Below are 57,671 nucleotides of genomic sequence, written 5' to 3'. Positions count from 1 at the left end.
AACGCAACCTGCCCCCGGCACCCAAAAACCTGACCGGGCGCGTCATTGCCGGGGACATGGTCAGGATCCCCGTGCCGTTGAACGCCATTGACCCCGAGGGCGATTCCGTGCAGCTGGTCGGAATCGACAAGGGCCCGGCCCTGGGCACCGCCGAGACCGGAAACGGCTACATCTTCTACACGGCCGGCGGCAGCTCCGCCGGCACGGATTCCTTCACCTACCGGGTGCGGGACAGGCTCGGCGCCGAGGCCGTGGCACGCGTGGACGTGGGCATCGCGCCGCCGCTGGCCGTGAACCACCCGCCCGTGACCGAAGACGACTACATCACCATGCGCCCCGGCCGCAAGGTTGCCCTTGACGTGCTGCTCAACGACTCCGACCCCGACGGCGGCCTGCTGGGCCTGGTCAAGGACGGATTCGACGGCCCCGAGGAAATGCTGCCCAGCGTCACCGACAAGGGCAAGGTCCTGGTGACGTCACCCATGGAGCCGGGCATCGCCACCATGCTGTACACAGTGGCCGACAAGTTCGGCGCCCGCGCCACCGGCAACATCCGCATGACTGTCACCCCGGACGCCCCGCTGAAGGCGCCCATCGCCCGCGACGACAGGGTCACCGTTAAGCAGATGCTGGGCAAGAACACCGTGGATGTGCCCGTGCTGGAGAATGACGCCGACCCCGACGGCGTCACGGAGGAACTCAAGCTCAGCATCGAAGCCGTCAACGGAACCAAGACTGACAATGCCTCGGTCACCGGCAACGGTGCCGTGCGCGTGGTCCTGGCCCCGCAGGACCAGATGATCCCGTACACAGTCACCGACCAGGACGGCCTGAAATCCACGGCCGTCATCTGGGTGCCGGGCCTGGACAAGCAGTACCCCGTGCTCAAGAGCAACGAGGTCATCCGCCTGACCGCCGGTGAAAGCGCCGTCATGAAGCTCGCCGACTATGTCCAGGTCCGCGAGGGCCGCAAGCCGCGCCTGACCGAAGCCTCAAAGATCTCCCTCGTGGGGGCCGGGCGGGACAAGGTGATCGTTGGCGACGGCGAGGGCGTCAACTACGCCGCCACCATCACCTTCTACGGCCCCGGCTCCATCACCTTCGAGGTCACCGACGGCTCCGGCCCCGACGACCCCAACGGGCTGAAGTCCACCCTCACTGTCATGACCCTTGTGGATCCCGCCCCCGCGGGCTCCAAGCCGAAGAAGGACGGCGAGAAGAAGCCCGAGGAAAAGAAGAACACCCCTCCCACCTTCACGGGCTCATCCCTTGACGTGCCCCAGCAGGAGTCGGTGACGCTCGACGTCGGCCCGCTCGCCTTTGACATCGACCCCGGCGACAAGGACAAGTTCAAGTACGCCCTGGCCGGGGACAGGCCCGCCAACTTTGACGTTGACTTCTCCGGCACCGTGCTGAAGGTGCGGCAGAAGGACGGCACCAAGGTGGGCGAGAGCGCCACGGTGCAGCTCACCGTCACCGACGGGAGCAACGCCCCGGTGACGGCGGATGTGGTGCTGCGCGCCACGTCGTCGTCGCTTCCCTTGCCCGTGGCCAACGAGGACATTGTTCTTGACGCCCATGCCGGCCGTGCCGAGGTGGTGGATGTCCTGAAGAACGACGTCAACCCCTACCCCGACACGCAGCTGCGCGTGGTGGACACCATGACGGAAACGGGCAGTGCAGGCGTGAGCGTTTCACACACCGACGGTGCCGTGACGGTCAACAGCGAGCCCGACTACAAGGGCACGGTGGTGGTGCGCTATGTGGTCCAGGACAAGACCAAGGACGAGGCGCGCAACGCCACGGGGCGCATCAAGATCACCATCAAGGGCCACCCCGACGCCCCGGCCAAGCCGCAGGTCATGGAGGAAAAGGACCAGGCCGTGCTGCTCACCTGGGATCCGCCGGCGGACAACGGCTCGCCCATCACCAAGTACACGGTGGCCTGGGCCGGCGGCACGCAGGACTGCGACACCAACACCTGCACCATCACGGGCTTGACGAACGCCACCACGTACAAGTTCAAGGTCACGGCCACCAACGCTGTGGGTGCCTCCCCGGCATCGCCGGAGTCCGTGGAGGCCACCCCGGACACCATGCCGGATGCCCCTGCCGCCCCCACCACGGAATACGGTGACAAGTCCGTGACCGTGCGGTGGGTGACTCCTGTGGGCAAGTTCTCCGCGGTGACCAAGTTCAATGTGGAGATTTCCCCGGCCCCGGCCGGCCAAAACGCCCAGAAGGCGGACTACGTGGGCAACTCGGTGACGTGGACCGGCCTGGACAACGGGACCGAGTACCAGTTCCGGGTGCAGGCCATCAACAATGCCCCTGACCCCTCGGAGTGGAGCCCCTATTCGGCCTCGGTGGTGCCGGCCGGCCTGCCGTCTGCCCCCAATGCACCCACGGTGCAGCTGCTCGACAGCGTGGGCAACCAGAACCAGATTTCGGTGCAGTGGAACGAGCCGTACAACAACGGCGCCGCCATCACCAGCTACACCTTGACGCAGTCCGGCGGAGGTGCAGCCACCCAGGCGATTCCCGTGTCCGGGACCAGCCACACCGTCACGGTTGGCACGTCCACCAGCCCGTACACGTACTCCGTGACGGCCACCAACAAGGCAGGGGAGGGTGCGGCCAGCCCCAACTCGGCACCCCAACGTGCCGTGGGCAAGGTGGGGACCATGGCCGCCCCGGGGATCAGCATCCAGGACCAGAACGGTGCGGGCGGATCCGTTGCTGTGACGTACCAGCCGCTGTCCGCGGCGCAGCTCAACGGCTACGCAGCCAACGAGGTCACGTACTGCGTAAAGCTGTCCACCACGGGTGAACGCTGCGGCGTGGGCTCCGGGGTGAAACTGCCGTCACCCAATGGCGCCAATGTTTACGCCACTGTCTACGCCCGGGCCTCGGCAGGGGCCGCTGGGTCGGTTGGCGACGCTTCGGGCGCCTCCGCCACGGTGTCGCCCTACGGCATTCCTCTGCAGAATTCGGTGTCGGGAAGCCGGTCCGGGCAGGGGGACAAGACCGTGCGCTGGACGTGGTCCGCGGCCAACAACAACGGCAGTGCCATCACCCGCTATGAGAGCAGCCTCAACGGCGCCGGCTGGGAAGGCCGGGGCATGAACATGAGCTACTCCACCGGAACTGCCGGCTTCGGGGACGCGGCAAACCTGCGCGTCAGGGCCTGCAACGCCGGCGGCTGCGGCCCGGCATCGGCGCCGGCCACGTCATGGGCCGGTTCGGCCCCGCCGCCGCCGGACCCGCCGGCCACCTATGTTCGCGTCGAAGCCGGCACCTGGCATTCCTGCACCATGGGTCCCAACGGCGGTGGCGTGTTCCAAAGCAACCCCGCCCGCTGCGATGGGGCGGTCTCACCGGGTGGCAACGTCAACCTGGGCGGGAACTGGCTTGACTACGCGGACGGCTGGATCAAGGTGTCCGGCTGCCGCAGCAATTGGTACGTCATGGCCGATGGTCCCGTTGCCGGCCGGTGGGTGCGCAGCGACACCGTCGACGTCCGCGATGAGCACGGCGGCAACATCCGCTGCTAGCCAGCTTGGCAGCCGGCCGTGGGGAGCCTCCTTCAGGGGAGTGCTCCCCATTGCCGTTCCCGGCCACATCGGGAACACTGGCAGTTGGTGCACCTGGGCAAGCAGTTTGCAGGCAGCACCAGGGGTTTCATCCAGCCGGTCACTATCCGCCGGCTGAGCTAAGGGTTTTTCATGGCTTTGAACGTTTTTGCAAACAGGTCCTCACGCAAGCGGTTTTACTCCGTTGGCGCGGCAACGCTGGTCTCCGGCGCCGTCGTGGCGGGGGCCTTGGTGTACCCGGGCTTCAGCACGGCCGACGTTGACCTCAACGACGGCAGCGTGTGGGTGACCAACCGCAGCCTGAACATGGTGGGCCACCTCAACGTCCCCTCCAAGGTCCTGGACGGCGGCTTCACTGCCACCTCAACCGGCTTTGATGTGCTCCAGGACGCCGGCACGGTCTTCATGGACAACGATTCCGGCACCCTCCTGAACCAGGTTGACGTCCCGGCCATGGCCCTGACCCAGGACACCCCGCTGGGCGGCAGCAAGTCCATCTCGCTGGGCCCGGCCATCACAGTGGTTGCCGATTCCGCCGCCGGCAAGGTCTGGGCCCTGCCCACATCGGCGGCTGGATCGTTCGATGAGAAGACCAGCAAGCCCATCCTGACGAAACTGGCCAACGCCAAGGCCGCCGTCGCCCTTAAGACGGACGACGGCGCGAGCCGGGTTTTCGCGCTCAACACCCGTGACGCCGTGCTCACCGAAGCGCGCGTGACGGCCGACGGCAAGGTCGCCGAAAGCAAGGAAAGCAAGATTGAGGGGCTGCCGGATTCGGGCAAGCTGCTGCTGACCACCGTGGGGGACAAGCCCGTGGTGTTCGACCCCGACACCGGGACCCTGTTCCTGCCCGGAAACAAGCGCGCCACGGTGCCCGAGGCGAAGGGTGCGGCGCTGCAGCAGCGCAGCGAATCGGGCGACTTTGTGGCGCTGGAGACTGGGAACGCCCTGGTGCTGCAGCCGCTCAACGGTGGTGATTCAACTTCTGTTGACGCCGGTTCGGTGGGCCGGCCCATCGCACCCGTGCAGCAGGGCGGCTGCGTCCATGCGGCGTGGAACGGCTCCAACCAGTACCTGTTCCATTGCTCCGGCGGCGACTCAAAGCCCGTCAGCATCCCCAAGGCCACGGCCGCCTCGCAGCTCGTGTTCCGCAAGAACCGCGACAACGTGGTGCTCAACGACGTGGCCGGCGGGGACGTGTGGCTCGTCAACCAGAACCTCTTGCTGGTGAACAACTGGGACGACCTCACGACGGACACGAAGAACGCCGAGGACGCGGACAAGGACTCCACCGACCCCAACGTGGTCAACACGCTGCCGGACCGCACCAAGCCCAATCGGCCGCCCGTTGCCGAGCCCGATTCCTTCGGCGTGCGCGCAGGCTCCACCGCCCTGCTGCCTGTGCTCTACAACGACTCCGACCCCGACGGCGACGTTCTCACCGTGCGTGACAGCGCCACCGAAATCAACGCAGGCACCTTGCAGGCCGTCTACGGCGGCACGGGCCTGCAAATTGCCGTGCCAGCCGATGCGCCCGGCGGCACGGAATCCTTCAGCTACACGGCCGACGACGGACGCGGCGGCACCGACGAGGGGACGGTCAGCGTGCGCGTTGTGCCGGAGGCCGAAAACTCCAAGCCCGTCTCGATGCGGCCCACCACCATGGTGGTGGCACAGGGCCAGACCATCACACAGAACGTGCTGGCGGACATGATCGACCCCGACGGCGACAGCATCTACCTCGTGGGCGCCACCTCCGGGGAAGACACAGGCCAGGTGAAGTTCACGCCCGACGGCGAGCTCAGCTACACCGACGACGGCTCCTCCAACGGCCTGCGCACCGTGACGGTCAAGGTCTCCGACACCCGCGAGGTGGCGGAGAAACAAATCAAGGTCAACGTGAAACCGGCCGGGGGAGTGCCGCCCGTTGCCAACGCCGACTACATGCGCGTGGTGGTGGGGCAGGACGCCATCATCGCCCCGCTGAAGAACGACCAGGACCCCCTGGGCGGCCAGCTCCGGCTGGCCAGCGTGGACAAGCCTGCCACGGGCACCGCATCCTCCATTGCCGACAACGGCACCTTCACCTTCACGTCCCAGACCGTTGGCGCCAGCTACCTGACGTACCAGGTGACCAACGGGCCGCAGAGCGCCACGGGGCTCATCCGCATTGACGTGGTGCCGGCCGCGGAGGAGCTGGCCCCCATCGCGGTCAAGGACATGGCGCTGCTGCCCCTGGGCGGCACCATCCTGGCGGACGTGCTGGGCAATGACAGCGACCCCGCCGGCGGCGTCCTGGTGGTGCGCGGCGTGGACGTGTCCGAGGATTCAGGCGTCTCGGTCACCGTGCTGGAGCACAACATTGTCAAGATCAGCGACATCCGCGACCCCGGCCGCCCTGTCGCCATCCAGTACACAGTCTCAAACGCCCAGGGCAGCGCCAAGGGGAGCATCGCCGTCGTCCGCATTCCGGCAGCCTCCACGCTGCAGCCGCCCACGGCGCGCCCCGACACTGTGGATGTCCGGGTGGGCGACGTGGCCCGCATCCCGGTGCTGGCCAACGACTACGACCCCAACGGCGACGTCCTCAAGCACCCCGAGATCACCACGGCCCCCGATGCGGCCAGCGGGAAACTCTGGGTTGACCAGGACTCGCTGCGCTTCCTGGCCCGGGACACCCCCGGCACGGTGACGGCCATCTACAAGGTCACCAACGATTCCGGGCAGCCGGATTCCGCCTCCGTGACCATCAACATCATTGCCGCGGACCCGGAACGCAACCTGCCGCCGGCGCCCAAGAATATTGAGGGCAGGGTCATCGCCGGCGGGCAGACCAAGATCCAGGTGCCGCTGGACGGCATTGACCCGGACGGCGACTCCGTGCGACTGGCGGGCGTGGACATTCCGCCCAGCCTTGGCACCGCCGTGGCCGGCAACGGCTTCATCCTGTACACGGCGGCCGGCAACTCCGCCGGCACCGACAAATTTACCTACCGCGTGCGGGACCGCCTGGGCGCAGAGGCCGTGGGCTCGGTCCATGTGGGCATCGCCCCCGAGGACTCCGTGAACCGGCCCCCGGCGGCATCCGATGACTTCATCGCGATGCGCCCCGGCCGCCAGGTGGCCCTGGACGTGGCGCTGAATGACAGCGACCCGGACGCCGACAAGCTGTTCGTTGACAAGAACGGCTTCGCGGGACCTGAAGAAATGAAGCCCTCCGTCACGGACCTGGGCCGCGTGCTGCTCACCAGCCCCGCCGCGGCGGGCACGGCCACCATGGGCTACACCATCAGCGACCCCTCGGGTGCCACCGCAACTGCCAACATCCGCATGACCGTCAGCCCCGATGCCCCGCTGCGGGCGCCCATCGCCCGCGACGACGAGGTCACTGCCCGGGAGGCGCTGGGCAAGAATACCGTCAGCGTGCCAGTCCTGAAGAACGACGAGGACCCCGACGGTGTCGCCGAGCAGCTGAACGTGACCCTCGTGGACACGGGCTCCGCCACGCCGTCGGGCGCGTCGGTGAAGTCCGACGGCAGCCTGCAGATACCCCTGGCGCCTGCCCCGCAGATGGTGCCCTACACAGTGACGGACCGGGACGGGCTCGCCTCGACCGCCGTCGTGTGGGTGCCCGGGCTGGACGCCCAGTACCCCGTGTTGTCCAACAACGAACCCATCAAGCTCCAGGCGGGAGAATCGGCCACGGCCAAGCTGGCCGACTACGTCAAGGTCCGCGACGGGCACACGCCGCGCATCACCCAGGCCGACAAGGTCCAAATGATTGGCGCCCCGGCCCTGAATGCGGTGACCAAGGATGGCGCCGGGCTCGTTTACAAGTCCAATGTTGACTTCTACGGCCCCGGCTCCATCACCTTTGAGGTCACCGACGGCAGCGGCCCCGACGATCCCGCGGGCTTGAAGTCGACCCTGACCATCATGACCGAGGTGGCCCCGGCGCCGGCAAAGAACCTGCCGCCCACGTTGCAGGGCACCTCGTTGACCGTGGCACAGCTGGAATCCTCCACCACCAAGCTGTCCTTGTTGGCCAGCGATCCGGAGAAGGACGCGCTCAAGTTCTCCGTGAAGGACCCCGGGGTGCCGGGCCTGAAGGCAAAGCTCGACGGCGCCAACCTCACCCTTGAGGCGGGCAAGGAGGCTGCCCTTGGCTCCGTGCAGTCGGTGGGCATCTCCGTCGAGGACGGGCACAACCCGGCAGTGACGGCCGAGATCACGGTGACGCTGACGTCCTCAACCAAGCCCAAGGCTGTGGCGAACGCCGATTCCGTGCCGGACGCACACGCCGGACGACTGGAAACCGTTCCTGTGCTGGACAACGACGTGAACCCGTTCCCGGACACCCCGCTGGACATTGTTGACGTCAAGGTGACCACGGGTGCGCCCGGCACGCAGGTGGCCGTGGCCGGAGGCAAGGTCACCGTGCAGGCACCGGAGGACTTCACCGGAAACGTCGTCGTGGTCTACACAGTGGCGGACAAGACCAACGACAAGGCCCGCTGGGTGGACGGCCGCATCACCCTGAACGTCAAGGGCAAGCCGGCCGTGCCTTCCGTGCCGCTGGTGCAGGAGGTCAAGAGCAAGGCGGTTCTGCTGAAGTGGACCACTCCCGTCGACAACGGCTCCCCGATCACCGCATACACCGTCAAGAGGAACGACGGCGGCACACAGGAGTGCGCCACCAACACCTGCCTCATCACCGGGCTGGTGAACGCCAAGCCGTACACGTTCACCGTGAGCGCCAAGAATGCCGTGGGGGAGTCGGCCTTCTCGAAGGCCTCGGCCTCCGCAACGCCCGACCAGCAACCGGACAAGCCGGCCCCGCCGACCATCGTGCGCGGTGACACGCAGCTGGAGGTCAGCTGGGTGACGCCTGTGGGTGAATACTCGGCCGTGAAGTCCTTCAACATTGAGATTTCACCCGTGCCTGCCGGGCAGAATCCGCAGAGGACATCCGCGGGCAACAAGATCACGTGGCCGGGCCTGGTCAACGGCACGGAATACACCTTCCGCGTCCAGGCGGTCAACAACTCACCCAAGCCGTCCGACTGGAGCGGGTACTCGCCCAGGCCGGTCAAGCCTGCGGGGAAGCCGTTTACGCCGGCGGCTCCGACCATCACGCTCCTGGACACCTTGGGAAACCAGAACCAGGTGCGCGTGGACTGGGCCCAGCCCAACCTCAACGGCGGCGAGTTGCAGTCCTACACCTTGACCACCTATCTTGACGGGGCGGCGCAGAAGTCCACCACAACCACGGCGCCCACGGCCACCGTAAGCCTGCCCAACGGCACAGGGAGCTACACCTTCCGGGTGGTTGTCGCCACGGAAGTTGCCCCGTCAGACCCCAGCGACCCCTCGGCCGGCAGGCGGTCCGTGAGCAGGCCGGGAACCGTCGGTGTTGTGAGCATTGCCCCGGCCAACACCGGCGCCGCGGGCGGGCAGGTCACCGTCAACTTCACGGCGCTCAGCGGCGCCGAGATGGGTGGCTCGAGCGAGGGCGAGATCAGCTATTACGCCAATGTCTCCACGGGGGCCTCCAATGTCCCCGTGGCTCCGGGCCAGGCGGTGGCGGCCGCCAACGGCCAGAACACCACTGTGACTGTCTATGCGAAGTCATCGGCCTTCGCCACGGCCGGCAATGCCTCGGCACCCTCCAACGCCGTGAAGCCCTTCGGGAATCCGGGAACGGCTGGCCTCAGCGGCAGCAACGGCGCGCAGGACAGCCAGAATGTTTCCTACTCGTGGAGCTTCCCGGGCGGGGCAACTGACACCGCCAGCGTCCAAGTGCGCATCAACGGCGGCGGCTGGTCCACAAAGAACGGCAACGGCAGTGCCTCATTCGACACCGGCGGCTACAGCACCACGGCCACCATCGATGCCCGGGCCATCAACTCGGTTGGCACGCCGGGCCCGGTGCAGACGGTGACGCCCAGGAGCGGGGCCAAAACGCCGCCTGCCCCGCAGGATTTCGTGCAGGTCAAGGGCATCTATGTCAATAGCTGCACCGAATCAACTGGTGGCGCGTACTCGGACGGACCACCCAAGTCCTGTGCGGGAACCAACTCCACGGGCGGGCCGAACCAGGGTGGTGCTTGGGCCAGCACCTCCGACGGCAACATTCCGGTCACCGGCTGCGGCAACCCCTGGGGCGGCGGCGGCTGGTACAAGATTGCCGGCAGCGCACGTCCAGGCATCGCCGGGCGCTGGGTCAAGGGCACCAACGTGACTGTGACCTCCGGCAACGTCCACTGCTAGGCATGCCCGGCCATCATTCGGTGGCCGGGCCTGTCCAAGCCACTACCGACGCCGCATCACTTAATGCTGGTTTTTTGCCAACGCTGCATCACCTTTGACGCCGGGCCTGTGCCCGGTGGTCGAGCCTGTCGAGACCCCCGGTGCGACCCGTCCCCGTCATGGGAAAATATCTCTGAGAACTTGTCCACAACCATGTCACTACTAGTCTATTTGATCTATAATTGATGTATGGGCGGTTCGGTGAATTTCCCGGCTGATCGGGAAGGTTCCTCCACCACAGGTGCTGTGGCGGAACTGCTGGATGCCTTCACCTTTCCCACCATCATTCCCCTGGCCACCGACATCGCCGCCCTGGAGGGTTTGCCGGATTATCCCGAGCCACTGCACCCCGGCCACCCGGACAACGAGGTCCCGGATTCCCGCCTGGGCGGGCTCCGTGCCCTTCAGGACAGCACCGCAACAGCCCTGTCAGCCCTGTCCCGGCACCAAAACCAGGCCACCGCGTTGAAAGCCGTGTTGGTGGAACGGATGGTCTCCGCGGCCGAGGCCGAAGCCACCGTGTTGGAGTTGGATCCGTGGCAGCGAGAAACGTCCCGGGCCGGGGTGCGGGCCGAGATCGCCGCGCTGTTCACCATCACCGAAGGCTACGCGGGGGCGTTGATGATCGATGCGGCCACCCTGGTCCGCCACCTCCCCGCCACCATGGAGCAGCTCTCAGCGGGGGTGTTGGGGTGGGAGCATGCGGTCATCATCGCCGAAGAAACCAGCCTGCTCCGCGCCGCCCACCTACCCCAGAACGTGATTGACGCCTTCGAGGAAGTCTTGCTGGGCAAGGCGGAGCACGCCACGCTGCACAGCTTCCGGGAGAAGGCCCGCCGCGCCCGGGAACGCGCCTACCCGGAAACCCTGGTCCCCAAAACAAGGCAGGCCTATGAGCGCCGGCAACTGGGGATCAGCCGGTCCCGGGACGGGATGGCCTGGCTCAACCTCTACGGCCCCTCACCGACCATCGAGGCGATCTGGACCCAATGCACCGCCACCGCCCAGGCGGCCCAAGGCCCCCACGAAAACCGCACCCTGACCCAACTAAGGGCCGACATCGCCGCCGCCCTCCTCCTCTGCCAAACCCTCGAGACCAACAACATCCACGCACCAGCACCCGCCGGTGACAGCGGCGGCAGCGGTTCCGACAGCCTCGCAGGGCCAGGTTCGTGGTTCAGTCGGGTGGAGCAGGAACCGGATCCCTGCCAGGGCGGGGCGTTCCCTGACCCCGACCGCCTCGGCCCCCGCTTCCACCCCTGGCAAGTCCCCGTCTTTGACGACCCCGACTACCAGGACCCAGGCTTCAAGGAGCCAGACCCGCGGAACCTGCCCGACTGGCAGGTGCCCGGCCAACCACCACACCTCACACCTGTTGGAATCGTGGGCGCAGCCGGGCCCGGAACCAGCCAGAACGGGACTGGTGTGACCGGATTCGGGTGTGGGGTGTGGCCGCCCCTGCCACAGGTCACCCCGATCCTGTTGGTGCCGGCGTTGTCGTTGCTCGGGTTCACGGACGAGCCGGCCTGGATGCCAGGAGCAGGCCCGATCAGCATCGAGGTCGCCAAGTACCTCACCGCCAACGCACCCAGTTTCTACCGGGTCCTGGTGGACCCCATCAGCAACCAGCCCCTGGACGCGGCACCGGACATCCACCGGGTGACGAAGGCCATGCAGACCAGGCTACTGATGCGCGATGAGTACTGCGTGTTCCCGGGCTGCACCGCCCGGGCCGTGAACTGCGAAACCGACCACCTCCACGCCTTCGCCACGGGCGGGCCCACCACCTACGACAACCTCGAATCGTTGTGCCGGTTGCATCACCGGCTCAAGCACCACAAGGACGACAGAACCCGCAACGGCCATGTGCGCACCGAGCAGTCCTTTGCACGTCAGTCGGTCCACCCCCGCGCCTGGAGCCCCCGCAAAACCGAAGAGGGCATCGAATGGACCAGCCCCACCGGCCACCAACACCCACCCGAGCAGCCGGACACCCAGCCACCGGTCTACAACGAAACCCTCAAAACCCTCATCGACGCCACCCTGAAGGCACTCCAACAACGCCAGGGAACCACCAAGGACGGCGACCCCGACGCCCACCCCAAAGCGGCCTGAACGTTGCCGCCAAGAAGGGTGGCCCAAATCTCCCAGACGTACGGGCACCCTAGGTTGCCATGACGTGGAGTTTCCTGAACAATTCGATGGGCTAATTATTAGATAAGGGAAGTGCATTTCTTTGGCGTCATTGTCTACAAGGGCTCTCCGAAACAAGCGACTTTTGAGCTCGGTGGGCCTGTTGGGCGTCGTCGCCGCCGTCGTGGCCGGGGCAGTTGTCTACCCGGGGTTCGCAACAGCCGACGTCGACCTGAACGACGGCAGCGTATGGGTGACAAACCGCAGCCTGAACATGGTGGCGCACTTAAACTCGGAATCGAAGGAACTCGACGGCGGGTTCGCCGCCTCTTCCGACAATTTCGACGTACTTCAAAACGCGGCCACCGTTTTTATGGACAACGACGCCGGAACCCTCATGAACCAGGTGGACGTGCCAGCCATGGCCCTGACCCAGGACACCGTCATGTCGGGCGCGAAGTCGCTGTCCCTTGGCTCTTCACTCGTTGCCATCTCCGATCCCGTCGCGGGCAAGGTATGGGTCATGCAGCCAGGAGCCGTCAGCTCCTTCAGCGACAAGACCACGGCCGCAACGCTCTCTGCCATGCCCAATGCGAAGGCCGTGGTTGCCCAGTCAGGCAAAGGCGAGGTCAGCACGGTTCTTGCACTGAACCCCGAAACCGCCCAGCTGACAACGCTGAGCGTTGAGCCGGGCGGCCATGTGGTGGACAAGAAGACGGATGTGGTGGCCGGGCTGCCGGATTCCGCCGACCTCGAACTCAGCAGTGTGGGCGGCAATGCCGTGGTCCTTGACCCCGCCACAGGCACCCTTTTCCTGCCCGGCAACAAAAAGGTTGCCTTGGCAGGCGGCAAGGGCGCCCGCCTCCAACATCCCAGCGTGGACGCAGACGCCGTGGCCATTGAGACGTCAGCTGGCATGGTGCTCCAACCCCTGGACGGGCAGGCAGCCACTGAAGTTCCCATGAAAACGGCCGGCCAGCCCATTGCCCCCATCCAGCAAGGCGGGTGCATTCACGCGGCATGGGGCGGCTCCAACCAATACCTCTTCCATTGCGCCGGGCAGGACCCCGCATTCCAGACCATACCGGGCGCCAGCGCGGCCTCACGCCTGGCCTTCCGGCAGAACCGCGACGTGGTGGTGCTCAACGACACGGCAGGCGGGAATGTCTGGCTGGTCAATGACAACCTCAGGCTCGTCAACAACTGGGACGACCTGAAGGCCGACATGAACAAGTCCGACAATCCGGAAAAGGACTCGGCAGATCCCAATGTGGTCAACACGCTGCCCGACCGGACCAAGCCCAACAGGCCACCGCTTGCAGTTCTGGACAGCTTTGGGGTCCGCCCCGGGGCAACTTCCATCCTGCCGGTCCTCTACAACGATTCCGATCCCGACGGCGACGTCCTCACCGTCCGCGGGGCCGAGGGCAAGCTCCAGAGCGGCGAGATTGAAACCATCTACGGAGGCACGGGTCTCCAGCTTGTGGTGCCGGCAAGCGCTCCGGCAATTTCAGAAACGTTTGTCTACACCGCCAATGACGGGCGCGGCGGCGTCGGCCAGGCCAATGTCACAGTCCGTGTGGTTCCCCAGGATGAGAATTCCGCGCCAGTGTCCCTGCGCCCCACCACCATGGTGGTCGCCCAGGGGGCGTCCATCAGCCAAAACGTCCTCACCGACATGATCGACCCCGACGGCGATGACATCTTTCTGGTGAAAGCCGTCGCCGGTGACGACAGTGCCGAGGTGAAATTCACCCCGGACGGCCAATTGAGCTACCTCGACAATGGCAAGGACAGCGGACCCAAGAAGGTGACCGTCACGGTGTCGGACAACCGGACCACGGTGGAAAAGACGATTGCCGTCTCGGTCAAGCCCGCCGGCTCGGTCCCGCCCGTGGCTAACGCCGACTACGTGCGCGTGGTGTCAGGCCAGTCGGCCGTCGTCGCGCCGCTGAAGAACGACCAGGACCCGGCCGGGGGAGAGTTGCGCCTGGCCAGCGTGGACAAGGCAACGGCCGGAACCGTGTCCACAATCTCCGACAACAACACCTTCAGCTACACGGCCACGACTGTGGGTTCGGTCTACTTGACCTACCAAGTCACCAATGGGCCGCAGAGTTCCACCGGCCTGATCCGCATCGAGGTGGTCGCCCCGGATGAAGCGCTGGCCCCCGTTGCCGTGAAGGACATCGCCATGCTGCCCACGGGCGGCACAGCCCTGGTGGATGTCCTGGAGAACGACTCCGACCCTGCCGGCGGGATCCTGGTGGTGCGCTCCGTGGACGTGCCGGAAGATTCGGGGCTGTCTGTCACCGTCCTGGACCACCAAATTGTCAAGGTCACCGACCTGCGCAGCAACGGCCAGCCCGTGGCCATCAAGTACTCGATCTCCAACGGCCACGCCAGCTCCTCCGGCAGCATCTCCGTGGTGCAGATCCCCGCACCCGCCACCGTGCAGCCGCCGGTGGCCAAGGAGGATTCGGCCGTGGTGCGGGCCGGCGACGTGGTCCGCATCCCCGTCCTGGCCAACGACCTGGACCCCAACGGGGAAGTTCTCAAGAACCCCGAGATCACCCAGGCACCCGAAGAATCAATGGGGAAGCTGTGGGTGGATGAAAACAGCCTCCGCTTCCTGGCCGGACCCACACCGGGGACAGTGTCGGCCGTCTACAAGATCAGCAACAGCTCCGGCCAGTCCAGCTCCGCCCAGGTCAGCATCACGGTGGTCCCGGAGGACCCCGAGCGCAACCTGCCGCCGGCACCGAAGAACATCCACGGCCGCGTCATCGCCGGATCAAGCACACGCGTGCAGGTCCCGCTGGACGGGATCGACCCCGACGGCGACTCCGTCCAGCTCGTGGGCATCGACCTTGCCCCGGCCCTCGGCACGGCAACGGTGGGCAACGGTTTCATCAGTTACACGGCTGCGGGCAACTCTGCGGGCACGGACTCCTTTAGCTACAAAGTCAGGGACCGCCTCGGCGCCGAAGCCGTGGGCCAGGTGCGGATCGGCATCGCCCCCGCTGAGGAAAGCAACCACCCACCCAAGACTCAGGACGATTTCATCACCATCAGGCCCGGGCGCCATGTGGCCCTGGACCTGCTGCTCAACGACGCAGACCCCGACGGCGACCCGCTGGCCGTGGTTGCCGACGGTTTTGCCGGCCCGGAAGAGATGCAGCCGTCCGTCACCAAGCAGGGCCGGGTGCTTGTCACCTCGCCGCAGGAGGCCGGCGTCGCCACCTTGAGCTACACCGTGGCCGATCCCTCGGGGGCAACTGCCCGCGGAACCCTCCGCATGAGCGTCACCCCTGACGCCCCGCTGCGTGCCCCCATTGCCCGGGACGACACCGTCACTGTGCAGGAGGCCCTGGGCAAGAACACAGTCGACGTCCCCGTCTTGAAAAATGATGAAGACCCCGACGGCGTTGCCGAGGACATGCAGGTCTCACTGGCCCGGCCCACGGAAAACGCCTCCGTCGGGGCGGACGGCACACTGCGCGTCCAGCTTGCGGCCACGGCGCAGATGATCCCGTACACGGTCACGGACCAGGACATGCTCGAGGCCACCGCCGTGGTCTGGGTGCCCGGCACAGGACAGCAGTACCCGGTCCTGAAGAAGAGTGATCCGATCAAGGTCCAGGCGGGCAATTCAGCAACGCTCGACCTCAACGACTACGTCAAGGTCAGGGACGGGCGGACCCCGCGCATCACGCAGGCGGACAAGATCAAGCTCATCGGGGCCGCGCCGGCCGGTGCCGTCAATTCCGCCGGCACCGGCATCAAGTACGCTGCCAACACGGACTTCTTCGGCCCCGGGTCCATCACCTTTGAAGTCACCGACGGCACGGGCCCCGATGACATGGAGGGCCTGAAGTCGACGCTGACGGTCATGACCGAGGTGGCGCCGTCGCCGGCCAAGAACCTGGCCCCCACCCTCAACGGCACCCAGCTCGACGTGGCCCAGCTTGGGTCAGCCACCCTTGACCTGTCCAAGCTGGCCTCGGACCCCGAAGGGGACCCGCTGGCCTTCAAGCTCGCAGGCACCCGTCCCGCCGGGGTGTCAGCCTCCGTGGACGGCGCGCGCTTGAAGGTCGAGGCGTCCAAGGATGCAGCACTGGGCAAGACGCTCGAGCTTGGCATCGAGGCCAGCGACGGCAGCAACGGGCCGGTCGCCGCCACCGTGACACTGCGGGTCACCTCCTCCACCAAGCCGTTGGCAGTGGCCAACGAGGACAGGGTCCCGGACGCCCATGCCGGGCGCCTGGAAACCGTGGACGTCCTCAGCAATGACACCAACCCATTCCCCGACACGCCCCTGAAATTGGTCGACGTCAAGCTCATCACCGGCGCCGCGGGCACCGCCGTGGCCAAGAACGGTGGGTCCGTGGCCGTCACCGCGCCGGAAAACTTTACCGGCAACGTGGTGGTCGGGTACACGGTTGAGGACAAGACCGCAGACAGGAACCGCTGGGTGGACGGCAAGATCACCCTCAACGTCAAGGGTCGCCCCGCCGCCCCCGCCGCGCCACGCATCCAGGAGGTCAAGAGCAAGCAGGTGATGCTGCAGTGGACCACCCCGGCCGACAACGGCGCCACACTGACGGGGTACACAGTCAGCAAGAGCGACGGCGGCACCCAGGAATGTGCCACCAACACCTGCCTCATCACGGGGCTCAAGAACGGCGCGGCCTACACCTTCACGGTCAAGGCCACCAACAGCGTGGGCAGCTCGGAGTTCTCCCGGGCATCGGCCAAGGCCACCCCCGACGCCGCGCCGGACACCCCCGCGGCCCCCGTGGTCAAGCGGGGGGACCAGCAATTGGACGTCAGCTGGGAAACGCCCACGGGGGAGTACTCGGCGGTGAAGAGCTTCAATGTGGAGATCTCCCCGGCCCCTGCCGGGCAGAACCCGCAGCAGAGCGTCACGGCCGGCAACAAGCTGAGCTGGACAGGCCTGAGCAACGGCACCGAATACGCCTTCAGGGTCCAGGCCGTGAACAATGCGCCGGAACCATCGGCGTGGAGCCGCTACTCCGCCCTGGGCAAGCCGGCAGGCAAGCCGTTCACGCCGGGCGCACCGACCCTGACGGTCCTGGACACGCTCGGCAGCCAGAACCAGGTGCAGTTGGATTGGGTGCAACCCGATCTCAACGGCGGAGGCCTGAAAAACTACACCGTGACAAGGTTCCTTGACGGGGCCGTGCAAGGCACGCTTGCGGCAGGCGGCACCAGCACAGTTGTGTCGCTGCCCAACGGGGCCGGCAACTACACCTTCGCCGTGTCCGTCTCCACCGAGGTGGACATCTCCGACCTGGGGGCGCAGTCCGCGCCGCGCCGCTCGGTCAGCAAGCCCGGGCCGGTCACGGGGCTGCGGATCACCGAGGCCAACACGGGAGCTGCCGGACGGCAGATCCTGGTGGACTTCACCCCGCCGCAGGGTGCAGCGCTGGGCGGTTCCGCGCCCGGCGAGCTCAGCTACACGGCCACCGTCAACGGAGGCATCGGCGGCACTAGCATCATCACGCCCGGCATGTACCTCCCGGCCACCAACGGGGCAGGGACCACCGTCACCATTGTGGTGTCCTCCAGTGCCACCACCGAGAAGAGCGGGCCGGCCACCTCCAATGCAGCCACGCCCTATGGGGTTCCCGGGACACCCGGCATTGCAGCCGGCGGAAGCGGCACCGGCGACACGCGCGCCTACTACTCGTGGGATGCACCCGGGGCCAACACCGACTCGGTGGCCGTGCGCATCAACGACGGCGGCGGTTTCGGTGCCGAGATTCCGGCCAAGAACGGCAGCGGGTCAGTGGACCTGGGCGGCCCCAACCGGAGCCGGGACATTCAAATCCAGTCCAGGAACTCACGCGGCGACTGGGGCCCCATTGCCACGGCGACGGCCCGAAGCGGCCCGCCCAGGCCAACCACGGCACGGACGGATCCCGGGATTGGCGGCAACAGCTGCACCGTCCCGCTGGTCGGCGGTGACTTCCACTGGCGCCCCTCGGCCAACCCCGAGGAATGCAACAAGGTCCAGAACACCTCGGCGGACCCCGGCGGGCAGTGGCTTTCCTATGGTGACGGTGAGGTGCAGATAGACAGCTGCGCCAACGTCTGGCCTAGTTCCGGGAACTGGTACCGCATCAGCAGCGGCCGCCTCACGGGTTACTACGTGCTGCCCAGCAGCGTCAACGTCACCGGTCCGCCGCCCTGTTGAGCGGAATCCGGCCCCTAATGGCGAGTAACGCCAATTAGTGGATAAACTGTGGCAGGTTTTTGCTGCAGACAGTGCATGAACAAACACGATCGAAAGAAGAATGACTATGTCCATGACGCCGGAACAGGCCACGTGGTTTGCAGGTACCTTTGAAAAGCTTGTCGCCAATGTAGGCCAGGCCATCCTGGGCAAGTCCCAGGTCATCAGCCTGACGCTGGCGGCCATGCTCGCGGAAGGTCACGTCCTGTTCGAGGATGCACCCGGAACCGGCAAGACCATGCTGGCCCGCGCCCTCTCGGCAACCGTCAAGGGCACGCACTCGCGCATCCAGTTCACACCTGACCTGCTGCCCTCCGACGTCACCGGCGTCATGATCTACGACCAGAAGGTCCAGGAATTCGAATTCCACAAGGGCCCCATCTTCGCCACCATTGTGCTGGCCGATGAAATCAACCGCGCCTCCCCGAAGACCCAGTCAGCCCTGCTGGAGGTCATGGAGGAGTCCCGCGTGACCATGGACGGCACCACCTACGAAACGGGCCGCCCGTTCATGGTGCTGGCAACCCAGAACCCCATTGAGCAGGCCGGAACGTACCGCCTCCCCGAAGCCCAGCTGGACCGCTTCCTGGTCAAGACTTCCATTGGCTACCCGGACCACGCCTCCACAGTGCAGCTGCTCTCGGGCTCCAGCCAGCGCGACCGCACCTCCACGCTGCAGGCCATCATCACCCCGCAGGCCGTCTCCGAGATGGCAGACCTGGCCTCGACCACCCACGCCGACGCAGCCGTGCTGGAATACATCTCCCGCCTGTGCGAAGAGACCCGCAACGCGCCCGAGACCCGACTGGGCGTCTCCGTCCGTGGCGCCATCGCCATGGTCCGCATCGCCAAGGTCTGGGCTGCAGCCAAGGGCCGCAACTATGTGCTGCCCGACGACATCAAGGAACTGGCGCCCTACGTGTGGACGCACCGTTTTGTCATGGACCCGGAAGCGGAATTCGCCGGCGCCACCCCCGAGGTGGTCCTCAGCCGCGTCCTGGCCGAGGTTGCCGCACCCCAGCAGCGCGCATCCGCCTAAGCCTGCGCCCCCCAGCTTCAGCACTTTCAGCAAAAGGTAAATCATGAGCATCAAATCCAGAGCACGGAAGGCCGGGGAGTTCCTCACCCGGCCCTTCCGCCGCGACGGGGCACCCACCAGGCTGCACCCCACGTCCCTGTGGCGTGAGGCGGCCAAGGTGGCCAACATCTACGTTGGCCCCGTCTGGTCAAAGGTCGCCGCATGGACCCGCCGCTGGGTGGTGCCGGCGCTGGCTAGCATCAGCACCCTGGGCATCGTGGTCATTTCCGCGGCCCTGGTGCTGTGGATCCTCGGCGCCAGCTTCGGCTGGCAGGAGGCCAAGGTGGCGGCCCTCCTGGCCCTGGTGCTGCTGCTCATCGCCGTCGGATTCATCCTGGGCACGTCCATGTACGCGGTGAAGCTGGATTTGGCACGCACCCGCGTGGCCGTGGGCGACAACGCCGTGGGCAGCATTGCCGTGGCCAACACGTCCTCGCGCACAGTGCTGCCGGCAGCCCTGGAACTGCCCGTGGGCCAGGCCACCGCGCTGTTCCACCTGCCACGCATGAAGCCCTCGCAGGTCCACGAGGACCTGTTCACCATCCCCACCTCACGCCGCGCCGTCATCACCGTGGGCCCCGTGCGCTCCGTGCGCGCGGACCCGCTGCAACTGCTGCGCCGCCAGGTGCTGTGGACCGAACCCACCGACCTCTACGTGCACCCGCGCACCACCTCGCTCGACGGCCCGGCCGCCGGCTTCCTCAAGGACCTTGAGGGACTCACCACACGGGACCTGTCGACGTCGGACATCGCCTTCCACGCACTGCGCGACTACGTGCCGGGCGACGACCGCCGGCACATCCACTGGAAGACCACGGCCCGCACGGGCAAGCTCATGGTCCGCCAGTTTGAGGAAACGCGCCGCTCGCACATGGCCGTGGCCCTGTCGGTCAACACCGACGAGTACGAGTCGGATGACGACTTTGAGATGGCCATCTCCGCCGCGGCGTCTCTGGGCCGGCAGGCCATCAAGGAAAACCGGGAACTGAGCGTCATCACCCAGCGCGGCCCCATCCGCTGCGAAACGGGCAAAAACCTGCTCGATGACATGACCCGGCTGGAGGGCCACAGCCGCCGCGGCACCTCAGTGGACTTGGCCCGCACACTCTCCGACGCCGTGCCCAACGCCTCCGTCGTGTTCTTCGTGGTGGGTTCGAAGGTGACGCCCGCCCAGCTGCGCAGCGCGGCCGCCTCCGTGCCGCCGGGCGTGCGCGCCTTTGCCGTGCGCTGCTTCACGGGCGCACAGTCCGCCCGCGCCAACATTGCCGATCTCACCGTCCTGACCCTGGGCGAGCTGAACGATCTGGCCATAGTCCTTCGAAAGGCCGTCGCGTGAGCGCCCGCAGAAGCGCGGCAGGGCAACCGCCGCACAACCAGCCCGCCAGCCGTGCCGCCAACCGCGCGGCAAACCGCGCCGGCGGCGCCCCCGCCAGGAAGCGTTCGGCGTTCTCCGGCGGCCGCCCCTGGTGGCACTTTGCGCTCGACGGCGGCGTGCTGGCCGTGCTGCTCGGCATCGCCGTGCTCGGCTTCGGCCCCACGTTCGGCCACGACCCCGCCTACCTGCTGGCAGGCTTTGGCGCCATCATCCTGGGCCTGGGGGTGGCCGCGCTCGGTGCGCACTGGCGCCTGGGCCTGGTCACCATCTCCGGGCTGTCGCTGCTGGTGTACATGCTCTTTGGCAGCGCCCTGGCCGCCCGCGACGAGGCGGTCCTGGGGTTCCTGCCCAGCCTGGCATCGCTGCGCGGGCTGCTGTTGGGCATCATGCTCTCCTGGAAGCAATTGCTGACGCTGGCCGCACCCGTAGGCAGCAGCGTTGACGTCATGGTGGTGCCGTACCTGGCGACCTTTGTCACGGCCATTGCGGCGGGCACCCTGGCCTGGCGGGTGCGCAACGCCTACTGGGCCATGCTGCCCGTGCTGGTCCTGTTCGTCACGGCCATCATGTTCGGCACGGCCGAGCTTTTCCTGCCCGTGCTGCGCGGCTCGCTGATCACCGTCGGTGCCGTTGCCTGGCTCGCCTACCGGCATGAACTGCTGCGACGCGAAATGGCCGGTTCCATCTCCGCCAACCAGCCCGTCCAGGACAAGGCCGGTGCCCGCACCTCACTGCTGCGCCGCATCGGCATGGCCGCCGGCGTCATTGTGGTGGCCGGAGCGCTCACCATGGCCGCCGCCCCGGCACTGACCGGCAGCAACAGCCGCGAGGTGCTGCGCGACACCGTGGTCCCGCCGCCGGACCTGCACGAGCTGCCGTCGCCGCTGACCAAGTTCCGTGACTACGTCAAGAACCAGAAGGACACTGTCCTGTTCGATGCGGAAGGGCTGCCGAAGAACGGCCGGGTCCGCATCGCCGCCATGGACAACTACGACGGCGTGGTCTTCAACGTGGACCCCAACAGCTCCGCATCCTTTGCCCCCATCGGCGACCCCAAGTCGCTGGGCCACGGAGGCACCGCAGGCGGCTCCGCCGTCGGGCTTTCCATCGACGGGTACGGCGGCGTCTGGATCCCCACCGTCCAGTCACCCCAGAGCCTGAGCTACAACAGCGCCGGGGGCCAGACCCCCACGCTGTACCTGAACAAGGAATCCGGAACCGCCCTGAACCTCTCCGGCGTCGGGAAGGGCGACTCCTACTCACTGGACGTGCAGTTCCCCAACATCGACGGGAACAAGCTGGCCGGCTCCGACTTCGGCTCCGTGCGCCTGCCCAAGCTGGAAAACGTCCCGGCCGTGGTGGGCACCAAGGCCAATGACATTGTGGGCGAGGCCGACACCCCGCTGAAAAAGGTGCAGGCACTCGAGGGCGCCCTGCAGCGCGAAGGCAAGTTCAGCAACGGGCTGGAGGGGCAGGCGCCGTCCACCTCCGGCCACAGCGCCGCGCGCATCACCAAGCTGCTCAGCGGCAAGGAAATGGTGGGCGACGACGAACAGTACGCCACGGCCATGGTCCTCATGGCCCGCCACATGGGCATACCGGCACGCGTCGTCATGGGTTTCTACCTCGATGAGAAGGACCCCAACAACGGCGCCGCCAAGGTGCAGCTCAAGGGTGCCGACGTGCACGCCTGGGTGGAAGTCAACTTCGCCGGCCTGGGCTGGGTCCCCTTCAACCCGACGCCGGACAAGGACAACGTGCCCAACCCGCCGGAGCCGCAGAACGCCTCCAAGCCCAAGCCGCAGGTGCTCCAGCCCCCGCCCCCGCCGCAGGAACCGGCCGACCTTCCCCCGGACAGCGCCCCCGACGCGCTGGACACCGACGGCAAGAAGGACAAGATTGCCGGCATCCTCGGCGCAATCCTGATGATCGTGGGCGTCGCCGCCATCCCGATCCTGGTCATTGCCATCCCGCTGATCCTGGTTGTGGTGCTCAAGGCACGACGGCGCAAGCGGCGCCTGACAGCCGGGCAGCCCACCGACCGGGTGGGCGGCGGCTGGTCTGAAGTCATCAGCCTGGCCACCGACCTTGGGGCCGGCATCGACACAAACGGCACCCGCCGCGAGAGTGCCGTGGCCCTCTACGGCGCCTTCCCCGAGAGCCAGGCCACCACGGCACTGCTGGCCGAGAGGGCCGACGCCGCCATCTTCGGGCCGGGCCAGCCCACGGAGGAGGAAGTCGCCTTCTACTGGCAACACGTGGAACATTCCGTCACCGGCATGACCGGCTCGGTAGGATTCTGGAAGCGGCAGCGGGCAAAGTTCTCCCCGAGGTCGCTGCTGGCGGACGCGAAGGCGCACGCCAGGGACAAGGCACGCGGGCGCAGCCTGCGTGCCGGCGGCGAAGACAACGGCCAGGGCGGGGCGCGCATGCGCTCCCTCCTGGAGAAGTTCAAGAAGAAGTCCTAAGAAGGGTACACAAGCACATGGCGCAAAAAGCGGCCGATCCCTGCCGGAACTGCGGGGCGGCACTGGCCCCAGGGGCGGCCTTCTGCACCCTGTGCGGAACCTCGGTGGCCAACCGGGCGGCTTCCCCTGCGCCATCGACGGTGCCCCTCGGCGGGTCTGGCGGACAGGGCGGAGCAGCCGGAGCTGGCGGCTTTGCGGCGCCCGTGGCCGGCGTTCCCGGGATCATCCCGGTGGCGGCCTCTCCTGCCGCCGCGGTGCTGCCCCCCGTCCAGGTAGGCGTGGACCCGCGCATTGCCGCGGCCACGGCACTGGTGCCAGGCGGCGCGGGCCGCAGGCTTGCCGCCTGGGTCATTGACGGCCTTGTGCCCGGCATCATCCTGGGCGTTGCCGGGGGAGTGGGCGCCGCCCTCATCAAGGTGACCCCGTCCGGCAACTCACAGGTGCTGGACTTGACCTGGCTGCTGGTCCTGCTGGGGATCGGCGCGGTCCTGTCGCTGGGCTGGGCCATTTTCCAGTGGCTGTGGGAAGCCAAGACGGGCAAGACCGTGGGCAACCTGCTGCTGGGGCTGCGCACCACCAGCATGGAGGGCACCCCCGCCGGCGTGCTGGCCATCTTCCTGCGCAACTTGATCGTCTACGTCAGCTCCATTGTGCCCACCATTGGCCCGCTGCTCGTTGTGCTCTCCAACGCCTGGGACTCCAACGGCAAGGCGCAGGGCTGGCACGACAAGGTGGCACACACGCTTGTCTTCAACGTCCGCACCGGCCGCGACCCGCTGGAAACCGGCGGCATCGCCGAGCGCGCCAACTTTGTTCCGGCCGGCATGCCCGCCGTTTCACAGGTCTCCTCGCCCATGGCCCGCCCGGCCCAGGGCGCTGCCTAGGTCCCGGCACCGGCCCCGGCCCAGCCGCAGTGGGCACAGCCGGACCAGACCGTCCAGCCCGTGCAGTGGAACCAGCCGGTGCCTCCCGCGCCGGCCGCACCGGAGGCCCCTGCCCGCGGCAGCCGCCGCCGGAAGAAGGCCGAGCAGGTGGATCCCTTCGCGCCGCCGGCCGTGCAGTTCCACAACCAGCCCATCCAGTCGGGCCAGTTCAGCCCCGCCCAGCCCGGCAACGGCTTTGCCCCGCCGCCCGCCGCACCCGCGGCCCAGCCTGTTATGCAGCAGGGCCCCATCACCTCCGTGCCCGGCGTGACCCAGCCGACCCTGCCCGAACCTCCGCGTGAATTCCAGCCCCCGGCACCGGAGACGCTCGCGGCCGCGGCCCAGGCCGACGACGACGCCGGGGAAACCCGGGTCCGTCCCGTGGGCGCCCCGGTCCAGCCGCTGCGCCTGGTCTTTGACGACGGCCGCAGCGAGGACGTCGGCGCCCTGGCGCTGATCGGGCGCAACCCCGCCGGATACGATGGGGAGATGATTTCGCGCCTCATTTCCGTCCACGACACCAGCCGGTCCGTGTCCAAGACACACCTGCTGGTCCGCGCCAGCGCCGAGGGGCTGTGGGTGACCGACAGGAACTCAACCAACGGCAGCGCCATCACCAGCCCGGCAGGCGGGCGGACCGCGCTTTCCGGCGGCAGCCCGGCCCTGGCCGAGGTTGGCTCACGCGTTCACTTTGGCGACCGCTCCTTCGTGGTGGGCCGGGCATGAGCGCGGCGCAAGATTCCACGGCGTCCACAGGGGTGCGGCTGAGCTTCGGCTTCGGCACCGACCGGGGCCTGCGACGTGAACTGAACGAGGACGCCTTCCTGGCGGCTGACCCGCTGTTCGCCGTGGCCGACGGCATGGGCGGGCACGAGGCCGGCGAGGTTGCCAGCCGCGAATGCATCAAGACGCTCAGCAGCCAGGGCGTCCTGACCGCCGGCTCCCGAGCGGCCACGGCCGCCGAACTGGACCACGCCCTGCGCGAGGCAGACACACGAATCCGCGAACTGACCAACGCCCGCGCCGGCACCACCGTCAGTGGCGTGGTGCTCGTGGAGGAGCGCGGCGTGCCGTACTGGCTCGTCTTCAACGTGGGCGATTCCCGCACCTACCGCCTCAGCCAGGGAAGCTTTTCCCAGGTCAGCGTGGACCACTCCGAGGTCCAGGAACTTGTTGACGCCGGCTTCATCACGCCCGCGGAGGCCCTGACCCACCCGCGTCGCCATGTGGTCACCCGGGCCCTGGGCACCGGCTCCGACACGGAGGCCGACTTCTGGCTGGTCCCCGTCGAGGAGGGGGACCGCATCCTGGTCTGCTCCGACGGGCTCTCCGGTGAGATCAGCGACGAGCAGATCCACCGCGCACTGGGCACGCTGCGCCACCCGCAGGACGCCGTGGACTCCCTGATCCAGACGGCCCTGCGCTCCGGCGGCCGCGACAACATCACGGTTGTGGTGGTCGACGCCAGCAACGTCCACGGCAACAACAGCGGTGAAACGCTCAACACGGCGCAAATGCCCCGCGCCGGCGCCGAGGACACCCTGCCGCGCATGGATCCGGCCACGGAGCCGGTTCCCGCACAGCCCCAGGCGCCCATCCCCGTAGAGGTGCTGGAATCCATCCCGGAATCCGTCCTCAGTCCCGCAGCCACGCTGCCCGAAACGTCACCCGCGGCGCACGCCGCAGCAGCAGAGTCCCTGCACGAGGAGAATCATGGTTAGCAGCACCTACAGCACCGGTTCATGGATTGGCATTGTCCGCTCCGGCTCGGTCATCGCACTGGACGGGCGCACCGACCCGGCCATTGTCAACCACCTCTGGGACTTCCTCGGGCAGACCCCCACCATCCACGGCGTCCTGAACGAGCTGACGGAGAGCTTCGGCACCGGCCTGACCGGCATGCCCGATTTTGCGATCCTGGTCCGCAGCGACCGCCTGCACGCAATCCTGCGCGGGGACATCAGCCTCGTGGCGGCCTCGGCCGACGGCACCGACACCGTCTCCGGCCGCGACGTCACCACCTGGAGCGAGCGCTCACTGCCCCTGCCGGACTCCCTGGTCCTGACCCTGGCCGAGCCCGGCGGCAGCGCATCCCCGCGGATCCTGCCCCTTTCCGAGGCCGTGGTGTGCCTGCAGTCCCTGTCCATGGGCGCCCCCGCCGTGCCCGTCGCCATGCACGACGCCGTCACCCCCGCCGCTGCCCCCGTCACGTTCGCGGCGGAGCAGGAGCCAGATGGTCCCCTGGCCCAGGAAACGGGCCAGGACACCGAGGTGGACGGCGAAACCGGGGAACCCATTGACGACGGGCAGGACGAGGACGCCTACGCAGTGTTTGCCATGGCCGCCGAGGCAGCCGACGCCGAGTGGAACGCCCAGCTGGCACCCGTGGCCCTCCCGCAGGACGATGCCGAGGAAGACTTCGAGGAATTCACCGAACCGGAAGGCCTGGATGCCGGGGCCGAATCGGACTTGAACCTCACCATCCGCCCCTTCGAGGAGGAAGAGTCCGACGCCGGCATTGCAGCGCACGAAGCAGCCCAGGACGCATCCGCCGATGCCTCCGCGGAGCCGGACCCGGAAGGGAACGCCTTCGACGACGACCAGGAGGCAGACGCTGCAGCTGGGCAGGACGGCGTCGTCGGCACGGGTGAGGCCGCGCCGTCGGCCGAGGACGCCGCCGACAACGGCTTCACGATCAACTACGACTACTTGTTTGGCGCAACAGTGGCGCAAAGCGTCGAGTCCGCCGCCGTGCGCCTTGACGGGGAGGGCCAGCCGGAGGAGCAGGCAGCGGCGGAAGCCGCCCTGCCGCCGCTGCCCCCCATGCCGCCGGCAGCCGGGGCCGCACCCGTTGACACAGCAGCCCAGGATGAAGCCGCAGGGGAAGCGGCAGCCCAGCCGCAGGACAGCGACGGTGAATCCCTCATGATTGACTCCGTGCCGTGGGCCCGGCACGAGACCGAGCCCGGCGCGCAGACCCCGGTTGCCGGCCTTCCGGCCAGCGACGCCGTGGGCACCCAGGCTGACGCGCCGCTGGACGCACAGCCGGATGCGCCGTCGGACGCCCCCTGGGACCCCGACCACGACGGCCAGACCATCATGCGCAGCGAGCTCGACACGGACCAGCAGGCCGCCGCCGCCCATGTGGAACCTCGCCCGCCCACGGGCCCCATGGTTTTGGCACGCATGTGCCCCAACGGCCATGCCAACCCGCCCAGCCGTGCCGTGTGCTCGGACTGCGGTGCCGCCATCAACTCCGAGCCGCGTGAAGTGGGCCGCCCGCGCCTGGGCACCATGCACATTTCCAGCGGCGAGGTGGTGGAGCTGGACCATTCGCTCATCATTGGCCGCCAGCCCTCCGTCTCCCGGGTCATGGGCGGGGCCATGCCGCGCCTGGTCCAGGTCCAGAGCGGCAACGGCGACATCTCCCGCTCCCACGTGGAGGTCCGCCTCGACGGCTGGGACGTGCTCCTGGTTGACCTGAAGGCCACCAACGGCACCGTCCTGGTGCGCGAGGGCCAGCCCCCGCGCCGCCTGAGCCAGGGCGAGGAGGCAATCCTGCTCAACGGCGACATCGCCGAACTCGGCGACGGCGTGTCCCTGCTCTTTGACGGGCTGCTGTGAGCAGCAGGCGTGCACCGGCGGCGCCCCCCGCGCTGCCGGGCTACCGTTTTGTCTCCGTCCTGGGCTCGGGCGGATTCTCCGATGTGTACCTGTACGAGCAGGACCGGCCCCGGCGCAAGGTTGCCGTCAAGGTCCTCACTGCCGACCTGAAAACCGAGGGCGCCCGGGCCAGCTTTGAGTCCGAGGCCAACCTCATGGCCCAGCTCTCGGCACACCCGTACATTGTGACCATCTACGAGGCCGAAATCACCGATTCCGGCCACTCCTACCTGGCCATGGAGTACTGCTCCCGCCCCAGCCTGGACATGCAGTACCGGCAGGGCCGCTTCAGCGCCGACAGGGCACTGGAAATCGGCATCCAGGTGGCCTCGGCCGTGGAAACCGCGCACCGGGCCGGGATCGCCCACCGCGACATCAAGCCCGCCAACATCCTCATCACCGACTACAACCGCCCCGCCCTGACCGACTTTGGCATCTCGGGGACCATGGACGCCGTGCAGGAGGAAGGCGGCGGCATGTCCATCCCGTGGTCGCCCCCGGAGTCCTTCGGCACGGGTGCAACCGACGGCGTCAAGGTGGACATTTGGTCGCTCGGCGCCACCATCTACTCGCTCCTGGCCGGCCACTCACCCTTCGTGATCCCCGGTGCCGACAATTCCCAGCGCGAGCTCGTGGCCCGCATCAACGCCGCGCCCCTGCCCCGGCTGGGACGCGCCGACATCCCCGAGGCACTGGAACTGGTCCTGGCCACGGCCATGGCCAAGTCACCCAGCTCGCGCTACAGCACGGCCAAGGACTTTGCCCGTGCCCTCATGCGCATCCAGGCCGACCTGAACCTCTCCGTCACGCCCTTTGAGGTGCAGCAGGAGGTGGCAACCGCGGAGGCCCGTCCCGAGGAGCACGCCGAGGCCACCCGGGTCCGCAGCATCGTCTCGATCGACCCCGACGCCTCCACCTCCAATCCCAGCTTCCCCACGCACCGGGGCACCGTGCCCGGAACCACCGGCTCCACAGGAAACACCACGGGTCTTGTCCGCAACGGCCAGACGGTCCCCTCCCAGGCACCGGCGACGGAATCGTCAGCGCCCCAGGCAGACGGCGACACAGTGGGCGGGCCCACTGTCCGCAGCCGATTCTCCAACGTCGCCTCGCCCACCCAGTGGAACGACGCACCCGCGCCCGGCAGCCCCGCGCTGCCGTCGCCCGCGCTGGCGCCCCACGTCCTTGACACCACGCTCCAGCGCAGCGACCTCATGCCGGCCCCGCCAGCCGGATCGGTGGAAACCCACACCGGGGAAGCACAGCCGGCCCCTGCCGGCCGCAAAGGCCTGTGGCTGGGACTGGGCTCGGGGCTGGTGCTTGTGGCCGCCGTCGTGGTGGGCATTGTGGTGTTCACCAACACGGGGGCACCCAAGAACCCGGACGCGCTGCAAACCCAGGCCACCACGCCGCCGCCGGCCCTGGTCATTGGCGCGGACGTGTCCGTGCCGGCCGTGACGGATTTGACCGCCACGCCCAAGAACGGCGGCGCCGAATGGAGCTGGAGCAACCCGGACCCGCAGGAGGGCGACAAGTACCTGTGGGCCCCGGTCAGCGCCGTGGACTCGGGCGAGTTCAAGCCCACCACCGACACCAGGGTCTTTGTGGTCAACGGACCCAACGACGAGTCATGCATTGCCGTGCAGCTGGTGCGCAAGAACGGGCACACCTCGGAGGCGAGCAAGAAGTGTTCCTAGAGGCACCGACCGCCAACCGCACCACAACCGCAACACCAACAGGGGGACGCCATCATGGCTGAATTGACCATTGATTTTTGCGGCGAATGGTACGAGCCATCACCCGATGCAGTCTTCAGTATCGGCCGCGAGGGCGACATTGAGGTGGACGACAACCCGTACCTGCACAGGAAGTTCCTGGAGGTCAGCAAGTACGACGGCATCTGGTGGCTCACCAACGCCGGCACCATGCTCTCGGCCACGATTGCCGATGCCGCCGGCGGCATGCAGGCGTGGATGGCTCCGGGCGCGCGCATCCCGCTCGTGTTCAGCCAGACCAACGTGATTTTCACGGCAGGGCCCACCACCTACGAGCTGTCGGTGCACCTGGACGCGCCGTCGTTCATGTCGCAGAGCCGCGAGGAGGACGCCGCCGGGTCCACCACGATTGGCCCGGTCGTGTTCACGGCCTCGCAGAAGGCCCTCATCGTGGCCCTCGCCGAGCCCATGCTGCGGCGCGGCGGCACAGGCTTCAGCTCCATCCCGTCCTCGGCGCAGGCCGCCAAGCGGCTGGGCTGGGCGCTGACCCGCTTCAACCGCAAGCTGGACAATGTGTGCGACAAGCTGGACCGCGTGGGCGTGGTGGGCCTGCGCGGCGGCGGCGGCAAGCTGGCCACCAACCGGCGGGCGCGGCTCGTGGAGCACGCCGTCACCTCCCACCTGGTCACCCCGGATGACCTGCCCCTGCTGGACACGCAACGCGGAACGGATGATGAATGAGGATCAGGCTGACGCTGCGGCGCGGACCCCAGGCAGAGACGAACCTGGCCGTCACTGTTGACGGACTCGCCTCGGTGGGGGACATCGCCACGGAACTGTACCTGGCCGACCCCGCACGCAAGGGGGCGGCCGCGCCGCAAAACCTGTCCCTGCTCGTGGAGGAATCCATGGTGGGCGGTGTGCGCGGGCGGACCCTGCCGCCCGAGGCCAACCTGCTCGAATCCGGGCTGCGCCCGGGCGCCACGGTGTCCCTGACCCAGGTCTCCGAAAGCTTCACACTGGCCAAGGCCGAGCGCGGGCCGGCCGTTGCCACGCTGCGGGTCTTGGCCGGCCCGGACACGGGCAAGGAGTTTGCCCTGCCGGCAGGCACCAGCTACCTTGGCCGCGACTTCGACGCCGATGTGCGCCTCAGCGACCCCATGACCTCCAAGCGGCACGCCCGCATCACGGTGGGGGACACCGTGGAAATTGTGGACACCGGCTCCGCCAACGGGCTCATGATGGAGGGAACCCAGATTTCCCGTGCAGTCCTGGGCTCCTACGACGAGGTGACGCTGGGCGAAACCACCATCTCCGTCGTTGCCCTTGGCCGCGGCGCGCAGTCCGGCCCCACCGGGCCCCTCGTGGAGTTCAACCGTTCCCCGCGCGTGGTGCCGCACTTCAAGGTGGAGGAGCAGGTGGTGCCCGCCGGCCCGCAGCGGCCGCGCCGCCAGCCCTTCCCCATTGTCATGCTGATGGCCCCGATCCTGATGGGCGCCATCATGTTCGGCGTCACCAAGAGCCTGTTCAGCCTGATCTTCATGGCCATGATGCCTGTCATGATGATTGGCAGCTGGGTGGACCAGAACATGAACGTCAAGCGGGAGCTGCGGGACTCGATTGAGCAGTTCCGCGGCGCCGCGGCCGAATTCCGCCGGCAAATGACCGCCCGCCAGCAGGTGGAGCGGGCCGTGCGCCTGGCCGAAAGCCCGTCCACCGCCGAGACAGTGGACGCCATCTACAAGCTGGGCCCGCTCATGTGGACCCACCGCCCCGAGCACAGGGCGTTTTTGTCGATGCGCCTGGGCATCGGCCGCCAGCCGTCCCGCACACCCGTCAAGGCACCCAGCGACAACAACACCCTGCCCGAATACATGGCCGAGATTCAGGACCTCAAGGCCGAGTTCGAGGATATTGACGCCGTTCCCGTGGTGGCCCAGCTGCGCAACAGCGGCGCCCTGGGCGTGGCCGGACCGCGCGGCGTGGTGGACGACGTGGCCCGTGCCCTGGTGCTCCAGGCCGCCGGGCTGCACTCCCCGGCGGAGCTCGCTGTGGCCGCCATGACCTCCACCGAATCCAAGGAACGCTGGGAATGGCTGCAGTGGCTGCCGCATGTGGGCTCAGTGCACTCGCCCCTGGCAGGCGAACACCTGGCCTCGGGCCACGGCGCCGCCGGCGTGCTGCTGGCCGCCCTGGAGGACCTGCTGGTGACACGCGGGGCCAACATGAACGCCCACGGCGCCGCCCACCGCGGACCCCAGGACCCCAAGAAGGGGGAAGTGCCCCCGCCGGCCACCCCCGCCCTGCTGGTCATCATCGAGGACGACGTCAAGGCGGACCGCGCCCGGCTCACCCGCCTCGTGGAGCACGGAGCCGACGTCGGCGTGCACATCCTGTGGGTGGCCACCTCCGTGGAGGCCCTGCCCGCACCGTGCCGCGACTTTGTGCACGTTGCCGAAACCGCCACCACGGGCCAGGTCCGGCTGGGCCAGCTCACGTACCCCGTCAGCTGCGAAAGCGTTGGCGCCGAGCTGGCGGGGCAGCTGGCCCGCATGATGGCCCCCGTGGTGGACGCGGGCAAGCCGGTCGACGACGACTCCGACCTGCCGCGCAGCGTCTCCTACGTTGCCCTGGCCGGGCACGACATCGTGGAGGGCACCTCCGGGATTGCCGACCGCTGGCTGGAAAACAACTCCGTGGCCTCCCGCGCCGTGAAGAACCGCAAGCACCAGGGCTCCCTGCGTGCCCTGGTGGGTTCCAAGGGCGTGGAACCCATGTACCTGGACCTGAAGACCGAGGGCCCGCACGCCCTCGTGGGCGGCACCACCGGTGCCGGCAAGTCAGAGTTCCTGCAGGCCTGGGTGCTGGGCATGGCCGCCGCCTACAGCCCGGACCGGCTCTCCTTCCTGTTCGTTGACTACAAGGGCGGGGCCGCTTTTGCCGATTGCGTCCAGCTGCCGCACACGGTGGGCCTGGTCACCGACCTGTCCCCGCACCTGGTGCGCCGGGCGCTGACCTCGCTGCGCGCCGAACTGCACCACCGCGAGCACCTGCTCAACCGCAAGAAGGCCAAGGACCTGCTGGCCATGGAGCGTGAGGCGGACCCCGAGACGCCGCCGTCGCTCATCATTGTGGTGGACGAGTTTGCCGCGCTGGCCAAGGAGGTGCCCGAGTTTGTGGACGGCGTGGTGGATGTTGCCGCGCGCGGCCGCTCCCTGGGCCTGCACCTGATCCTGGCCACTCAGCGCCCCTCCGGCGTCATCAAGGACAGCCTGCGCGCCAACACCAACATGCGCATCGCGCTGCGCATGGCCGACGTGGACGATTCCATGGACATCCTGGGCGAAAGCACTGCCGCGTACTTCAGCCCGTCCATCCCCGGCCGCGGCGCCGCCAAGACCGGGCCCGGGCGCATCCAGGGCTTCCAGACCGGCTACGCCGGCGGCTGGACCAGCCGCACCCCGCAGCGCCCCCGGATCGACATTGTGGAGATGGACTTCGGCGCCGGCACCCCCTGGGAGCAGGAGCTTGAGGCGGTTCCCGTGGAGGAATCGGCCGGCCCGAACGACATAGCCAAGGTGGTCGCCAACATCTCCCTGGCCGCCGTCGAGCTGGGCGTCAAGCCGCCCCGCAAGCCGTGGCTGAGCGAATTGTCGGAAATTTACGACTTCTCCAAGCTGCCCACGCCGCGCACCGACGAACGCCTGCTGCTGGGTGTCATGGACGACCCCGAGCACCAGGCCCAGCCCACGGTGTTCTTCGAACCTGACAGGGACGGCAACATGGCCATCCTGGGCGCCAGCGGCTCGGGCAAGTCCGCGGCGCTGCGCACCATTGCCATCGCCGCCGCCATCACCCCGCGCGGCGGCCCCGTGCAGGTGTACGGCATCGACGCGGCCTCCAACGGCCTGCAGATGCTTGAGGTGCTCCCGCACGTGGGCGGCATCATCAACGCCGAGGATGCCGAGCGTGTGGGCCGGCTGCTGCGCCACATCCGCGGACTCATCGAGGAGCGGGCCGAGAGCTTTGCGCAGGTCAAGGCCGGCAGCATCGCCGAATACCGCCGCCTGGCCAACAAGCCCGCCGAGCCCCGCATCATCCTCATGGTGGACGGCCTGGCCGCCTTCCGTGAACTGTACGAGTTCCGCACCGGCATGAACCAGTTCGAGACCCTGCAGCAAATCGCCACCGACGGCCGTCCCATGGGCATCCACCTTGTCATTGCCGGTGACAGCCCGAAGTCGCTGCCGGCGTCGTTGGCGTCCTCCGTGCAGCGCCTGCTGGTGCTGCGCCTGGCCACGGCCGAGGACTACTCCAACCTGGGCCTGCCGCGCGACGTGCTCACGGCCGCCTCGCCCCCCGGGCGCGGCATGGTGGACGGCGGCGAAATCCAGATGGCCATCTTCGGCGGCACCTCCAACCTGGCCCTGCAGGCGCGCCAAGTGGCCAGCCTGGCCGAGACCATGCGCCGCCAGGGCGTGCCGGAGGCCCCGCGCATGGAGTCGCTGCCGGAGCTGCTGGATCTGGACGTGCTGCCCGCGGCAACGCCGGGACACGTCATGATCGGCGTGGACGACCACAACCTGGAACCGGCCGGGCTGCCGGCCACCGGCGCGCTCATGCTCACCGGACCGCCGTCGTCCGGGCGCACCACGGCCCTGGTCACGCTCGCCGAGGCACTGAAACGTTCGACGCCGGGCACCCGGCGCGTGTACTTCGGCTCGCGTCGCTCGGCCGTGGCGAACCTGCCGGTCTGGGACGAGGCCATCGTCACCGCCGGCGCGCTTGAACCGCAGCTCCAGCGCTTCATCGACCTCGTGGAGAGTGAGAGCGAGCCCGTGGCCTTCTTCATCGAGGGCGTCACCGAGTTTGCCGACTCCGAGGCCGAGATGGACCTGGTCAACCTCATCAAGGCCGCCGTGAAGGCGAACCTGTTTGTGGTGGGCGAGGCCGAGACCTCCACCTGGTCCGGCGCCTGGAGCCTGTCCGGGCTGTTCAAGGCCGGCCGCCGCGGCCTGCTCATGAACCCCAGCGACATTGAGGGCGACACCCTGATGAACACCTCGCTGGGCCGCGTGAACCACAACAAGTTCATCCCCGGCCGCGGCTATGTGGTGGGTCGAGGCAAGGCATTCAAGCTGCAGGTGGCCAACACCATGGACCACGCGCGGTAACGGGTGGGTAGATGTGCCCATCGCCCTGCGCGGCGGGTGTTGTTAGATTGATTTCAGTAGCCCGGTTGGAATCACCGGCGGGCCCCACCTTAGAAAAAAGGATGTGCATCATGGCAGGTATGCTCGGCAGCGATCCCCAGGACATGGCGGAACTGATCTCCAAGCTGGGAACGGCAATTGACCAGATCCAGTCGGCCATGGGCACCCTGGATGGCAAGGTCAACTCCGTGAACTGGAAGGGCCCGGACGCGGAGCGCTTCAAGGGCACCCAGTGGCCGCAGTCCAAGCAGCAGCTCAACCGGGTCATCAACGACCTCAACGACGTCAAGACCCTGGTGAACCGCCAGAAGTCCGAGCAGGAACGCGCCTCGGCCTAAGCCACACGCACCCCGCTTTCTGGAACCGGCCCGCAGCAGATGCTGCGGGCCGGTTCTTTTTGTGTGTGGCCGGGTGCCGTGGATGCGCCTGCGCCCCGGGTGGGGCAAGATGGAAGCGTGAGCAGCGAGAACGAAGAAAACCAGCCCTTGACCGTCGATGAAACGCCCTCGGCGGTGCCCGAAACCGTCCCCGCCCCCGTCCCCGCGGATGCGGACCGGGAGCGCCACGGCGTCCTGGTGGATAAGATCCAGAAGTACCGGGCGGCCTACTACAACGACGATGCCCCGCTGGTCTCCGACGCGGAATTCGACGTGCTGTACAGCGAGCTCGAGACGCTCGAGGCACTGCACCCGGAGCTTGTCACCAACGATTCGCCCACCCAGCAGGTAGGCGGCGACGTGTCGGTGGCGTTCGCCGCCGTCGAACACCTGGCCCGGATGTACTCGCTGGAGGACGTGTTCTCACTCGAGGAACTCGAAGCCTGGCTGGTCCGGGCCGCGGCCTCGGTGGAAAAGCGCGGCGGCAAGGCCCCGCAGTGGCTGACCGAGCTGAAGATCGACGGCCTGGCCGTGAACCTGCTCTACCGCGACGGCGTGCTGGTGCGGGCTGCAACGCGCGGCGACGGCACCACGGGCGAGGACATCACCCACAATGTGGCCACCATCAAGGACATCCCGCAGAAGCTGCACGGGGAGAACTTCCCGGCCGAGGTGGAGATCCGCGGCGAGGTGTTCATTGCCTCGAAGGACTTTGCCGAGCTGAACGAGAAAATGGTGGCCGCGGGCAAGCCCCCATTTGCCAACCCGCGCAACTCCGCCGCAGGCTCGCTGCGCCAGAAGGACCCGGCCGAGACCGCCAAGCGGCCCCTGAGCATGTACGTGCACGGCATCGGCGCCCGCGAGGGCCTGGGCACGGCCACGCAGTCGGAAACGTATGCTCTGCTGAAGTCCTGGGGCATGCCCATCAGCCCCTACTACAAGGTGCTGGACACGCTCCCGGAGGTCATGGATTTCATTGCCCACTACGGCGAGCACCGGCACGATCTCATCCACGAGATCGACGGGATCGTGGTCAAGGTGGACGACCTCGCCACGCAGCGCGAACTGGGCCACACCTCCCGCGTGCCCCGCTGGTCGGTGGCCTACAAGTACCCGCCCGAAGAGGTCAACACCAAGCTGCTGGACATCCAGGTGCAGGTGGGGCGCACGGGCCGGGTCACCCCGTTCGGCATCATGGAACCCGTCAAGGTTGCCGGATCAACCGTGGAGCGTGCCACGCTGCACAACCAGGACGTGGTCAAGGCCAAGGGCGTCATGATCGGCGACATCGTGGTGCTCCGGAAGGCCGGTGACGTCATCCCGGAGATCGTGGGCCCCGTCATGGCGCTGCGCGATCTGCAGGACCCGCCCGTGCGTGAATTTGTCATGCCCACGCACTGCCCGTCCTGCGGCACCGAGCTGGCCCCGGCCAAGGACGGCGACATTGACATCCGCTGCCCCAATTCAAAGTCGTGCCCCGTGCAGCTGACCGAGCGCGTTGCGCACCTGGCCGGCCGCGGCGGTTTTGACATTGAGGCCCTGGGCTACGAGGCCGCGGCGGCCCTGACCAATGGGCCGGGCCCCGACCCGGCGGAGAACGGCGGCGTGATTGCCCCCAGCGGCCCCGGCCCCGTGACCAGCGAGGCGCAGGTCTTCCAGCTGGCGGAAAGCTACCCGGATCCCGCGCTGCGTGAGGCGCTGGCTGACGTCAACGTTTGGCGTGAGATCCGGTCCAAGGGCGCAGGCACCGGCAAGTTCCAGCTTGTGCCGTACTTCTACACCAAGGCCACGGCCAAGAAGCCCTCGGTGCCCTCAAAGACCACCGAGAAGCTGTTCAAGGAGCTGGACAAGGCCATGTCCCAGCCGCTGTGGCGCGTGCTGGTTGCCCTGTCGATCCGGCATGTGGGGCCCACGGCGTCGCGCGCCCTGGCCACCCGCTACGGCACCATGGATGCAATCCGTGCGGCGCTTTTGACCGAAGATGCGCGTGAGCAGCTGGCCAATGTTGACGGCGTGGGTGCCATCATTGCCGACGCCCTGATCGAATGGTTTGCCGTTGACTGGCACCTGGAGATCGTTGACGCCTGGAAGGAAGCCGGGGTGCTCATGGCCGACGCCGTGGACGAATCCGTGCCGCGCACCCTGGAGGGCCTGACCATTGTGGTGACGGGGACGCTGCCCACGCTCAGCCGCGACGAGGCCAAGGAGGCAATCATTGTGCGCGGCGGCAAGGCGGCCGGATCGGTCTCCAAGAACACCTCCTACCTTGTTGCGGGGGAGGCGGCCGGGTCCAAGCTGGACAAGGCCGAGTCCCTGGGCGTCCCGGTCCTGGACGAGGACGCCTTCAAGCTGCTGTTGGCCTCCGGGCCGGCCGCATTCGCGGAATAAACCAAGCAAAGGAAATTCATGACTGCGCACGCCGTGACCGTTGACGAACTCCTCGAGGTGGCCCTGCGGGCCGCAGCCGCAGGGGCCGCCGTGCTGGCCGCCCGGGACCCGGAAGGCTTTGGTGCCACGGAAAAATCCTCCGACGCCGACTGGGTCACGGCCTTTGACGTGGCTGCGGAACGGGCGGTGCGGGCCGTCATCTCCGACGCCCGCCCGCACGACGTCATCACGGGCGAGGAGCTGGCGCCGGAGCTGCCCGCCGAACCGTCGGGGTACCGCTGGAGCATTGACCCGCTGGACGGGACCATGAACTTCATCCGCAACATTGCCTACTACGGCACCTCGGTGGCTGTTGCCGGGCCCGACGGCGAATGGCTGGCCGGGGTGGTCAACGCCCCGGCCCTGCGCCGCGTGTACTTCGCCTCTCAGGGCGGCGGGGCCTGGCTCGATGAGACCCGGGCCGACGGAGTGCAGGGCGTGCGAGCCCTCCGCGGCCCGCTCGAGGCCCGCGGCGGAACGCTGCTGTCCACGGCATTGACGTACGACGCCGATGTGCGCCGCCGCCTGGTTTCCGAGCTCGACGCGCGGATGGACCACTTTGGCGACCTGCGCCGGCTCGGCTCGGCGGCGCTGGAACTGTGCGCCGTGGCTGAAGGGTCCGTGGACGCGTACCTGGAATTTGGCTTGTTTGAGCATGACTTTGCCGCCGGCGGGCTCATTGCGCAAGAGGCCGGGGCGTGGGTGCACCGGCCAGTGCTGAGCCCGGCGGTCAACGGGCTGCCCAGCCGGGAAGAGGTGCTTTCGGTGTGGACAGGCGCCTGCGTGCCGGGGCTGGAAGGAAGCTTCGCCCCGGAGCAGTAGCCGCCGCGTACGTACCCGCTCTGCGCGCATGTAGGGACATGCGCGCAGAGCGGGTAGCTATGCGGCGGCCAGCGCCGCCCCCACCACTCCGGCTGAATTGTGCAGCTGCGCCGGCACCACGGGTGTGCGCAGGCTGATCAGCGGCAGGAACTCCGCGTGCCGCACCGAGATCCCGCCGCCCAAGATGATCAGCTCCGGGGAGAAGAGGAACTCCACATGGGCCAGGTAGTCCTGCAGCCGCGCGGCGTAGCCCGCCCAGTCCAGGCCCTCGCGTTCGCGGGCCACGGCCGAGGTGCTGGCCTCGGCCTTGCCGCCTCCCAGTTCCAGGTGGCCCAGCTCAAAATTGGGCACCAGTGTTCCGTCCACCACGAGGGCCGAACCTATGCCCGTGCCGAGCGTCAGGACCAGTACCGTGCCGCCCTGCCCACGTCCCGCCCCGCGGGAGGCCTCAGCGAGCCCGGCGGCATCGGCGTCGTTGATGGTGGTGGCGGGCCGGCCCAGGGCTTCCCCGAGCAGTTCGTTGACCTGCAGGCCGATCCAGTCGTCGCTGATGTTGGCGGCGGAGTGGGCCGTGCCATGGCGGATGATGGCGGGGAACGCAATGCCCGCGGCGGTGTGGGGGAGCGGGGCAGCGTCCCACAGCTCCACCGCGGCGAGCAGTTCGCGCATGGCTTCGGCCATGGCCCGCGGCGTTGCCGGATTCGGCGTGGGCAGCTGGGCCAGGGGGCCGGCCAGGGCACCGGATTCAATGTCCACCACCCCGTACTTGATGGAGGTGCCGCCAATGTCAATGCCGAGGCGGAGGGCATCGCGGGAAAGGGTGTCCAAGGTGTGTCCAATCATGTGGTTCAAAAACGGGGGCTGCCGCCCGCCCCTGAATGCGGGACGGGCGGCAGCGGGGTCTCGGCAAGCTCGACCAGCGGGGTCGGGACTAGGAAACCAGCCAGGCCGTGGCGTTGGCGGGCAGCTTGCCGTCTTCCAGGGGAACGCTGCTCACGGCAACTGTTCCGGTGGGGAGTGCGACGGCGGTTTCGCCGAAGTTGGTGACAACGTTCCAGCCGTTGGGGCGGGCAAAGTGCAGCACGTCCGGGTTGGTGTTGCTGATCCACTCCAGTTCCTCGCCGGTCTGCAGCTGGCGGCGCAGGGCCAGGGCGTTGCGGTACAGGTTCAGGGTTGAACCTTCCACCGTGTCCTGGGCGTCCGCTGCGTGCTCGGCAAACCAGGCCGGCTGCGGCAGGTGCGCCTGGGCATCGCCAAAGCCAAAGGACTTGTCGGCGCTGGTCCAGGGCAGGGGAACGCGGCAGCCGTCGCGGCCAACTTCAATGCCCGTGTTGCGGAAGAACGCGGGGTCCTGGCGGTCGGCGTCGGCAATGTGGGCCACCTCGTGCAGGCCCAGTTCCTCGCCCTGGTACAGGTATGCGGAGCCGGGCAGGCCCAGCATGAACAGGGTTGCGGCGCGGGCGCGGCGCAGGCCCAGCTCGCGGTCCAGTTCGGTTTCGTCGCCGCCGTTCAGGAGCCAGGCCTTGCCGTCCTGGGTCTTCTCGGCGTCGGCCAGCTTGGGCAGGCCGTAGCGGGTGGCGTGGCGGACCACGTCGTGGTTGGAGAAGACCCAGGTGGAGGAGGCGCCGGTTGCGGCGGACTCGGCCAGGTTCTTCGTCACGATTTCAGCGAAGGACTTGGCCTCAAAATCGGCCATGAGCAGGTCGAAGTTGAAGGCCTGGCCCAGGCTGTCCAGGGATGCGTAGCGGGCGCGGCGGGACTGGTCCACCCAGGCCTCGGCCACGGCCGTGCGCGGCGGGTTGTACTCGTTGAACAGGGCACGCCATTCGGCGTAGATTTCGTGGACCTGATCGCGGTCCCACAGCGGGTTGGAGCCATTGTGCAGCTTCTCCAGGCGCTGCAGTTCGGCCTTGTTCGGCAGCGGCTCGGACAGGTCCTTGGAGAGCGCGTGGGCCACGTCGATGCGGAAGCCGTCAACGCCGCGGTCCGACCAGAAACGCAGGGTCTTCAGGAAGTCGTCGCGGATTTCGCGGTTGTCCCAGTTGAAGTCGGGCTGCTCGGAGGCGAACAGGTGCAGGTACCACTGGCCGTCCGGCACCTGGGTCCAGGCCGGGCCGCCAAAGATGGAGCCCCAGTCCGACGGCGGCAGCTCGCCGTTGGCGCCCTGGCCGTCACGGAAGATGTAGCGGGCACGGGCTGCGGAGCCCTTTTCGGCGGCGAGGGCCTCCTGGAACCAGGCGTGCTGGTCCGAGGAGTGGTTCGGGACGATGTCCACGATGATCTTCATGCCGGCGTCGTGGATGGCGGCGGCCATCTCGTCGAAGTCGGCCAGGGTGCCCAGTCGGGGGTCGACGTTGCGGTAGTCGGCAACGTCGTAGCCGCCGTCGGCCAGTTCGGAGGGGTAGAACGGGCTGAGCCAGACGGCGTCCAGTCCCAGTTCCTTGAGGTAGTCAACCTTGGCGGTGATGCCCTTGATGTCTCCGAGGCCGTCGGCGTTGGCGTCGTAGAAGCTGCGCGGGTAGATCTGGTAGACGGCGGCCTGGCGCCACCAGTTGGGGTCTGCGGCCAGGTTGTCGGCGTCCAGAACGGAAAGCGGGGAAGCGGTCATGGTGTTTTCCTTACGGGTAGAGCGGGTTTTGGAAGTGGGTGGGGCGCTATTTGACGGCGCCGCGCATCACGCCGGACATGATCCAGCGCTGGGCGAACAGGTAAACCAGGAGGGTGGGTGCCAGTGCCATGAGGTAGGAGGCAAAGGCGAGGGAGTAGTTGGTGTTGAACTGGCCCTGGAACAGTTGCTGGACCACCGGCAGGGTCTGCAGCGCGGGGTCGGCAATGAGCATCTGGGGGAGCAGGAAGTCGTTCCAGGAACCCAGGAAGGCGAAGATGCCCACGGTGGCGCTCATCGGGGCAAGGAGGGGGAAGATGACCTTGCGGAACGTCTGCCAGGTGCTGGCGCCGTCGAGCCTTGCAGCCTCCTCCAGTTCCACCGGAATGGAGCGCAGGAAGGCAATGAACAGCAGAGAGTTGAAGGAAATGCCGCCCACAATGTGGATGAAGGCAACACCCAGCGGGTTGTCCAGCCCAAACATGGCCGTTTGCTTGATCAGCGGCAGGATCACCACGGGGAACGGCACAAACATGGCGGAGAGGAAGTAAATGTAGGAGAGCCGGAAGAACTTCTTGTCCCAGTTGCGCACAATGGCATACGCCACCATGGAACTGGCACCCAGGGCGCCCAGCACCGAGATGACTGTGATGAATGCCGTGGACATGAACGCGGCCGGGTAGTTGGTCAGTTCAAACGCCTGGGCGAAGTTTTCCCAGTGCGGGTCGCTGGGCCAGGCAAAGCCGGTGCCGGAAGCGGCTTGTTCGGGGGATTTCAGGGCCATGCTGATGGTGAAGTACAGCGGCACCAGGATGGTCAGCGATGCCACCAGCAGCAGCGCCGTCATCCACCAGTTGATCTTGTAGCCCTCGCGGTTGATGCGCCGGGCCTTGGCGGGGCGGGGATCCTCCGGCGCCTGGGGATTGGCGGGTTTCGGGGGCAATTTCGTCAAGGTTGAAGTCATTACAGTGAAACCTCCCGGCGGCGCAGGATTTGCAGCTGCAGCAGCGAAATGATGAGCGTGATGATGAAGAAGATGATCGCGTTGGCCATCTGGTACGAGTAGTCGCCGCCGGCAAAGCCGGAGAAGATGCGCATGGCCACCGACTGGGTTGCCGTGCCGGGGCCGCCGCCGGTCAGGGCCACGATGATTTCGTAGGTGCCCAGGTAGCCCTTGAAGCCCAGGATGATGTTGATGACCATGTAGCCGGCAATCAGCGGCAGCGAGATGCTGCGCAGCTGGCGCCAGGGCCCGGCGCCGTCCAGGGAGGCTGCCTCATAGACGTCCTCGGAGATGCTTTGGAGCCCGGCCAGGTAAATGATGGTGGCGCCGGGTGCCGCCTGCCAGACGGTGACAAACACGATGGCCGCCCACGCCCACTGCTCGTTGGCCAGGATGCTCGTGGCCAGGGGTGCAATGCCCAGTGCTTCGGCAATGCCGGGCAGGGTGTTGGAGAACAGGTAGTTGAACACGTAGGCGATGATGAGCCCGGAGAGCACCATGGGGATGAAGTAGATGCCGCGAATGCCGGTCTTGAACTTGATCTTCGAGTTCAGGCCCAGGGCCAGCAGCAGGGCAACCACGTTCACCGCAACGGTTGCCACGATGGCGAAGAAGAAGGTGAACGCGTAGGACGCCAGGATTTCGGGGTCGGTGAAGATGTTTTGGAAGTTGCGCAGGCCCACCATTTTCCAGTCGCCGTAGCCGGCGTAGTTGGTGAAGCTGAAGAATCCGCCAATCAGGGCCGGAATGGTGCTGAAGATGGCGAAAAGGACCAGGACCGGAATGATCATCCAGTAGTAGGTGGGGTCAACCTTGCGTTTCTTGTGGTTGATCGTGATGGCGGTGTCGCTGTCAGCCGGGGCGGCTGCGCGGACGCTGGCGGGGGCAGTCATGATTTTCTCCTTTGAAGATCTAGGCGTTGCGGGCGGCAACACGGTGCCAGGAGTCGTCGAGGGTGGTCAGGAATGCGTCGGCGTTCTTGTTCAGTGCCAGCGTTTGGAAGTAGTTGTTCAGCGTGATGGCCGGCGGGAAGTAGTTGGTCACGTTGAGGTAGTACTGGCCGTCGGTGATGAACGGCTGCAGGCCTGCAACTTGTTCATTGGTGGTTTTCGCCGCGCCCTTGAGCGGGGAGAAGGCGGAGAACTTGTTGTTGTAGGCGTTCACCACGGCCGGGTCCATGAGGTAGCTGACAAAGCGCTTGGCGGCGTCCATCCTCGGTGTGGAGCGGGCGATCGAGAACGTCATGTCCAGGGTGACCTGGGCCTGGGTTTCGCCCGGGTCCTCGGTCATGGGCAGGGGGAAGGTGCCCACCTTGATGGCGGGATTGATGGTGGTCAGTTCCGACAGCGCCCACGGGCCTTGCATGTACATGGCCGAACCGCCCTTGGCGAAGGCCGCGTTCCCATCGGTGTAGGCGCGGCTGCCGGCGTCCTTCTGCATGAATCCGAGCACCTGCAGGAACTTCTCGGTGGCCACCTTGAAGTCACCGGTGAAGGAAACCTCAGGATTGGCCAACAGATCCGCTGCGGTCATGGGCATGCGGGAGAAGAAGTCGGCCAAATCCACCGTGCCGCCCGAGACGTAGCCGTAGGGCTGGCCCAGGGTCCAGGAATCCTTGAACGTCCCGTAGATCGGGGTGATACCGGCGGCCTTGAAAGTTTCGCAGGCGGCCACGAACCCGCTCCAGGTGCTGGGCACCTCCACGTTGTGCTTGGCGAACAAGTCCTTGTTGTAGATGACGCCGGCCGCTGCCAGGGAGAACGGCAGTGCACTGAGCTCGGTGCCCTTGTACTGGCCAAAGGAGTTGATGAGTTCCAGCGCCTTGGGATCGGCCATCTCTGCCGCGGGCAGGCCGGAAAGATCGGCGAAGATGCCCTTCTTGGCGAAGTCTGCCGTGGTGACCGAATACGCGTTGGTCACAACGTCGGCGGGGTCGTCGCGGATCAGGCCGGGAACCCAGTTGCCGCCGTTGAAGTCCTGCACCACGCGGATGTCCGGGTTCTTCGCCTCGAAGTCCTTGATGAGGCCGTTGAAGTAATCCACAACCTCCGGCTTGCCCTGCTGCAGGCGGATCGTGGTGACGGCGCCGGCGTTGGCGCTGGAGCAGGCAGGCAGTGCCAGGCCTGCCGCTGCAACGGCCGCGAGGGACAGCAGCCGCCGGCGGGTCAGGTGGGACGGGCTCAAAGGGTGCGTCCTGACGCAGTGCGTGGAACATCCAACATGAAAAAAACTCCCTTGTTCTTTCGGGCGGCGTGGCTGCGGTGCCGTGATGGCCGCCTCGGGTAATTATTTGCGAGTTATATTTAGAGTCTAAATTTATGCGCTGTTAGTATTATGTACATCACACGGCCAGACGTCAAGGGGCACTTATTGGAACTCACGGCAAGCACGCCCCAGCAGCTGCGGCACACCAACATGGGGGCGATCCTGGCCATCATGCGCCGCACCGGGGCCGTCACGGGCACGGACCTCATGGAGGCCACGGGACTGGCGCGGGCGACCGTGATTGCCGTGTGCGACGACCTCATCAGGGCCGGGTGGGTCCGGGAGCTGCCGGCCCAGAAGGGTGCCGTGCAAAAGGGGCGCCCGGCACGCGTGTTTGAATTTGATGCCAAGGCCGGCGTCGTGGTGGGGCTAGACGTGGGCGTTGCCAAGACAACGGCGCTCGTGGCGGATCTTCGCGGCACCATCCTGGCCAAGGCAACCGAGGGGCTCGGCGACTTCACGGTGCCCGAAGCCGAGCGGCTGGCCAGCATCGGCAAGGCCGTGGAAGGCGCCCTGGCCGCAGCCGGGGTGCAGCCGCAGTCGGTGCTCGCGGCGGGTGTGGGCATCGCCGCCCCCGTTGACAGGGAAGGCAACATTTCCCACAGCCAGGCGTTCTGGGAAAACTTCGACATTGGCATCCAGGAAAGCCTGCGCTCACAGTACGGCTGGCCCGTGATCCTGGGCAACGACGCCAACCTGGCCGCGCTGGCCGAGGCCTGGATGGGGGTTGGCGCCGGAACGGGCGACCTCGCCGTCATGCTGGCGGGGGAGCGGATCGGATTTGGCCTGATGGAATCGGGCCGGCTGCTGCACGGTGCCTCGGGACGGACAGGCGAGGTGGGGCTCCTGCACCTGGTCGAGGGCGTGGGGAGCCCCGAGGGCATTGCCGCCCTGGCCCGCGACATGGCCGTGGCGGCCTGCGCCAAGGGCTCGCCCGCAACCAGCCTGGCCGCCCTGGCACGGCAGACCGGTGGGATCACCGCCGAGGCCGTCTTCGCCGCCGCGGCCCAGGGAGACAAGGTTGCAAAGGGGATCCTGGACGCCATTGCCCGGCGCATGGCCCGCGTGATCGCCCTGGTGGCCACCTTGATGGACCCCGAACTGGTGGTCATTGGCGGAGCCGTCGCGGAATCGGCGGCGGTCCTGCTCCCGCCGCTGCAGGCCGAGCTGGCTGGGTTTATGCCCACCCCGCCCCGGGTTGAGGTGTCCACGCTGGGGGATGCGATTGTGAACCTCGGGGCCGTCCGGCTGGCCCTGGACCACGTGGAAACCCACGCCCTGGACATCCTGGCGCAGGCGTAGCGAGCAACCCAGGCGTACTGTGGTGCCATGCATGTGGCCCATGGACTGTTCCTGCCCCCGGAGCCGGTGAAGGCCGCCGGCCCCGGAACCCTGCCCTCCGCCTTCGACGTCAGTGGCCTGGCCGTTGCCGCCATGGGCGAGGCCGCCCGCGCCGCGGCTGACCTGGCCGCCGGGCTGCCCGGCCCGCCAGTCCCCGGCCCGGCAGGCATCACCGTGGACAGGGACCTAGCGTCGCTCTGGTTCGGCGCCTCCTTCACGCCCGTGGGCTGGGAACTGCCGCCGGTCTGGGACGCCATAGCCGGTGACTACCGCTGCGCCGACGGCTGGATCCGGCTCCACACCAACGCCGCGCACCACAGGGCCGCGTCCCTCAAAGTGCTGGGGCTGGGCGACGGCGCCGACCGCACAACCGTTGCCCACTCCGTCGAACGCTGGGCGGGGGAGGACCTTGAGGCCGCCGTGGTTGCGGCCAACGGGTGCGCGGCCCTCATGCGCTCGCAGGCCCGGTGGCTGGCGCATCCGCAGGGAGGCGCCGTGGCGGCCGAACCGCTCGTTGCCTGGGGTGCCGCGCGGCAGGCGGACGACGGCGGCACCCGGCAAGGCGCCCGGCCCGCCACCTCCGGGCGGCCGCTGGCAGGGGTCCGTGTGCTGGATTTGACCCGCATCATCGCCGGCCCCGTGGCCACGCGCTTCCTGGCCATGCTGGGGGCCGAGGTGCTGCGGATCGATCCGCCGGATTGGGAGGAGGCCGGGCTGGAGGTTGAGCTGACGGTGGGCAAGCGCTGCGCCCGGCTGGACCTGAAATCGGCCGGCGGCATGGCAGTGCTCAACGAGCTGCTGGCCGGGGCGGACATTTTCATCCACGGCTACCGCCCCGATGCCCTGGACCGGCTGGGCCTTTCGGAGGCGGAGCTGGCCGTGCGCCACCCGCACCTGGTCAACGTGGCGCTGGATGCCTACGGCTGGAGCGGGCCGTGGGCGCAGCGGCGCGGCTTCGATTCGCTCGTGCAGATGAGCTGCGGGATCGCGGACACGGGAATGGGGCATTTTGCCTCGGAGCGCCCACATCCGCTGCCCGTCCAGGCGCTCGACCATGCGACCGGCTACCTGGCTGCGGCGGCTGCCATCGACGCCTGGCGGGACCGGCTGGCTGGAACCGTGCGCAACCCGCGGCTGTCACTGGCCAGGACCGCCGTGGAGCTCATGCGGACCGGGCCCTCGGACCCGCAAGCTCCGGCGCCGGTGCTGGGGAAATCCCTGTTGCTGCCCGAGGAAACCGAGTGGGGGCCGGGGCTGCGCCTGCCGGCAGCAGTGCACATTGCCGGCTTGCCGCTGCGCACGGAGTTGCCGGCCCGGGGCTTCGGCAGCGCGCCGGCCCGCTGGCAGTAGCCCCCGCCCTAACCGTTCCAGCCCTGCCGGCGCAGCGCCTTTTTGAACATTTCAACCACGTAGGCGTCGCCCCGCCGCATATCGGCCTTGTACACCTTGACCTGAATCCAGCCGCGTTCCGCTGTTCGCTGGTCGCGGGTCCTGTCGAAGAGCTGCTTCTGCGTGGTCTTGTGGATCTCGCCCTCGTATTCGCTGCAGGTTTTGTACTCTTCGCAGGCGAGGTCCGGCCAGACGTCGGGATCTCCGGCAATGGCGTAGTTCGTGAGGAACACGGGCAGGCCGGCACGGTGCAGCATGAGCCGCAGCTGGGTTTCCGGAGGGGAATCCACGCCGATCCGCATGAGGTCCACGGCTGCCCGGGCCTTGGCAAGGCCCCGGAGGTGGTGCTTGCCTTCCACGTAGCTCCGCAGCGTGGCCGCCGGGACAAACGCCACCTTGGGCGGTTCAAAGGGGCGGTCATGTTCACAAATCAGGAAATCCGCAACGGCCACCAGCTGGTCCAAGGTGAGGATTGTGGCCAGGTCCAGGAAAGTGCGGGCCGGCGAGGTGACAGGGACGCCTTCCATGTACGTGATCTCGGACCGGTCGAGGTCCGTGGTATGCCCAACCACGCCCCTGCGCCTTGGCTGGGCCTCCCGGGCAGGGTTGGTGAGGTGGATCGACCTGATGTCTTCGTCAAACCACGGCAGGGGCAGGCCATGCAGTTGTGCGGCAGTGACATGGGAGATGCAGCTTCGCTGATTCAGGACCGTGTAGGGGCGAACCCGGTCCAAAAGCGTCTGTTGTTTCCCGATGGGGACGCGGATTCCCCGGCTGGGCGTGCACAATGACCTTGCGCGAAGACGGCTGTTGGTGGCACCGGCCGCGAGGCCCTCTCCGCGTGTGAAGGACCGCCGGGCAAGGAATTCGAAGGCGCGGGATCGGGCGACCATGAATAAAGTCTGGTCCAATTCCATCCATCGCGTCGGGACTTATCCACAGTTGGGAGCCGGCCTGCGCACTGCCAGGCAATCCAAACAGCAGTTCATGCGATCCGGAGCCCAGACGCCGATTCCAAACCACAGCACGAGCCATGATTTCAGCGATTCCGCCGCATGTGCTGCCGTTTGGATTTGTTCCGGGCTCCTGGATCGCACCAACTGTGGTTTCGATGCAGGAACGGCGGATTTCCTTCGCGCCGCCCGGGTGCGGAAGACTGGGATGGCAAGGTATGCCGCGAGCACTTTGCCCCAGATCGAAGCAAAGGAAGCCGCCTCCGCATGAGCATTGCCGTCCGCCCCATCACCGAAGCCGACTATGACGCCGTCGCCCGGATCACGGCCGACGCCTATCTCGGGGCGGGGTATTTTGACAGCGTTGAATACCCGTACATGCAAAAGATCATGCGCGTGAGGGAGCGGGCAGCCGTGGCACCCATGATCGTGGCCGAACGCAATGGCGTGGTGGTTGGCTCGGCCACCCTGGCCGTCCACGGGGATGAATGGGCGGACATTGCCCTGGCGGATGAGATGGAATTCCGGCTGCTCGTGGTGGACCCGGCCGTGCAGCGCAGCGGCGCCGGACGCGCCATGGTGGAGTACATCCTGGACCGTGCCCGCCACACAGAGGGCATTGCGGCCGTCAGCCTCACCACCGGCGACAACTGGCACACGGCCCACGCCCTGTACCGCAAGCTGGGCTTCACCCGCGTACCCGAACGCGACTGGCCCATCCCGGAAAACGGCAAGATGCTGCGTGTCTACCGCATGGTGCTCTAGGGGCCGCTCCGCCGCGGCACCGCCACCCGGCCGTGCAACAAACGCAATGAATTCCACGGGCAGGACCCCTTGCCCATAGGGTGGTGGCTCCACCATCCGGGCACAGCGCCCCACGACGCAAAGGACATCCACGTGCGTAAAATCTACGGTTCCGGCTCCAGCTGGGAAAAGACCCTCGGCTACTCCCGCGCCGTGCAGGTCAACGACACCCTGTACATCTCCGCGACCTCGGCCGCCGGTCCGGACGGCACGGTTGTGGGCGAGGGCTTCTATGACCAGAGCGCCTACATCCTGGGCAAGCTCGAGGCCGTGCTGGCCGAGGCCGGATTCTCCTTCGCCGACGTGGTCCAGTCCAAGATCTACCTGACCGACATCGCCGCGTGGGAAGAGGCCGGCCGGGCCCATGGCGAAGTCTTTGGCGAAATCCGCCCCACCATGGCGCTTGTCCACGTGCTGCCGTTCCTGGACCCCGCCATGAAGGTCGAGATCGAACTCGTCGCCCAGCGCTGACTGGCCCGGCACCGGGCGCGCCGCCATGTGGGGCGGCCGCCCGGTGCACAAGCCCCAGCCCCCTGCCGGGGCTTGTGCATCCCGTCTAGGATTGCCCCATGGGGACCCGAACACACATTAAGCGCGCCAAGCCTGCGCGTGTGCAAAGCGCCCGGCGCCGCTCGGTCAATGCCTTCGTGGACAACCTCGTATTCGTGTTCAGCGGGGTCGCGGCCGTGTGGCTGGCCTGGCTGGTGCTGTCCGAGGGATTCGCCCTGGGCTGGTACCTGGTCCTGTTCTTTGTGCTATTCTGGCTGGTCCTGGCCTACCTGGTGCTGCCCCGCCTGCACCGCATCCTGACCTCCATTTACGTCCCGGACTATTTCATTGGTCGCGCCCGCACCAGCGACGGCCTGCTGGGCGACCCCGTCAACCTTGCCGTCATGGGCACCGAGGAACAGTTGCATGAGGCCATGACCCGGGCCGGCTGGATCAGGGCCGACGCCGTCACCCTCGCCTCTAGCTGGCGCATCGTCACCTCCACGATCCTTCGGCGCAGCTACGACGAGGCACCCGTGAGCCCGCTGCTGCTGTTCGGCCACCAGCAGGACCTGGCCTACCAGCAGGAAGTGGCCGGCAATCCGGCCAAGCGCCACCACGTGCGGTTCTGGCGCTGCCCGGACGGCTGGCTGCTGCCCGGAGGGCACAGGGCGGACTGGATGGCGGCGGGCACTTTTGACCGGGCCGTGGGCTTCTCCCTGTTCACCCTCCAGGTCACCCACAAGATCGACGCCGACACCGACGTCGAGCGCGACCACATCGTTGCAACGCTGCAGGCAGGCGGCCCCGGCATCCAGGTGCGCATCATTGAGGATTTCGCCACGGGCTACCACTCCCGCAACGGCGGCGGGGACAGCATTGTCACCGACGGGGACCTGCCCGTGGTGGACCTGTCCGGCGTCGACGTGCCCGCGGACGGCAACCCCCTGGGGCCGGACCTGGACGCCAGACGGGACACGCAGGCCCGGCGCAGGCCCACCTCCACCAGCCTGGGCGTTTTGCTGATGGCGATTCGTGTGGTGGTCGGCGCCGCCACCGTGGCCACCCTGCTGGCCGACCGCCAGGAAATTCTGGGGGTCTCGGCCGCCAGCGTGAGCGCCGACGAGACCCGGGCGCTGGATATTTTCCTGGTGGTGGTCACCGTGCTGGCTGCCCTGGGCGTTGCCCTGTACCTGTGGCTGGCCTACCTGGTGTTCCGCGGCAGCAACTGGGCAAGGATTGCCACGATGGCCTACAGCGCACTTTTGGTTGCCGTCTCGGCGGTCTCCTTCGTTGAGGGGGAGTCCATCACGCTCGCCAACAACTTGTTCGGCCTGCCGCTGGACATCCTGGTGCTGCTGGCGCTCTCGGCCCGCAGCACCCGGGAGTGGGCAAGGCGGCCCCGCTCGGAGACCGGCATCTCAGTGTCCCGGTGATTTGATCCTGTGCTGCGACCGATAAGCTAGGAACAAGACAACTTTTTCTTTTTAACAGGGGAGATCCATGGCTGCGATCAACCGTGACGACGTGGCGCATTTGGCGCAACTGGCTCACATCGAGATGAGTGACGAAGAACTGGACCGCATGGCCGTTGAACTGGCCGTGATTGTGGATTCCGTCAAGAGCGTCAGCGAGGCTGCCGGGGACGACGTGCCCACCACCTCGCACCCGATTCCGCTGACCAACGTCATGCGTGAAGACGTTGTGGGCCACGTGCTCACGGTGGAAGAGGCACTCTCCGGTGCCCCCGATTCGGCCGACGGCCGCTTCAAGGTGCCCGCAATTCTGGAGGAAAGCTAAACCATGAGTGCCAATGAACTGATCCGTTCCAGCGCAGCCGCCATGGCCGCCAAGCTCGCCGCAGGCGAGATCACCTCCGTCGAGCTGGTCCAGGCCCACCTGGACCGCATTGCCGAGGTCGACGGCGGTGAGCGCGGCGTCAACGCGTTCCTGCACGTCAACGCCGAAGAGGCCCTGGCCGTCGCGGCCGACGTCGACGCCCGCCGCGCAGCCGGCGAGGAACTCCACGAGCTGGCCGGTGTGCCCATCGCCATCAAGGACCTCATCGTGACCAAGGGCCAGCCCACCACGGCCGGCTCCAAGATCCTCGAGGGCTGGATGAGCCCCTACGACGCCACCGTGATCAAGAAGATCCGGGCCGCGCGCATGCCCATGCTGGGCAAGACCAACCTGGACGAATTCGCCATGGGTTCCTCCACCGAGCACTCCGCCTACGGCCCCACCCGCAACCCCTGGGACCTGGACCGGATCCCCGGCGGCTCCGGCGGTGGTTCCGCGGCAGCCGTGGCAGCCTTCGAGGCGCCCCTGGCCCTGGGCACCGACACCGGCGGCTCCATCCGCCAGCCCGGCGCCGTCACCGGAACCGTGGGCGTCAAGCCCACCTACGGTGCGGTCTCGCGCTACGGCGCCATCGCCATGGCCTCCTCCCTGGACCAGATCGGCCCCGTGAGCCGCACGGTCCTGGACTCGGCCCTGTTGCAGGAAGTCATTGGCGGCCACGACCCCTTCGACTCCACCTCGCTGACGGACCCGTCCACGGGCCTGGCCGACGCCGCCCGCCTGGGCAACGTTGCCGGCATGAAGATCGGTGTCATCAAGGAACTCCACGGCGAAGGCTTCCAGCCCGGCGTGGAGAACCGCTTCAACGAATCCCTGGACCTCCTGCGCGAAGCAGGGGCCGAAATCGTCGAGGTTTCCTGCCCCAACTTCGGCTACGCTCTGGGCGCCTACTACCTGATCATGCCCAGCGAGGCCTCCTCCAACCTGGCCAAGTTCGACGGCGTCCGCTTCGGCGCCCGCACCCTGCCCACCGAGGGCCCGCTCACCATTGAGCGCGTCATGGGCGCCACCCGCGCCGCCGGCTTCGGCGACGAGGTCAAGCGCCGCATCATCCTGGGCACCTACGCCCTGTCCGCAGGCTACTACGACGCCTACTACGGCTCGGCCCAGAAGGTGCGCACCTTGATCCAGCGCGACTTCGAGGCCGCGTTCGCGCAGGTCGACGTGCTGATCTCCCCGACGTCCCCCGTCACGGCCTTCAAGCTGGGCGAGAAGCTCGATGATCCGCTGGCCATGTACCTCAACGACATTGCCACCATCCCGGCCAACATGGCCGGCGTCCCCGGCCTGACCCTGCCCGGCGGCCTGGCCGATGAAGACGGCCTGCCCGTCGGCATCCAGTTCCTGGCTCCCGCCCGTGAGGACGCCCGCCTGTACCGTGTGGGTGCCGTGCTGGAATCCCTGCTGGAAGCCAAGTGGGGCGGCCCCATCCTGGACCAGGCACCGTCGCTGGTCGAGCTCGTCCAGACCACTGCTGCCAAGGAGGCCAACTAATGAGCGTTGACACCATTCTCAGCTTCGAAGAAGCCATGGAAAAGTACGACCCCGTCCTGGGCTTCGAGGTTCACGTTGAACTGAACACCAAGACCAAGATGTTCTCCTCGGCACCCAACGCCTTCGGCGACGCCCCGAACACGAACGTCAACGAGGTGTGCCTGGGCCTGCCCGGCGTGCTGCCCGTGGTGAACAAGAAGGCCGTCGAGTCCTCGATCCTGATCGGCCTGGCGCTGAACTGCAAGATTGCACCGCACAGCACCTTTGCGCGCAAGCAGTACTTCTACCCGGACACACCGAAGAACTTCCAGACCTCCCAGTACGATGACCCCATCTGCTACGACGGCTGGATCGACATTGAGCTCGAGGACGGCACCGTCTTCCGCGTGGAAATCGAGCGCGCACACATGGAGGAGGACGCCGGAAAGCTGACCCACATGGGTGGCTCCACGGGCCGCATCCAGGGCGCCGACTTCTCCCTGGTGGACTACAACCGCTCCGGCGTGCCGCTGGTGGAGATTGTCACCAAGACCATCGAGGGTGCCGGATCCCGTGCCCCCGAGCTGGCCAAGGCCTACGTGGCCGCCATCCGGGAAATCGTGAAGAACCTGGGTGTCTCGGACGCCAAGATGGAGCACGGCAACGTCCGCTGCGACGCCAACGTTTCCCTGCGCCCGCATGGCCGCGAGAAGTTCGGCACCCGCACCGAAACCAAGAATGTGAACTCGCTGCGCGCCGTCGAAAACGCCGTGAAGTTCGAGATCCAGCGCCACGCTGCGGTTTTGGACTCCGGCGTGGCCATCACGCAGGAAACCCGCCACTGGCACGAGGACACCAAGTCCACCACCTCCGGCCGGCCCAAGTCAGACGCCGACGACTACCGCTACTTCCCGGAACCGGACCTGGTGCCCATCGTCACCACGGCCGAATGGGTTGAGGAACTGCGCGCCACCTTGCCTGAGCCGCCGGCCGAGCGCCGCAAGCGCCTGCAGGCCGACTGGGGCTACTCCGACCTGGAGTTCCGCGACGTGGTCAACGCCGGCCTCATGGACGAGATCGAGGAGACGGTTGCCGCCGGCGCCTCGGCCGCCGCGGCCCGCAAGTGGTGGATGGGCGAGATCGCCCGTCGCGCCAAGGTTGCCGATGTGGACCCCGCAGCGCTGGGCGTCAGCCCGGCCGTGGTGGTTGAAATCGAAAAGCTCATCGCTTCCGGTGCCATCAACGACAAGTTGGCCCGCAAGGTGCTCGACGGCGTCCTCGAGGGTGAAGGAACACCCACCGAGGTTGTGGCCAAGCGCGGCCTCGCCGTGGTTTCCGACGACAGCGCCCTGCAGGCAGCAATCGACGAGGCCCTGGCGGCACAGCCCGACGTGGCCGAGAAGATCCGCGGCGGCAAGATCCAGGCCGTTGGTGCCATTGTTGGCGGCGTCATGAAGGTGACCCGCGGACAGGCAGATGCGGCCCGCGTGCGTGAATTGATCCTCAAGACGCTGGGCGTCGAAGGTTAACATTCCCGCAGCCGTCCCGGACTGACCGGGGCCAAGCGCCCGGTACAGGGTTGCGCACCATCACGGTGCGGAACCCGGTACCGGGCGCTTTTTGCTGCCTGGCGGCGGGCAAGGAACCGAACAATCATGCGGATAGATTTCAGGTAACAATCAGAAAGCTTCAGAAACTTCGTTGTACTTAACCGTTTAATGTGTTCAGCTGTGATGCGTATCACCCTCGGCCGCAAAGGTGCAGCCGGCGGGCTTCCACGCAGCCCGCAGCAGGCAAGTGAAATCCAACGGAGGACAAGCCCATGACCAATCTGAATCGTCGAACGTTCCTGTCCGTGGCCGCCCTGGCAACGGCAACGGCAACCTTGGCCGCGTGCGGCAACAATGGAACCCCGGGCTCCGGAGCGGCAGCCGGGGACTATGCGGCGCCGCCCAAGGACATTTCAGCAGAGCTGACCTACGCCATCTGGGGCGCCGCCCAGAAGCCGTTCCTGCAGGAATCGATTGATGAGTTCAATAAGGAGTATCCCAACATCAAGATCAGCATTGATGTGACTCCTTCCAAGGGCGGGGCCTACTGGACCAAGATCCAGACCTTGGCCTCGAGCAACACCCTCCCGGACGTCTTCTGGATGAACGGACCCAAGATCAAGCTCTACGCCCAGAACGACCAGCTGCTGCCGTTGGATGGCATCGTCGCCGCCAAGGCCGTGGACCTGGCCAACTACCCCCAGGGGCTCGTGGACCTGTACACAGTTGATGGCAAGGTGTACGGCATTCCGAAGGACTACGACTCAAGTGCCATCTTCTACAGCAAGTCCCTGGTAGCGGCCGCAGGGGTGCCCGAACCCACCGCAGACTGGACCTGGGAAGACCTCAAGAAGCACTCGGTGGAGCTGTCCAAGTTCTATGAGGGCAAGGGCATCCACGGAGTCACGGCCGATCTGACCGGCGGCCAGACCAGCTACTACAACACCATCCTCGGCGCCGGCGGCGTGGTCATCACCAAGGACGGGAAGAAGAGTGGCTACGACTCGCCCGAAGCCATCGAAGGCGTCCAGTTCTGGCGCGACTTGATCGAAGCAGGTGCATCGCCGAGCATGCAGCAGATCACCGAAACGTACTCGGCCGACCTCTTCCGCTCGGGCAAGGCCGCCATCACGATGGAGGCCTCCTACGAGGCCGGCGCCACCTTCGAGGCCATGGGCGACGACGTCAAGGTCGTGCCGCTTCCCAAGGGACCGGTCAGCAACCAGAGCGTCATCCACGGACTTGCCAACGTCATTCCCGCAAACTCGAAGAACCCGGATGCCGCCAGGGCATTTGTTGCCTTCCTGGCCGGCAAAAAGGCCGCAGAGCTGCAGTCCGCCAGCGGCCAGGTCATCTCCGCATTCAAGGGCACCCAGCAGGCATGGGTTGATGCCCTGCCGGGCATGGGCGCGCAGGCATTCCTTGACGCTGCCGAGTCGGCCTCGCCGTACCCGGCATCGAAGAATTCAGGTGCCTGGGGCAAGTACGAGCAGGACCTGCTTCCCCCGGCCTTTGCTGGAACCAAGCCCGTGGCTGACTCGGCCAAGGAATTGGCAACAAAGATGAACGAGGCATTGGCCCAGGAAGCATGAGCCGCGTCCTGACCGCCCCGCCCAAGGCTGCGGTACCGCCACGGGATCCCTCGGAAAAGGCTGTGCGGCGCCGCAGCATCAAGCGGGACGGAATTTGGCCCTGGGTCTTCATTGGCCCCACCGTCTTTGGCATGGGCCTGTTTTATGTGTGGCCGGTCCTGCAGACCTTCTACTACAGCTTCACCAAGTGGGGTGTCTTCGGCGGATCAAAATTCATTGGCATCGAAAACTATGTGCGCCTGCTCAGCGACTCCGAAATTCCGCAATCGCTGCTGAACACGGCCCTGTACACAGCGATTGTCCTGCTGGGCATCCCGATTGCCATGGTTCTTTCGGCATTGATGGAAACTCCCGGCATGAAACTGGCGGGCTTCTACCGGACCCTGTATTTCATCCCGTACATCACCATGCCCGCAGCGGTGGGCATTGTGTGGCGGCTGATCTTCAACGGGGACTTTGGCCCCATCAACTGGTTCCTGAGCCTCTTTGGAATTCAGGGGCCGTACTGGACCTCAACGCCGGGATTTGCACTCGTCGCCGTCGCACTCGTGGGCCTGTGGATGTCCATGGGCTTCAACCTGATCATCATGGGTGCCGGCATGCGCGAGATCCCGCGGGAAATGTATGAGGCTGCGGAAATGGATGGGGCCTCGCGCCTGCGCCAGTTCTTTTCCATCACCGTGCCGTTGCTGACCCCGAGCATCTTCTTCGTTTCGGTGCTGACAGTCATTGGCGGATTCCAGCTCTTTGACCTGCTGTACATCATGATGGGCAAGTCCAACCTGGCCATGCCGCAGACACAGAGCCTTGTGTACATCTTCTACAACCAGGCATTCCTGCAAAACGACAAGGGCTACGCTGCCGCAATCGGCATCCTGATCCTGGCCGTCATTGCCATCCTTACCTTCATCCAGTTCCGAGTCCAGAAAAGGTGGGTCAACTATGTCTAGCCTTGCCATTCCGGTGGGCCGGCCCGTCAAGCGCGGGCGCCACGTCCTGGCCCACATTGTCCTGGGCGGCGGAGCCCTGCTGATGATCATGCCCCTGCTCTACCAGGTGGTCATGTCCATCTCCACCAATGAGGAGGTTCAGAGCACCCCGCCAATCATCTGGCCCTCTGTCATCCAGTGGCACAACTTCGCGGATGTGTTCACCATGATGAACTTCGGCTCATCGTTGAAGGTCTCCATCCTGATCACTGTCATCCGGGTGGTGGGACAGGTTGTCCTCTGCTCCCTGGCAGGGTACGCCTTTGCCAGAATGCATTTCCGCGGGCGCGGACTGATCCTGGCCTTGATTCTTTCGCTGCTCATGGTGCCGGGACAGCTGTTCCTTATTCCGCAGTTCCAGATCATCCAGAGCCTGGGCTGGTTGAACACCATCCCCGGCATTGTGGCGCCTGGCATCTTCAGTGCTTTCGGCGTCTTCCTCATGCGCCAGTTCTTCATGGGGCTGCCGGACGAGCTCGAGGACGCAGCACGCATGGACGGGGCAAACCCCTTCCAGATCTTCACCAAAATCATGCTGCCACTTGCCGCCAACGGGGTGTGGGCATTGGCCATCATCACCGTCTTGTGGTCCTGGAACGACCTCCTGTGGCCACTGGTCATTGCATCAACCCAGGACGCCGCGCCCTTGAGTGTCGGGTTGGCGAACCTCCAGGGCGAACACTCCAACAACTACCCGATCCTCATGGCCGCCTCAATCATGGCCATGGCCCCGATCCTGGTCCTCTTCATCGCGCTGCAGAAGAAGGTCATGGCCGGGATTGGACGCTCGGGACTGAAGTAGGGCTGCTTTTCAATAATTTTCAGGGCATTGAAACAAAGGACGTGATGAAGTGACTGAATTGCTGGAATTCGCAACCGGTTCGGGTGTTCCTGTGCGGGATATGCGGGTGGGGATTGTTGGTTTTGGTTTGCGGGCCTCGTTGTGGAAGCAGGTGCATCGTCCGGGCCTGGGTTCTGAGGTGGTGATGGTGTGTGATTTGTC

The 57,671-nt window shown here is 67.0% G+C and carries 34 protein-coding genes (1 of these 34 running past the window's edge); 28 read left to right on the top strand and 6 right to left on the bottom strand.

The annotated features are described in order from the left end of the window. The 17 genes from PCK14_RS15675 to PCK14_RS15595 all read left to right on the top strand — a co-directional run. Positions 1-3,554, top strand: the 3' portion of a protein-coding gene (locus tag PCK14_RS15675) for an Ig-like domain-containing protein (RefSeq protein WP_269939446.1). 2,623 nt of this gene lie to the left of the window's left edge; 3,554 of the gene's 6,177 nt are visible here — the last part of the coding sequence; its start codon lies off the left edge, out of view; it ends in the stop codon at positions 3,552-3,554. Positions 3,555-3,725: 171 nt separating this feature from the next. After that, a complete protein-coding gene (locus tag PCK14_RS15670) occupies positions 3,726-9,863 on the top strand; it encodes an Ig-like domain-containing protein (RefSeq protein WP_269939445.1) in 6,138 nt (2,045 codons plus the stop codon). 228 nt (positions 9,864-10,091) lie between these two features. Continuing rightward, positions 10,092-12,017 carry an HNH endonuclease signature motif containing protein gene (locus tag PCK14_RS15665; protein WP_269939444.1) on the top strand — a complete coding sequence of 642 codons (1,926 nt, stop codon included), beginning with the start codon at positions 10,092-10,094 and terminating at the stop codon, positions 12,015-12,017. A 172-nt stretch (positions 12,018-12,189) separates the two neighbouring features. Further along, positions 12,190-18,255, top strand: a complete 6,066-nt coding sequence (locus PCK14_RS15660; protein ID WP_269939461.1) for an Ig-like domain-containing protein — start codon at positions 12,190-12,192, stop codon at positions 18,253-18,255. A 106-nt stretch (positions 18,256-18,361) separates the two neighbouring features. Then, positions 18,362-19,333, top strand: coding sequence for an AAA family ATPase (locus tag PCK14_RS15655; RefSeq protein WP_269939460.1), 972 nt, complete (start codon positions 18,362-18,364; stop codon positions 19,331-19,333). Between the two features lie 43 nt (positions 19,334-19,376). Further along, entirely contained in the window at positions 19,377-20,708 is a 1,332-nt protein-coding gene (locus PCK14_RS15650) for a DUF58 domain-containing protein (RefSeq protein ID WP_269939443.1), read from the top strand. After that, a complete protein-coding gene (locus tag PCK14_RS15645) occupies positions 20,705-23,215 on the top strand; it encodes a transglutaminaseTgpA domain-containing protein (protein WP_269939442.1) in 2,511 nt (836 codons plus the stop codon). Before PCK14_RS15650 ends, PCK14_RS15645 begins: the two co-directional genes overlap by 4 nt. Positions 23,216-23,232: 17 nt before the next feature. Next, complete coding sequence (locus PCK14_RS15640; protein WP_269939441.1) at positions 23,233-24,099, top strand: RDD family protein; 867 nt, start codon at positions 23,233-23,235, stop codon at positions 24,097-24,099. 60 nt (positions 24,100-24,159) lie between these two features. Next, positions 24,160-24,864 (top strand): FHA domain-containing protein, encoded by a 705-nt coding sequence (locus PCK14_RS15635; protein WP_269939440.1) that lies wholly within the window; start codon positions 24,160-24,162, stop codon positions 24,862-24,864. Further along, positions 24,861-25,859, top strand: coding sequence for a PP2C family protein-serine/threonine phosphatase (locus tag PCK14_RS15630; RefSeq protein ID WP_269939439.1), 999 nt, complete (start codon positions 24,861-24,863; stop codon positions 25,857-25,859). Before PCK14_RS15635 ends, PCK14_RS15630 begins: the two co-directional genes overlap by 4 nt. Beyond that, positions 25,852-27,762, top strand: coding sequence for an FHA domain-containing protein (locus PCK14_RS15625; RefSeq protein ID WP_269939438.1), 1,911 nt, complete (start codon positions 25,852-25,854; stop codon positions 27,760-27,762). Before PCK14_RS15630 ends, PCK14_RS15625 begins: the two co-directional genes overlap by 8 nt. Then, entirely contained in the window at positions 27,759-29,498 is a 1,740-nt protein-coding gene (locus PCK14_RS15620) for a serine/threonine-protein kinase (protein WP_269939437.1), read from the top strand. The genes PCK14_RS15625 and PCK14_RS15620 overlap by 4 nt, the downstream gene beginning before the upstream one ends. Before the next feature lie 54 nt (positions 29,499-29,552). After that, positions 29,553-30,257: a hypothetical protein gene (locus tag PCK14_RS15615; RefSeq protein ID WP_269939436.1), complete on the top strand. Its 705-nt coding sequence runs from the start codon at positions 29,553-29,555 to the stop codon at positions 30,255-30,257. Continuing rightward, positions 30,254-34,690 carry an FtsK/SpoIIIE domain-containing protein gene (locus PCK14_RS15610; protein ID WP_269939435.1) on the top strand — a complete coding sequence of 1,479 codons (4,437 nt, stop codon included), beginning with the start codon at positions 30,254-30,256 and terminating at the stop codon, positions 34,688-34,690. Before PCK14_RS15615 ends, PCK14_RS15610 begins: the two co-directional genes overlap by 4 nt. A 110-nt stretch (positions 34,691-34,800) precedes the next feature. Next, positions 34,801-35,067: a WXG100 family type VII secretion target gene (locus PCK14_RS15605; protein ID WP_269937755.1), complete on the top strand. Its 267-nt coding sequence runs from the start codon at positions 34,801-34,803 to the stop codon at positions 35,065-35,067. 147 nt (positions 35,068-35,214) lie between these two features. Then, entirely contained in the window at positions 35,215-37,494 is a 2,280-nt protein-coding gene (gene ligA / locus PCK14_RS15600; RefSeq protein WP_269939459.1) for an NAD-dependent DNA ligase LigA, read from the top strand. A gap of 18 nt (positions 37,495-37,512) precedes the next feature. Continuing rightward, positions 37,513-38,355, top strand: coding sequence for an inositol monophosphatase family protein (locus tag PCK14_RS15595; protein WP_269939434.1), 843 nt, complete (start codon positions 37,513-37,515; stop codon positions 38,353-38,355). A gap of 57 nt (positions 38,356-38,412) precedes the next feature. On the opposite strand, the gene ppgK is transcribed toward PCK14_RS15595, so the two are convergent. The 5 genes from ppgK to PCK14_RS15570 all read right to left on the bottom strand — a co-directional run bounded on the left by ppgK (position 38,413) and on the right by PCK14_RS15570 (position 44,147). After that, positions 38,413-39,183 carry a polyphosphate--glucose phosphotransferase gene (gene ppgK, locus PCK14_RS15590; protein ID WP_269939433.1) on the bottom strand — a complete coding sequence of 257 codons (771 nt, stop codon included), beginning with the start codon at positions 39,181-39,183 and terminating at the stop codon, positions 38,413-38,415. A gap of 103 nt (positions 39,184-39,286) precedes the next feature. Further along, positions 39,287-40,963 (bottom strand): glycoside hydrolase family 13 protein, encoded by a 1,677-nt coding sequence (locus PCK14_RS15585; RefSeq protein WP_269939432.1) that lies wholly within the window; start codon positions 40,961-40,963, stop codon positions 39,287-39,289. Between the two features lie 46 nt (positions 40,964-41,009). Continuing rightward, positions 41,010-41,924, bottom strand: a complete 915-nt coding sequence (locus PCK14_RS15580) for a carbohydrate ABC transporter permease (protein WP_269939431.1) — start codon at positions 41,922-41,924, stop codon at positions 41,010-41,012. After that, positions 41,924-42,856 carry a carbohydrate ABC transporter permease gene (locus tag PCK14_RS15575; RefSeq protein ID WP_269939430.1) on the bottom strand — a complete coding sequence of 311 codons (933 nt, stop codon included), beginning with the start codon at positions 42,854-42,856 and terminating at the stop codon, positions 41,924-41,926. The genes PCK14_RS15580 and PCK14_RS15575 overlap by 1 nt, the downstream gene beginning before the upstream one ends. Before the next feature lie 19 nt (positions 42,857-42,875). Then, positions 42,876-44,147, bottom strand: a complete 1,272-nt coding sequence (locus PCK14_RS15570) for an ABC transporter substrate-binding protein (protein ID WP_269939429.1) — start codon at positions 44,145-44,147, stop codon at positions 42,876-42,878. Between the two features lie 186 nt (positions 44,148-44,333). Here PCK14_RS15570 and PCK14_RS15565 point away from each other — a divergent pair, with 186 nt between their 5' ends. After that, positions 44,334-45,530 carry an ROK family transcriptional regulator gene (locus tag PCK14_RS15565; RefSeq protein WP_269939428.1) on the top strand — a complete coding sequence of 399 codons (1,197 nt, stop codon included), beginning with the start codon at positions 44,334-44,336 and terminating at the stop codon, positions 45,528-45,530. A gap of 27 nt (positions 45,531-45,557) precedes the next feature. After that, positions 45,558-46,919, top strand: a complete 1,362-nt coding sequence (locus tag PCK14_RS15560) for a CoA transferase (RefSeq protein ID WP_269939427.1) — start codon at positions 45,558-45,560, stop codon at positions 46,917-46,919. A gap of 8 nt (positions 46,920-46,927) precedes the next feature. Here the strand turns inward: PCK14_RS15560 and PCK14_RS15555 are convergent, their stop codons facing one another. Beyond that, entirely contained in the window at positions 46,928-47,851 is a 924-nt protein-coding gene (locus PCK14_RS15555; protein ID WP_269939426.1) for a hypothetical protein, read from the bottom strand. Positions 47,852-48,178: 327 nt separating this feature from the next. Between PCK14_RS15555 and PCK14_RS15550 the strand changes: the two genes are divergently transcribed. From PCK14_RS15550 to PCK14_RS15510, 9 genes are all read left to right on the top strand, one after another. After that, positions 48,179-48,676 (top strand): GNAT family N-acetyltransferase, encoded by a 498-nt coding sequence (locus tag PCK14_RS15550; protein WP_269939425.1) that lies wholly within the window; start codon positions 48,179-48,181, stop codon positions 48,674-48,676. Between the two features lie 132 nt (positions 48,677-48,808). After that, a complete protein-coding gene (locus PCK14_RS15545; protein ID WP_269939424.1) occupies positions 48,809-49,186 on the top strand; it encodes a RidA family protein in 378 nt (125 codons plus the stop codon). 98 nt (positions 49,187-49,284) lie between these two features. Continuing rightward, positions 49,285-50,640 (top strand): LssY C-terminal domain-containing protein, encoded by a 1,356-nt coding sequence (locus tag PCK14_RS15540; protein ID WP_269939423.1) that lies wholly within the window; start codon positions 49,285-49,287, stop codon positions 50,638-50,640. Positions 50,641-50,707: 67 nt separating this feature from the next. Next, positions 50,708-51,004 (top strand): Asp-tRNA(Asn)/Glu-tRNA(Gln) amidotransferase subunit GatC, encoded by a 297-nt coding sequence (gene gatC, locus PCK14_RS15535; RefSeq protein WP_269939422.1) that lies wholly within the window; start codon positions 50,708-50,710, stop codon positions 51,002-51,004. A 3-nt stretch (positions 51,005-51,007) separates the two neighbouring features. Next, positions 51,008-52,558, top strand: a complete 1,551-nt coding sequence (gene gatA / locus PCK14_RS15530) for an Asp-tRNA(Asn)/Glu-tRNA(Gln) amidotransferase subunit GatA (protein WP_269939421.1) — start codon at positions 51,008-51,010, stop codon at positions 52,556-52,558. After that, positions 52,558-54,066 (top strand): Asp-tRNA(Asn)/Glu-tRNA(Gln) amidotransferase subunit GatB, encoded by a 1,509-nt coding sequence (gatB, locus tag PCK14_RS15525; protein WP_269939420.1) that lies wholly within the window; start codon positions 52,558-52,560, stop codon positions 54,064-54,066. Before gatA ends, gatB begins: the two co-directional genes overlap by 1 nt. Positions 54,067-54,359: 293 nt before the next feature. Further along, entirely contained in the window at positions 54,360-55,679 is a 1,320-nt protein-coding gene (locus tag PCK14_RS15520) for an ABC transporter substrate-binding protein (protein WP_269939419.1), read from the top strand. Continuing rightward, positions 55,676-56,629, top strand: a complete 954-nt coding sequence (locus PCK14_RS15515) for a carbohydrate ABC transporter permease (RefSeq protein WP_269939418.1) — start codon at positions 55,676-55,678, stop codon at positions 56,627-56,629. Before PCK14_RS15520 ends, PCK14_RS15515 begins: the two co-directional genes overlap by 4 nt. Continuing rightward, positions 56,622-57,470, top strand: coding sequence for a carbohydrate ABC transporter permease (locus tag PCK14_RS15510; RefSeq protein ID WP_269939417.1), 849 nt, complete (start codon positions 56,622-56,624; stop codon positions 57,468-57,470). Before PCK14_RS15515 ends, PCK14_RS15510 begins: the two co-directional genes overlap by 8 nt. Positions 57,471-57,671: the final 201 nt, after the last annotated feature.

Origin of the sequence: Arthrobacter sp. HY1533 (assembly GCF_027568515.1) — a bacterium.
Lineage (GTDB): Bacteria > Actinomycetota > Actinomycetes > Actinomycetales > Micrococcaceae > Specibacter.
Note: the sequence above shows the minus strand (reverse complement) of the source record. Positions and strands in the feature narration are given on the sequence as shown.

Coding starts and splice junctions, on each gene's coding strand:
- PCK14_RS15670 (WP_269939445.1), top strand. CDS start 3,726: ATGGCTTTGAACGTTTTTGCAAACAGGTCCTCACGCAAGCGGTTTTAC.
- PCK14_RS15665 (WP_269939444.1), top strand. CDS start 10,092: ATGGGCGGTTCGGTGAATTTCCCGGCTGATCGGGAAGGTTCCTCCACC.
- PCK14_RS15655 (WP_269939460.1), top strand. CDS start 18,362: ATGTCCATGACGCCGGAACAGGCCACGTGGTTTGCAGGTACCTTTGAA.
- PCK14_RS15650 (WP_269939443.1), top strand. CDS start 19,377: ATGAGCATCAAATCCAGAGCACGGAAGGCCGGGGAGTTCCTCACCCGG.
- PCK14_RS15640 (WP_269939441.1), top strand. CDS start 23,233: ATGGCGCAAAAAGCGGCCGATCCCTGCCGGAACTGCGGGGCGGCACTG.
- PCK14_RS15630 (WP_269939439.1), top strand. CDS start 24,861: ATGAGCGCGGCGCAAGATTCCACGGCGTCCACAGGGGTGCGGCTGAGC.
- PCK14_RS15625 (WP_269939438.1), top strand. CDS start 25,852: ATGGTTAGCAGCACCTACAGCACCGGTTCATGGATTGGCATTGTCCGC.
- PCK14_RS15615 (WP_269939436.1), top strand. CDS start 29,553: ATGGCTGAATTGACCATTGATTTTTGCGGCGAATGGTACGAGCCATCA.
- PCK14_RS15610 (WP_269939435.1), top strand. CDS start 30,254: ATGAGGATCAGGCTGACGCTGCGGCGCGGACCCCAGGCAGAGACGAAC.
- PCK14_RS15605 (WP_269937755.1), top strand. CDS start 34,801: ATGGCAGGTATGCTCGGCAGCGATCCCCAGGACATGGCGGAACTGATC.
- PCK14_RS15595 (WP_269939434.1), top strand. CDS start 37,513: ATGACTGCGCACGCCGTGACCGTTGACGAACTCCTCGAGGTGGCCCTG.
- PCK14_RS15585 (WP_269939432.1), bottom strand. CDS start 40,963: ATGACCGCTTCCCCGCTTTCCGTTCTGGACGCCGACAACCTGGCCGCA.
- PCK14_RS15580 (WP_269939431.1), bottom strand. CDS start 41,924: ATGACTTCAACCTTGACGAAATTGCCCCCGAAACCCGCCAATCCCCAG.
- PCK14_RS15575 (WP_269939430.1), bottom strand. CDS start 42,856: ATGACTGCCCCCGCCAGCGTCCGCGCAGCCGCCCCGGCTGACAGCGAC.
- PCK14_RS15560 (WP_269939427.1), top strand. CDS start 45,558: ATGCATGTGGCCCATGGACTGTTCCTGCCCCCGGAGCCGGTGAAGGCC.
- PCK14_RS15555 (WP_269939426.1), bottom strand. CDS start 47,851: ATGGTCGCCCGATCCCGCGCCTTCGAATTCCTTGCCCGGCGGTCCTTC.
- PCK14_RS15550 (WP_269939425.1), top strand. CDS start 48,179: ATGAGCATTGCCGTCCGCCCCATCACCGAAGCCGACTATGACGCCGTC.
- PCK14_RS15540 (WP_269939423.1), top strand. CDS start 49,285: ATGGGGACCCGAACACACATTAAGCGCGCCAAGCCTGCGCGTGTGCAA.
- gatC (WP_269939422.1), top strand. CDS start 50,708: ATGGCTGCGATCAACCGTGACGACGTGGCGCATTTGGCGCAACTGGCT.
- gatA (WP_269939421.1), top strand. CDS start 51,008: ATGAGTGCCAATGAACTGATCCGTTCCAGCGCAGCCGCCATGGCCGCC.
- gatB (WP_269939420.1), top strand. CDS start 52,558: ATGAGCGTTGACACCATTCTCAGCTTCGAAGAAGCCATGGAAAAGTAC.
- PCK14_RS15520 (WP_269939419.1), top strand. CDS start 54,360: ATGACCAATCTGAATCGTCGAACGTTCCTGTCCGTGGCCGCCCTGGCA.
- PCK14_RS15515 (WP_269939418.1), top strand. CDS start 55,676: ATGAGCCGCGTCCTGACCGCCCCGCCCAAGGCTGCGGTACCGCCACGG.
- PCK14_RS15510 (WP_269939417.1), top strand. CDS start 56,622: ATGTCTAGCCTTGCCATTCCGGTGGGCCGGCCCGTCAAGCGCGGGCGC.